Annotated in this window: 57 protein-coding genes, 1 tRNA gene and 3 rRNA genes (1 of these 61 cut by a window edge); 52 read left to right on the forward strand and 9 right to left on the reverse strand. The window is 70.9% G+C overall.

Going from position 1 to position 56,455, the window contains the following annotated elements; all coding sequences use genetic code 11:
* From IFT73_RS14125 to IFT73_RS14145, 5 genes are all read right to left on the reverse strand, one after another.
* Positions 1–666, reverse strand: a 666-nt coding sequence (locus IFT73_RS14125; RefSeq protein WP_192168188.1) for a DUF222 domain-containing protein, incomplete at its 3' end; no start/stop codon positions are given.
* 73 nt (positions 667–739) lie between these two features.
* Positions 740–1,198 (reverse strand): DUF2149 domain-containing protein, encoded by a 459-nt coding sequence (locus IFT73_RS14130; RefSeq protein WP_197984265.1) that lies wholly within the window; start codon positions 1,196–1,198, stop codon positions 740–742.
* Entirely contained in the window at positions 1,195–1,992 is a 798-nt protein-coding gene (locus tag IFT73_RS14135; RefSeq protein WP_192168189.1) for a MotA/TolQ/ExbB proton channel family protein, read from the reverse strand. Before IFT73_RS14135 ends, IFT73_RS14130 begins: the two co-directional genes overlap by 4 nt.
* The gene (locus tag IFT73_RS19645; RefSeq protein WP_197984267.1) at positions 1,989–3,284 is read right to left on the reverse strand and encodes a PKD domain-containing protein; all 1,296 of its coding nucleotides are present in this window, start codon (positions 3,282–3,284) and stop codon (positions 1,989–1,991) included. Before IFT73_RS19645 ends, IFT73_RS14135 begins: the two co-directional genes overlap by 4 nt.
* 100 nt (positions 3,285–3,384) lie before the next feature.
* Positions 3,385–4,911, reverse strand: a complete 1,527-nt coding sequence (locus tag IFT73_RS14145; RefSeq protein ID WP_192168190.1) for a phospholipid carrier-dependent glycosyltransferase — start codon at positions 4,909–4,911, stop codon at positions 3,385–3,387.
* A gap of 190 nt (positions 4,912–5,101) precedes the next feature.
* Between IFT73_RS14145 and rsmI the strand changes: the two genes are divergently transcribed.
* From rsmI to IFT73_RS14310, 33 genes are all read left to right on the forward strand, one after another.
* On the forward strand, positions 5,102–5,929 hold the full coding sequence (gene rsmI / locus IFT73_RS14150; RefSeq protein ID WP_192168191.1) for a 16S rRNA (cytidine(1402)-2'-O)-methyltransferase: 828 nt from the start codon (positions 5,102–5,104) through the stop codon (positions 5,927–5,929).
* 45 nt (positions 5,930–5,974) lie between these two features.
* A complete protein-coding gene (gene metG, locus IFT73_RS14155; RefSeq protein ID WP_192168192.1) occupies positions 5,975–7,570 on the forward strand; it encodes a methionine--tRNA ligase in 1,596 nt (531 codons plus the stop codon).
* Positions 7,567–8,439, forward strand: coding sequence for a TatD family hydrolase (locus IFT73_RS14160; protein WP_192168193.1), 873 nt, complete (start codon positions 7,567–7,569; stop codon positions 8,437–8,439). Before metG ends, IFT73_RS14160 begins: the two co-directional genes overlap by 4 nt.
* A 61-nt stretch (positions 8,440–8,500) precedes the next feature.
* Positions 8,501–9,634, forward strand: a complete 1,134-nt coding sequence (locus IFT73_RS19430) for a resuscitation-promoting factor (RefSeq protein WP_192168194.1) — start codon at positions 8,501–8,503, stop codon at positions 9,632–9,634.
* Positions 9,604–10,491: a 16S rRNA (adenine(1518)-N(6)/adenine(1519)-N(6))-dimethyltransferase RsmA gene (gene rsmA, locus IFT73_RS14170; protein WP_371811284.1), complete on the forward strand. Its 888-nt coding sequence runs from the start codon at positions 9,604–9,606 to the stop codon at positions 10,489–10,491. Before IFT73_RS19430 ends, rsmA begins: the two co-directional genes overlap by 31 nt.
* Positions 10,492–10,999: 508 nt before the next feature.
* A 16S ribosomal RNA gene (locus IFT73_RS14175) occupies positions 11,000–12,515 on the forward strand.
* Positions 12,516–12,874: 359 nt separating this feature from the next.
* A 23S ribosomal RNA gene (locus IFT73_RS14180) occupies positions 12,875–15,977 on the forward strand.
* A gap of 133 nt (positions 15,978–16,110) precedes the next feature.
* A 5S ribosomal RNA gene (rrf, locus tag IFT73_RS14185) occupies positions 16,111–16,227 on the forward strand.
* The 16S, 23S and 5S rRNA genes sit together here, the layout of an rRNA operon.
* Before the next feature lie 110 nt (positions 16,228–16,337).
* Positions 16,338–17,315 (forward strand): tetratricopeptide repeat protein, encoded by a 978-nt coding sequence (locus tag IFT73_RS19070; protein WP_192168195.1) that lies wholly within the window; start codon positions 16,338–16,340, stop codon positions 17,313–17,315.
* A 73-nt stretch (positions 17,316–17,388) separates the two neighbouring features.
* The gene (locus IFT73_RS14195; protein ID WP_192168196.1) at positions 17,389–17,736 is read left to right on the forward strand and encodes a single-stranded DNA-binding protein; all 348 of its coding nucleotides are present in this window, start codon (positions 17,389–17,391) and stop codon (positions 17,734–17,736) included.
* Positions 17,733–18,737 (forward strand): HAD-IIA family hydrolase, encoded by a 1,005-nt coding sequence (locus tag IFT73_RS14200; protein ID WP_192168197.1) that lies wholly within the window; start codon positions 17,733–17,735, stop codon positions 18,735–18,737. The genes IFT73_RS14195 and IFT73_RS14200 overlap by 4 nt, the downstream gene beginning before the upstream one ends.
* Positions 18,734–18,967: a hypothetical protein gene (locus IFT73_RS14205; RefSeq protein ID WP_192168198.1), complete on the forward strand. Its 234-nt coding sequence runs from the start codon at positions 18,734–18,736 to the stop codon at positions 18,965–18,967. The genes IFT73_RS14200 and IFT73_RS14205 overlap by 4 nt, the downstream gene beginning before the upstream one ends.
* Complete coding sequence (locus IFT73_RS14210; protein WP_192168199.1) at positions 18,964–19,818, forward strand: TlyA family RNA methyltransferase; 855 nt, start codon at positions 18,964–18,966, stop codon at positions 19,816–19,818. The genes IFT73_RS14205 and IFT73_RS14210 overlap by 4 nt, the downstream gene beginning before the upstream one ends.
* Complete coding sequence (locus IFT73_RS14215; RefSeq protein WP_056609707.1) at positions 19,815–20,732, forward strand: NAD kinase; 918 nt, start codon at positions 19,815–19,817, stop codon at positions 20,730–20,732. Before IFT73_RS14210 ends, IFT73_RS14215 begins: the two co-directional genes overlap by 4 nt.
* Positions 20,729–22,438 carry a DNA repair protein RecN gene (recN, locus tag IFT73_RS14220; protein ID WP_371811285.1) on the forward strand — a complete coding sequence of 570 codons (1,710 nt, stop codon included), beginning with the start codon at positions 20,729–20,731 and terminating at the stop codon, positions 22,436–22,438. Before IFT73_RS14215 ends, recN begins: the two co-directional genes overlap by 4 nt.
* A gap of 83 nt (positions 22,439–22,521) precedes the next feature.
* Positions 22,522–23,697, forward strand: coding sequence for a putative cytokinetic ring protein SteA (steA, locus tag IFT73_RS14225; protein WP_056609705.1), 1,176 nt, complete (start codon positions 22,522–22,524; stop codon positions 23,695–23,697).
* Positions 23,694–24,569 carry a copper transporter gene (locus IFT73_RS14230; protein WP_192168200.1) on the forward strand — a complete coding sequence of 292 codons (876 nt, stop codon included), beginning with the start codon at positions 23,694–23,696 and terminating at the stop codon, positions 24,567–24,569. The genes steA and IFT73_RS14230 overlap by 4 nt, the downstream gene beginning before the upstream one ends.
* A gap of 127 nt (positions 24,570–24,696) precedes the next feature.
* Positions 24,697–26,385, forward strand: a complete 1,689-nt coding sequence (locus IFT73_RS14235) for a CTP synthase (protein ID WP_192168201.1) — start codon at positions 24,697–24,699, stop codon at positions 26,383–26,385.
* Positions 26,382–26,990 carry an NUDIX hydrolase gene (locus tag IFT73_RS19075; protein ID WP_197984268.1) on the forward strand — a complete coding sequence of 203 codons (609 nt, stop codon included), beginning with the start codon at positions 26,382–26,384 and terminating at the stop codon, positions 26,988–26,990. The genes IFT73_RS14235 and IFT73_RS19075 overlap by 4 nt, the downstream gene beginning before the upstream one ends.
* Entirely contained in the window at positions 26,987–27,916 is a 930-nt protein-coding gene (gene xerD / locus IFT73_RS14245; protein ID WP_192168202.1) for a site-specific tyrosine recombinase XerD, read from the forward strand. The genes IFT73_RS19075 and xerD overlap by 4 nt, the downstream gene beginning before the upstream one ends.
* A 129-nt stretch (positions 27,917–28,045) precedes the next feature.
* Complete coding sequence (locus IFT73_RS14250) at positions 28,046–28,894, forward strand: ParA family protein (protein WP_235501897.1); 849 nt, start codon at positions 28,046–28,048, stop codon at positions 28,892–28,894.
* On the forward strand, positions 28,879–29,250 hold the full coding sequence (locus tag IFT73_RS14255; RefSeq protein ID WP_244633470.1) for a hypothetical protein: 372 nt from the start codon (positions 28,879–28,881) through the stop codon (positions 29,248–29,250). Before IFT73_RS14250 ends, IFT73_RS14255 begins: the two co-directional genes overlap by 16 nt.
* Positions 29,247–30,137, forward strand: a complete 891-nt coding sequence (locus tag IFT73_RS14260; RefSeq protein ID WP_371811286.1) for a ScpA family protein — start codon at positions 29,247–29,249, stop codon at positions 30,135–30,137. The genes IFT73_RS14255 and IFT73_RS14260 overlap by 4 nt, the downstream gene beginning before the upstream one ends.
* Entirely contained in the window at positions 30,130–30,837 is a 708-nt protein-coding gene (scpB, locus tag IFT73_RS14265; RefSeq protein WP_192168204.1) for an SMC-Scp complex subunit ScpB, read from the forward strand. The genes IFT73_RS14260 and scpB overlap by 8 nt, the downstream gene beginning before the upstream one ends.
* Positions 30,830–31,558: a pseudouridine synthase gene (locus IFT73_RS14270; protein WP_371811287.1), complete on the forward strand. Its 729-nt coding sequence runs from the start codon at positions 30,830–30,832 to the stop codon at positions 31,556–31,558. The genes scpB and IFT73_RS14270 overlap by 8 nt, the downstream gene beginning before the upstream one ends.
* Positions 31,555–32,640, forward strand: coding sequence for a prephenate dehydrogenase (locus IFT73_RS14275; RefSeq protein ID WP_192168205.1), 1,086 nt, complete (start codon positions 31,555–31,557; stop codon positions 32,638–32,640). The genes IFT73_RS14270 and IFT73_RS14275 overlap by 4 nt, the downstream gene beginning before the upstream one ends.
* A gap of 77 nt (positions 32,641–32,717) precedes the next feature.
* Complete coding sequence (gene cmk / locus IFT73_RS14280; RefSeq protein ID WP_192168206.1) at positions 32,718–33,380, forward strand: (d)CMP kinase; 663 nt, start codon at positions 32,718–32,720, stop codon at positions 33,378–33,380.
* Positions 33,377–34,078 carry a lysophospholipid acyltransferase family protein gene (locus tag IFT73_RS14285; protein WP_192168207.1) on the forward strand — a complete coding sequence of 234 codons (702 nt, stop codon included), beginning with the start codon at positions 33,377–33,379 and terminating at the stop codon, positions 34,076–34,078. The genes cmk and IFT73_RS14285 overlap by 4 nt, the downstream gene beginning before the upstream one ends.
* Positions 34,071–35,396 carry a ribosome biogenesis GTPase Der gene (gene der, locus IFT73_RS14290; protein WP_056609681.1) on the forward strand — a complete coding sequence of 442 codons (1,326 nt, stop codon included), beginning with the start codon at positions 34,071–34,073 and terminating at the stop codon, positions 35,394–35,396. Before IFT73_RS14285 ends, der begins: the two co-directional genes overlap by 8 nt.
* Before the next feature lie 133 nt (positions 35,397–35,529).
* Positions 35,530–35,603: transfer RNA gene (locus tag IFT73_RS14295), tRNA-Pro, on the forward strand.
* Between the two features lie 131 nt (positions 35,604–35,734).
* Entirely contained in the window at positions 35,735–36,325 is a 591-nt protein-coding gene (locus IFT73_RS14300; protein WP_197984269.1) for a TIGR00730 family Rossman fold protein, read from the forward strand.
* Positions 36,322–36,738 carry an NUDIX domain-containing protein gene (locus IFT73_RS14305; RefSeq protein WP_192168208.1) on the forward strand — a complete coding sequence of 139 codons (417 nt, stop codon included), beginning with the start codon at positions 36,322–36,324 and terminating at the stop codon, positions 36,736–36,738. The genes IFT73_RS14300 and IFT73_RS14305 overlap by 4 nt, the downstream gene beginning before the upstream one ends.
* Positions 36,739–36,748: 10 nt before the next feature.
* Complete coding sequence (locus tag IFT73_RS14310; protein WP_192168209.1) at positions 36,749–37,375, forward strand: alpha/beta hydrolase; 627 nt, start codon at positions 36,749–36,751, stop codon at positions 37,373–37,375.
* Here IFT73_RS14310 and IFT73_RS14315 read toward each other — a convergent pair.
* Positions 37,372–37,737: an RNA-binding S4 domain-containing protein gene (locus IFT73_RS14315; protein WP_056609675.1), complete on the reverse strand. Its 366-nt coding sequence runs from the start codon at positions 37,735–37,737 to the stop codon at positions 37,372–37,374. The two genes, IFT73_RS14310 and IFT73_RS14315, sit on opposite strands and share 4 nt — an antisense overlap.
* A 23-nt stretch (positions 37,738–37,760) precedes the next feature.
* Here IFT73_RS14315 and IFT73_RS14320 point away from each other — a divergent pair, with 23 nt between their 5' ends.
* Positions 37,761–38,006 (forward strand): RNA-binding S4 domain-containing protein, encoded by a 246-nt coding sequence (locus tag IFT73_RS14320; RefSeq protein ID WP_056609673.1) that lies wholly within the window; start codon positions 37,761–37,763, stop codon positions 38,004–38,006.
* An 18-nt stretch (positions 38,007–38,024) separates the two neighbouring features.
* Here IFT73_RS14320 and IFT73_RS14325 read toward each other — a convergent pair whose 3' ends face one another.
* Entirely contained in the window at positions 38,025–38,447 is a 423-nt protein-coding gene (locus IFT73_RS14325; RefSeq protein ID WP_192168210.1) for a hypothetical protein, read from the reverse strand.
* Between the two features lie 39 nt (positions 38,448–38,486).
* On the opposite strand from IFT73_RS14325, the gene IFT73_RS14330 reads away from it, so the two are divergent.
* The 13 genes from IFT73_RS14330 to IFT73_RS14390 all read left to right on the forward strand — a co-directional run bounded on the left by IFT73_RS14330 (position 38,487) and on the right by IFT73_RS14390 (position 51,497).
* Positions 38,487–39,590, forward strand: a complete 1,104-nt coding sequence (locus IFT73_RS14330) for an LLM class flavin-dependent oxidoreductase (RefSeq protein WP_192168211.1) — start codon at positions 38,487–38,489, stop codon at positions 39,588–39,590.
* A complete protein-coding gene (locus tag IFT73_RS14335; RefSeq protein WP_192168212.1) occupies positions 39,587–40,633 on the forward strand; it encodes a Gfo/Idh/MocA family protein in 1,047 nt (348 codons plus the stop codon). Before IFT73_RS14330 ends, IFT73_RS14335 begins: the two co-directional genes overlap by 4 nt.
* 53 nt (positions 40,634–40,686) lie before the next feature.
* On the forward strand, positions 40,687–41,892 hold the full coding sequence (locus IFT73_RS14340) for a cysteine desulfurase family protein (RefSeq protein WP_192168213.1): 1,206 nt from the start codon (positions 40,687–40,689) through the stop codon (positions 41,890–41,892).
* A gap of 22 nt (positions 41,893–41,914) precedes the next feature.
* A complete protein-coding gene (mnmA, locus tag IFT73_RS14345; RefSeq protein WP_192168214.1) occupies positions 41,915–43,003 on the forward strand; it encodes a tRNA 2-thiouridine(34) synthase MnmA in 1,089 nt (362 codons plus the stop codon).
* Between the two features lie 123 nt (positions 43,004–43,126).
* On the forward strand, positions 43,127–44,101 hold the full coding sequence (locus tag IFT73_RS14350; protein ID WP_192168215.1) for a methionine synthase: 975 nt from the start codon (positions 43,127–43,129) through the stop codon (positions 44,099–44,101).
* 6 nt (positions 44,102–44,107) lie between these two features.
* Positions 44,108–45,001, forward strand: a complete 894-nt coding sequence (locus IFT73_RS14355) for a ribokinase (RefSeq protein WP_192168216.1) — start codon at positions 44,108–44,110, stop codon at positions 44,999–45,001.
* 37 nt (positions 45,002–45,038) lie between these two features.
* On the forward strand, positions 45,039–47,210 hold the full coding sequence (gene ligA, locus IFT73_RS14360; RefSeq protein ID WP_192168217.1) for an NAD-dependent DNA ligase LigA: 2,172 nt from the start codon (positions 45,039–45,041) through the stop codon (positions 47,208–47,210).
* On the forward strand, positions 47,210–47,593 hold the full coding sequence (locus tag IFT73_RS14365) for a VOC family protein (RefSeq protein ID WP_192168218.1): 384 nt from the start codon (positions 47,210–47,212) through the stop codon (positions 47,591–47,593). Before ligA ends, IFT73_RS14365 begins: the two co-directional genes overlap by 1 nt.
* A gap of 45 nt (positions 47,594–47,638) precedes the next feature.
* A complete protein-coding gene (locus IFT73_RS14370) occupies positions 47,639–48,571 on the forward strand; it encodes an NAD(P)-dependent oxidoreductase (protein WP_192168219.1) in 933 nt (310 codons plus the stop codon).
* Between the two features lie 55 nt (positions 48,572–48,626).
* Positions 48,627–49,661 (forward strand): hypothetical protein, encoded by a 1,035-nt coding sequence (locus IFT73_RS14375; protein WP_192168220.1) that lies wholly within the window; start codon positions 48,627–48,629, stop codon positions 49,659–49,661.
* Between the two features lie 44 nt (positions 49,662–49,705).
* Positions 49,706–49,954, forward strand: a complete 249-nt coding sequence (locus IFT73_RS14380) for a DUF1272 domain-containing protein (RefSeq protein WP_192168221.1) — start codon at positions 49,706–49,708, stop codon at positions 49,952–49,954.
* On the forward strand, positions 49,951–50,565 hold the full coding sequence (locus IFT73_RS14385) for a hypothetical protein (RefSeq protein WP_192168222.1): 615 nt from the start codon (positions 49,951–49,953) through the stop codon (positions 50,563–50,565). Before IFT73_RS14380 ends, IFT73_RS14385 begins: the two co-directional genes overlap by 4 nt.
* A 110-nt stretch (positions 50,566–50,675) precedes the next feature.
* On the forward strand, positions 50,676–51,497 hold the full coding sequence (locus IFT73_RS14390; RefSeq protein WP_371811302.1) for a pseudouridine synthase: 822 nt from the start codon (positions 50,676–50,678) through the stop codon (positions 51,495–51,497).
* Here IFT73_RS14390 and IFT73_RS14395 read toward each other — a convergent pair.
* Positions 51,485–51,832, reverse strand: a complete 348-nt coding sequence (locus IFT73_RS14395; protein ID WP_192168224.1) for a DUF2568 domain-containing protein — start codon at positions 51,830–51,832, stop codon at positions 51,485–51,487. The two genes, IFT73_RS14390 and IFT73_RS14395, sit on opposite strands and share 13 nt — an antisense overlap.
* A gap of 32 nt (positions 51,833–51,864) precedes the next feature.
* On the opposite strand from IFT73_RS14395, the gene IFT73_RS14400 reads away from it, so the two are divergent.
* Genes IFT73_RS14400 through IFT73_RS14410 form a run of 3 tightly spaced genes read left to right on the forward strand, consistent with a single transcriptional unit; the run spans position 51,865 to position 54,380 of the window.
* Entirely contained in the window at positions 51,865–53,532 is a 1,668-nt protein-coding gene (locus IFT73_RS14400) for an FAD-dependent oxidoreductase (protein ID WP_192168225.1), read from the forward strand.
* Between the two features lie 42 nt (positions 53,533–53,574).
* Entirely contained in the window at positions 53,575–53,958 is a 384-nt protein-coding gene (locus IFT73_RS14405; RefSeq protein WP_192168226.1) for a hypothetical protein, read from the forward strand.
* Positions 53,955–54,380 (forward strand): GtrA family protein, encoded by a 426-nt coding sequence (locus IFT73_RS14410; RefSeq protein ID WP_056609616.1) that lies wholly within the window; start codon positions 53,955–53,957, stop codon positions 54,378–54,380. Before IFT73_RS14405 ends, IFT73_RS14410 begins: the two co-directional genes overlap by 4 nt.
* Here the strand turns inward: IFT73_RS14410 and IFT73_RS14415 are convergent.
* Complete coding sequence (locus tag IFT73_RS14415; RefSeq protein WP_192168227.1) at positions 54,377–55,216, reverse strand: alpha/beta fold hydrolase; 840 nt, start codon at positions 55,214–55,216, stop codon at positions 54,377–54,379. The two genes, IFT73_RS14410 and IFT73_RS14415, sit on opposite strands and share 4 nt — an antisense overlap.
* A gap of 137 nt (positions 55,217–55,353) precedes the next feature.
* Here IFT73_RS14415 and gatC point away from each other — a divergent pair, with 137 nt between their 5' ends.
* A complete protein-coding gene (gene gatC / locus IFT73_RS14420; protein WP_056609611.1) occupies positions 55,354–55,662 on the forward strand; it encodes an Asp-tRNA(Asn)/Glu-tRNA(Gln) amidotransferase subunit GatC in 309 nt (102 codons plus the stop codon).
* Position 55,663: 1 nt separating this feature from the next.
* A protein-coding gene (gene gatA / locus IFT73_RS14425) for an Asp-tRNA(Asn)/Glu-tRNA(Gln) amidotransferase subunit GatA (RefSeq protein WP_192168228.1) crosses the window boundary here: on the forward strand, positions 55,664–56,455 show its 5' portion. Its footprint extends 723 nt past the window's final position; the window shows 792 of its 1,515 coding nt (coding positions 1–792); it begins with the start codon at positions 55,664–55,666; its stop codon lies beyond the right edge, outside the window.

Below are 56,455 nucleotides of genomic sequence, written 5' to 3' on the forward strand. Positions count from 1 at the left end.
CCACGCGACCAGCAGGTCGGCCTCACGCTGCGCGACGGTGCGGTCGTCGTCGGGATCGACGCCACGACGGGCGGTCTTGCGAAGCCGGTCCGCGATCGCGGCAAGCTCGTGCGCCGGCAGGTACGCGCCCAGGAAACCCATCGAGTCGTCACCGTGCTGGATCGACACGTGCCGCTTGGTGCGTTCGTCCTCGGCGCGTTCGATCGCCAGATCGGCCTCGACCCGGCGAACGAACCGCTTCAACCACGCCCGCAGCTCAGCGACCGTGTGGGTCTGCGCGTACTGCACGACCCGCCGGTCGAGCAGGTGGACCGATTCGGTGCGCTTGAGCTGGCCGATCGTGTGCCCGACCTCCCGCACCCGCACCAAGTCGACACGCCCGTCCACGAACGCCTCCCACGTGGTCGGGGAGTGATCACGCACCCGATCGGCGAACGCCAACCGGTGCACCACCTGCCCCTCCGACAATCCCATCGCCTCACCAATGCTCAACGCGATCGCGCCGCGCTCGACCAGCCGACGCATCGGCGACTCCAGCAGCTCGATCCGCGCCATCTCGGCGTCCCGGTACTCCAGCATCGCGACCACCGACCGCGCCTCGGCGCGCGCCTGCTCCCGCGCGACGTCACCCAGGACGTCGATCGAAGCAGTAGTGGAGGTGGCCATACCTCAAACCTAGACGCCACCACCGACACTCAACCGTAGCGAGGCGCAGGGTGTGGAGAGAGCCCGATCCGTCCTACGGTGCCGTGTCGGAGGAGTCCGGGGTCGGCAGCGAGTCGGGGAAGGACGGGTCGAGACCCGAGTCGTCGGGCAGCAGCTCCTCGTCCGGCGTCGACTCGTCGGGGGCCGTGTCGTCGGGCGTGACGGGCGCCGTGGTGCCGTCACCCGTCACGTAGACGAGTCGGCCGTCTGCCAGGCGGTAGACCGTCCCGACCGGGGTGCCACGACCGAGCGTCTTGACGCCCTGCCCCGGCACGTCCTCGACGGTCTCGCCCGGCTTGAGGGTGACCTCGCCGAGCGTCGGCTTCGTGAGTCCGTCCTTGTTGACGGCGTCGGTGAGGCCCAGCGACGACAGGGCTGCCAGCAGGAATCCGACGGCCAGCACGATGCCGATGTCGAACATGTTGACCAGGCCGTCGAGCGGGTCGCCGGCGCGGTCGTGGTGCACGCGGGCCCGCGGCGTCACCTTGATCACGACGGGCTCCCGGCGTCCTTGGCGGGCGGGACGAGAGGCGGCAGCGTCGTCGTCGGGGCCGACGAGGGGCTCGGGACAGGAGCCGTCGTCGAGACGCTCGGCGCGGTCGGCCCGACCGGGGGAGCCGGCGGCGCAGATGTCGTGGCCGACGTGCCGATCGACGCGGCTGCCGATCCGTCGTCGGTCAGGATCGCGGCGACGTACTCCAGGTCGGAGAAGTCCTGCCCGTAGCGGCGCTCGCGGAACAGCGACAGCGCGAGGGCGATGACCCCGATCAGGATGCCCAGCACCGTGATGCTGAAGGCCAGGCGCAGGTTCTCGGTGAGGGCGTCGACGTCGCCGCGCGCCAGACCGTCCAGGGCGGGGGCGAGGGGGATCAGCGTCCCCATCAGGCCGAGCGCCGGTCCGAGCCGCACCAGCAGCCGGGTGCGCGACAGGCGTGCCTGGCGGCCGAAGTCGAAGTCGGCGAGCTCCTTGGCGATGCGGGTGTCGGCCCCGGGCTTCGACACGGCGTCGACCAGCACCCGGAAGGCCTTGCCGACGGGCGCGCTCCACGCGACGGTCTGCAGCAGGGCGCTCGCCTCATCGAAGCGCTTCTCGTCGACCGCGCGACGGGCCGACGCCCCGGCCTTGGCCAGCGAGGCGAACGTGCGGCCGCGGCGCTTGACCATCTCGGCGATGAACGCACCGACCTCGACGAGCGCCGCTGCCAGGGCCAGCAGCGTGAGGATCACGACCGGCAGCTCGAGCACCTCCGCGACGCGGAAGATGATGTCGTAGATCGTGTCGCTCATGCGGCTCTCCTGAGGTGGCGCAGTCGGTGTCGAAGCCATCGGGTCTCGCTGGCGGCGCCCAGGCCGACCAGCAGCAGCACGGCAGCGGCGGCGACCGCCCACGTCGCGATGCGCTGACGGGTGGAGGCCTGCGTGGCGGGTGCGGGGGCCGTCGAGGCCTGGGTTCCGGGGATCGTCTCGGGCGTCCCGCCGGGGACCGTCTCGGCGCCGGCGAGGACGTACCCCTCGACGGGCTCGAGGCCGTCGTCGACCGGTGCGGTCGGCGCCGGATCCTCCTCGACGTCGGGCAGCTCGTCGCTGGGGGCGGGCTGGTCGACGTCGCCCTCGAACGGGTCGAACGGTGCCGGCAGGCCGCCTCCGCCGGTGTAGCCGCCGCCCCCGCCGAGGTCGCTGCCGCCGCCGGTGCCGCTCGAGGGGGCCTTCGGGGGGTTCGCGATCTTGACCTCGAGGGGGGCCGATCGGCCGTACGAGCCGTCGCTGGTGCGCACCGCGACGCTGACGGGGTACGTCCCGCGCTTCGCGTACGTCTTGGTCGGCTGATCGCGCTTGGTGCCCTTGGTCGATCCGTCGCCGAAGTCCCACCGCGTCGTGAGCACGTCGGCGGTCGATTCGGGCAGTGACACCGAGAAGGTCGTCGGGGCGTCGAGATCGAGCTCGGTCCCGCCGCTCGAGACCACCGTGGGCGAGAGGAGGGTGCCGGTCGTGTGCACCGTCAGGTCGAGTCGCCCGGCGCTGAAGAAGTAGTCGGAGGCATTCGTGTCGTCGCCGTCGTTCCGCAACGGGCGGACGTAGCCGAGCTTCCCGCTGTCGGTCACGAACACGGCGGGCTGGAGTCCCTTGGCGAACGGGTAGTCGGCGGCGCCAGGCGTCGCGAGATCGGCGGCCGACAGCACGGCGGGCACACCGGTGGCGTTGGGCGTCTCGACGTACGTGGCAGTCGTCGCGCGATCAGGATCGAGCCTGAGCAGCTGACCGATCGGCACGCGCTGGCCCACCGCGACAGGCCGCTTGTCGACCTTGCCGCCCTTAGACTTCGGGTTCTTGCGCAGGTTGTAGACACCCGCGGTGGTCCCCTGTGCCGTGAGGTCGTCCAGCGAGTACTCGAGCGGCGCCCCGACGTCGGTCGTCGTGCCACCGCTCGTGCTGACGTACGTCACGACGACGCAGGAGGCGGCACCGCTGGGGCACGGCTCGCCCGCCGCCGAGAGGGGCGACGGCGCGAGTCCGAGGCCCGCCGCGGCGAGTGCCAGAACGACGAGCGCGGCAGGGCGTCGCCTGCGGGGCGTCCTCACGACCAGATCCTCCCCGACGTCGATGTGAGCGCGTGCCCGACCATTATGGGCATCCCGGGACGAATCTGGTGATCGGTGCCCCGCCGGCGGACGGGAGGGGTCAGATCCAGCGGTCCAGCCACATCCGGTCGCGCCACGCCTCGTAGGGGATCAGGTCGTCGGTGTAGATGGGGTGGAAGTACCAGAACGCGACCACCGCGGACACCACGAACACCCCCGTCGTCAGGCACGCGAGGTACCGCTGCCGGGGGGTGACCGCCGACCGGACGAGCCCGTCGACGACCAAGCAGATCGCGATGATCGTGAACGGGACGAACGTGACGGCGTAGAACGAGAAGATCGGCCGGTCGTCGAAGCGGAACCACGGCAGCCAGCACACCAGCACGGCCACGACGGGGACCCCCCACGTCCACGAGCGGGTCCGCGCCCACGCGAGCAGGGCCGCGACCAGCGCGAGCACGCCCGTCCACCAGATGATCGGGTTGCCCAGGATCAGGATCTCGCGGATGCACGTGCTGCCCTCGGCCTGTCCGCACCGCGTCGAGGCCGGCAGGTCGAACTGTGCGTCGGCTCCGACCGGGCGCCACTGCACGAGCCAGCTCACCGGGTTCGACTGGTACGGGTGGGTCGCGGTGTTCAGGTCGGTCGTGTGGAAGCCGTAGGTCATGACGTGGAAGTGCCACAGCGACCGGAAGGCGTCCCGCGTCTCGCCCAGGAAGCCCGTCGTCGGGCGGTCGACGTAGGCGCCCCACGGCGCCGAGTAGTCGCCGTATCCGCGGCCGAAGCGGGCCTCGTACACCTCGTGGTGCAGCAGGAAACCCGTCCACGAGACGAGGTACACGACGAGCGCGACGCCGACCAGCGAGACGAACGCGGGCGCCCCGACCTTCAGCGTCCGGACGACCCAGTGGTCGTGGGGGCCGGCCGTGCGGCGGGCCAGGAGCTCCCACACGACGACGACGACCCCGAACGCCGCGAGGACGTACACGCCGCTCCACTTCGTGGCGCACGCCATGCCGAAGCACAGTCCCGCCAGGAGCTGCCAGGGACGGACGAACCGGTAGGTGTCGAGCCGGTCGCGGATCCAGTCGCGGTCGGCGACGACGCACGCCACGCCGCAGACGATCCAGAACGTCAGGAAGACGTCGAGCAGCGCGAGCCGCGACATCACGAAGTGCATGCCGTCGACCGACAGCAGCAGGGCGGCGATGCACGCGACGACGACCGATCCGGTCATGCGCAGCACCAGCCGAGCGAGCACCAGCACGGTGAGCGCGCCGATGACGACGCCGGAGATGCGCCACCCGAACGAGTCGAAGCCGAACAGCTGCTCGCCGATCGCGATGAGCCACTTGCCGCCGTCGGGGTGGACGATCCACGACGGCTGGCCGGTCATGATGCCGTCGAGCTGGCCCTTGACGACCTGGGCGTTGGCGGTCTCGGTGAAGTCCTGCACGTACCCGTGCTGCAGGAGCGAGTAGGCGTCCTTGGCGTAGTACGTCTCGTCGAACACGAACGCGTTGGGGAACCCGAGGTTCCAGACGCGCAGCACGAACGCGAGCAGCGTCACGCCGATCGGTCCGATCCACCCCCAGGCCCGCTGGGGGATGCGTGTCAGGACCGTCACGCCGAACAGCCTAGAGGCCGATCCTGAGGGAGCGCCGCGCGTCACTTGTCACACGGGGGTGGCCCCGTTTCCCGACGGCTGACCCCGGACGCATCAGAGGTGGGGTGCCGGATTCCGGGGGGAGGCTTGGAGGTTTCCGGGGTGCACCTGGTAAAACGGCGGCCCGGAGACGGGTGCCAGACTGGTCGGCATGCTGATCCTCGCCGCGACCCCCATCGGCCAGGTCGCGGACGCGAGCAGACGACTCGCCGACGCCCTGGTGTCGGCCGACGTCGTCGCCGCGGAGGACACGCGCCGGCTCAAGCGCCTGGCGTCCGACCTCGGTGTCGAGATCGGCGGTCGCATCGTCTCGTACTTCGAGGGCAACGAGGAGCGACGCACGCCCGAGCTCGCAGCCGTGCTCGCCGACGGGCAGACGGTCGTCCTGGTCACGGACGCCGGCATGCCCAGCGTGTCCGACCCGGGCTACCGGCTGGTGGTCGCCGCGATCGCCGCCGACGTCGCGGTCACCGCGATCCCCGGACCGTCGGCCGTGCTCACGGCACTCGCGGTGTCGGGCCTGCCGGTCGACCGGTTCTGCTTCGAGGGCTTCCTGCCCCGCAAGGCGGGGGAGCGCACCACGGCGCTGACCGAGCTGGCGCGCGAGCGCCGCACGATGGTGTTCTTCGAGTCGCCGCACCGCACCGAGACCTCCCTGCGGGCCATGGCCGACGCCTTCGGGGCCGACCGGCAGGCCGCGGTGTGCCGCGAGCTCACCAAGACGTACGAGGAGGTCGCCCGCGGCGGCCTCGCCGAGCTCGTCGAGTGGGCGGGCGGCCAGGAGCAGGGCGTCCGCGGCGAGGTCACGATCGTCGTCGGGGGCATGGTCGCCGAGGCCCGCACGTACGCGCCCGACGACCTGCGGGCGCTCGTCGCGCAGCGGCAGGGCGAGGGACTCAGCCGCAAGGACGCGATCGAGCAGGTCGCCGGTGAGACGGGCACCCGCAAGAAGGACGTCTACGACGCCGCGCACTCCTAGCGCCACCGCTCCAGGCCCGCCGACGCGACTCACTAGACTTCAGGCGTGTCCGCCGAAACGTTCTACGTCACCACGCCCATCTTCTACGTCAACGACGCGCCCCACATCGGGCACGGATACACGACGGTCATGGGCGACATCCTGACGCGCTGGCACCGGCAGCGCGGCGAGCGCGTCTGGTACCTCACGGGCACCGACGAGCACGGCCAGAAGGTCCTGCGCAAGGCCGAGCTCAACGGCGTCTCGCCGCAGCAGTGGGTCGACCAGCTCGTCGACGACGAGTGGCGCCCGATGCTCGAGACGCTCGACATCGCCAACGACGACTACATCCGCACGACCGACCAGCGGCACATCGACGGCTCCAAGGCGTTCTGGCAGGCGCTCTACGAGCGGGACGCCGTTTACAAGGGCTCGTTCGAGGGCCACTACAGCGTCGGCAGCGAGGAGTTCGTCGGCGAGGACGACGTCGTCGACGGCGAGGGTGACGACGAGGGCTTCAAGGTCAGCACGCTCGACGGCAGCCGCGTCGAGTACATGAGCGAGGAGAACTACTTCTTCCGCCTCGGCGACTACCAGCAGAAGCTGCTCGACTTCTACGAGGCCAACCCGACGTTCATCCAGCCCGAGTCGGCCCGCAACGAGGTCATCTCGTTCGTGAGCCGCGGGCTGCGCGACCTCTCGATCTCCCGCTCGACGTTCGACTGGGGCATCGGCGTGCCGTGGGACGACGAGCACGTCATGTACGTGTGGATCGAGGCGCTGCTCAACTACGTCACGGCCGCCGGCTACGGGGTGGACGACGAGCGCTTCGCCGAGCTGTGGCCCGCGAACATCCACATCGTCGGCAAGGACATCGCCCGCTTCCACGCCGTGATCTGGCCCGCGATGCTGATGGCGGCCGGCCAGCCCGTGCCGCACCAGGTGTTCGCCCACGGCTGGCTGCTCGTCGGCGGCCAGAAGATGAGCAAGTCCAAGGCCAACGGCATCCGTCCCGACGAGATCGTCGACACCTTCGGCTCGGACGCGTACCGCTACTACTTCGCGCGGGCGCTGACGTTCGGCAGCGACGGCTCGATCTCGTGGGAGGACATCTCGGCCCGCTACCACGCCGAGCTGGCCAACGGCTTCGGCAACCTCGCGTCACGTGTCGCGGCCATGATCGGCAAGTACTTCGACGGCTCGCTGCCCGCGGCGGGCGACCTGGGCGACGCCGAGCTGGCGGTCGTCGACACCGTGGCCGAGGCGGTCCGCGGCGCGGACGAGGCGATCGAGGCCGTCGCGCCCCAGGACGCGCTCGCGTCGATCTGGCGCATCGTCGACGAGCTCAACGGCTACATCACCGACCAGGCGCCGTGGAAGGTCGCGAAGGACGCGGCCACCGACGAGGAGGCCGCCGCGCGGCTCGCGACGATCCTCAACACGACGGCCGAGGGGCTGCGGGTGCTGGCGGTCGTGCTCAACCCCGTCATGCCCAAGGCGTCGGCGGTGCTGTGGGACTCCCTGGGCGCGGAGCCGACGCTCGGGGCGCTCGCCGACCAGCGCATCGACGCCGTCGCGACGTGGGGTCGTCTGGCCCCCGGCTCGACGATCACGAAGCCCGCCTCGCTGTTCCCCCGCATCGAGACCGTCGAGACCGCGTGACGCAGACCGCCGGCTGGCCCGACGCGCCCGAGGCCCTGCCCCTGCCGGTCGTCGACAACCACTGCCACCTCGACCACCGCGCGTACAGCAAGGCCGTCGAGGGCGGGCTGCTGATCCCCGTCGACGAGGCGCTCGACCGGGCGGCCGCGGTGGGCGTGACCCGGGTCGTCCAGGTCGGCTGCGACCTCGAGGGCTCGCGCTGGGCCGTCGAGACGGCCCGGACGCACGACTCGGTCGTGGCCGCCGTCGCGCTGCACCCCAACGAGGCGCCGCTCCTCGCTGAGGCCGGCCGGCTCGACGACGCCCTGGCCGAGATCGACCGGTTGGCGGGATCGGGCGATCACGTGCGGGCGGTCGGCGAGACGGGTCTCGACTACTTCCGCACGGGCGAGGACGGTCGCGACGCGCAGCACGTCTCGTTCCGCGAGCACGTGCGCATCGCGAAGCGCCACGACAAGACCCTGGTCATCCACGACCGCGACGCGCACGACGACGTGCTGGCGGTGCTCGACGCGGAGGGGGTGCCGGACCGCACCGTGATGCACTGCTTCTCGGGCGACGCGGACTTCGCCCGGGAGTGCCTCGACCGCGGCGCCTACCTGTCGTTCGCGGGCACCGTGACGTTCAAGAACGCCGAGAACCTGCGCGAAGCCCTCCGCGTGACGCCGATCGACCGTATCCTTGTCGAGACCGATGCGCCGTTCCTCACACCGTCCCCGCATCGCGGTCAGCCGAACGCCTCGTTCCTGATCCCGTTGACGGTCCGGTTCATGGCTGGCGTTGCAGGGATTTCGGTCGACGACCTGTGTCGAGCGATCGACGCCAACACCAGCAGGGCCTTCGGGGGCCCCTGGGCACACAGAACTTGACGGTGAGGAGTCGCTGGCTATCGTGGAAGTTCGGCCCAGTCATCGACGTCCGAGGGATTCAGTGCTCCACCAGAAGTCCGGCACCGCCAGCAGGCCCCACGGCCACCGCGCCAAGCGCCGTCGCCGCAAGTCCGCGCCGCTGATCGCGCTCAACCTCGCGATCGTCATGGTGCTCGCCGGTGGCACGGCCGCCTACGGTGCACTCAGCCAGACCGTCACGCTGACGGTCGACGGCCGCAGCGACACCGTCCGGACGTTCGGCGGCACGGTCGCCGACGTGCTCGACGACCACGGCGTCGCGGTGTCGCCCGACGACCGCCTCAACGTCGCCCCGACCTCGACGATCTCCGACGGCGACACGATCGACGTCGCGTACGGCCGGCCCCTGACCCTCACGGTCGACGGAGTCGTCAGCAAGCAGCTGGTGTACGAACCCACCGTCGGCAAGGCGCTGGCGTCGCTCGACGTGGCCCCCGCGGCGGGGTCGTACGTGTCGGCGAAGCCCGGTGCGACCGTCCCGCGCAGCGGCATGTCGCTGGTCGTCAGCACCCCCAAGAACGTGACGGTCGTGGCCGATGGCCAGACCAAGAACCTGACGACCACCGAGCCGACCGTCGCCGACGTCCTCGACGAGGCGGGCGTCGCGCTCGACGCCGACGACGAGATCAAGCCCGGGGTCGACGACTACGTCCAGCCCGACCAGAAGCTGCGGGTCGTCCGCATCGAGAAGGTCGAGAAGGTCGAGACCGTCAAGATCAAGTACGACGTCGAGGTCAAGGACGATCCCGAGGCGCTCGCGGGCGAGACCGAGGTGCTCACAGAGGGCAAGAACGGCGAGAACCGCGAGACCGTCACCCTGGTCTACGCCGACGGCAAGCTGCGCGACCGGGTGGTGGTGGCGTCCGACGCCGTCAGCAAGCCGGTCACCGAGGTCGTCTCGCGCGGCACGAGCCGCACGCCCCCCGACAGCGTCTGGGACAAGATCGCCAAGTGCGAGTCGGGCGGCAACTGGTCGATCAACACCGGCAACGGCTACTACGGCGGGCTGCAGTTCAGCGCCGCGACGTGGAAGAGCGTCGGCGGACCGGGCCTGCCGCACGAGAACAGCCGCGAGGTCCAGATCAAGTACGCCAAGATCCTGCAGGCCCGCTCCGGGTGGGGCCAGTGGGGCTGTGCCGGGGCGCGGTTCAACTGACGCCGTCGACCCCCGCCCCGCCGCGGCTCCTGGGCGCGGCGGACGTCCGCCGCCTGGCCGAGTCCTGCGGCGTCCGGCCCACGAAGCAGCGTGGCCAGAACTTCGTGCACGACGCCAACACGGTGCGCCGCATCGTCAAGGCGTCGGGCATCACGGGTGACGACGTCGTGGTCGAGATCGGCCCGGGTCTGGGATCGCTGACCCTCGGCCTGCTCGAGGTGGCCGCCCACGTCACCGCAGTCGAGATCGACGAGGTGCTGGCCGGCCAGCTGCCGGCGACGATCGCCGACCACGCTCCCGATCAGGCTGCGTCGTTCGACCTGGTGCTGGCAGACGCCATGAAGGTCACCGAGCTGCCGGGCCCGCAGCCGACGGCCCTGGTCGCGAACCTGCCGTACAACGTCTCGGTCCCCGTCCTGCTGACGTTCTTCGAGCGGTTCCCGACGATCCGCACGGGCCTGGTCATGGTGCAGGCCGAGGTCGCCCACCGGCTGGCGGCCGGACCCGGTTCCAAGACGTACGGCGTGCCGAGCGTCAAGGCCGCCTGGTACGCCGACATGAAGCTCGCGGGCTCGGTCGGTCGCAACGTGTTCTGGCCGATGCCCAACGTCGAGTCCTCCCTCGTCAGCTGGGTGCGGCACGAGCCGCCCGGAGACGAGGAGCTGCGGCTGCGCACCTTCGCGGTCGCCGACGCGGCCTTCGCCCAGCGCCGCAAGACCATGCGGGCGGCCCTGTCGAACCTGGCGGGCTCCGGCGCGCTCGCCGAGCAGGCGCTCGTCGCCGCGGGGCTCTCGCCGCAGGCCCGTGGAGAGCAGCTGACGGTGCTCGACTTCGCGCGTCTCGCGACGTTCATCTGACGTTCGCGGCGCCGATGCCGGGAGTCGTGCCTGCAATTGCAGGGGCGCCAACAGTGAGGGGTACCCCGATTTGGAGTTCTCGCACAGGGCCGGGTAGTGTTCTTCTTGTTGGACAGCGCAGCGGAACGGGCCGGAAACGGCGCCGACGCAGGGCTTCTGACCAGCAGGTGGAACAGATCGACGGCACGGCGCGCAAGCGCCCGGAGACGGATCTTCCCCCGCTGAGCATGGTGACCGACCCGGGTTTGACCGGTGAAAACGAGCCGTGTAAGTTGGACGAGTTGCCCTGAAGGTCTGGCTTTTGGTCGGGTCTGAGGTGTGCGTCTGATTCTTGAGAACTCAACAGTGTGCCAAAAGTCGACGAGATTAATTAGTAGTACCCCGTCGAGATCCCGCCGAACAGCCTTTGGGTTGTTCGGAATCTTGATGGTAATCAATTCCGACAATTTATTTGTCAGCAAATAGTTTGTCAGGTTGAACTGAAGTTTGAGTCACGCTTTTGTGGCTTTCAACGGAGAGTTTGATCCTGGCTCAGGACGAACGCTGGCGGCGTGCTTAACACATGCAAGTCGAGCGGTAAGGCCCTTCGGGGTACACGAGCGGCGAACGGGTGAGTAACACGTGAGCAATCTGCCCTTCTCTTTGGAATAACCATTGGAAACGATGGCTAATGCCGAATATGAACCCCCTTCGCATGTTGGGGGTTGGAAAGCTCCGGCGGAGAAGGATGAGCTCGCGGCCTATCAGCTTGTTGGTGAGGTAATGGCTCACCAAGGCATTGACGGGTAGCCGGCCTGAGAGGGTGACCGGCCACACTGGGACTGAGACACGGCCCAGACTCCTACGGGAGGCAGCAGTGGGGAATATTGGACAATGGGCGAAAGCCTGATCCAGCAACGCCGCGTGAGGGATGACGGCCTTCGGGTTGTAAACCTCTTTCAGCAGGGACGAAGCGAGAGTGACGGTACCTGCAGAAGAAGGACCGGCCAACTACGTGCCAGCAGCCGCGGTAATACGTAGGGTCCGAGCGTTGTCCGGAATTATTGGGCGTAAAGGGCTCGTAGGCGGTTTGTCGCGTCGGGAGTGAAAACTCAGGGCTCAACCCTGAGCGTGCTTCCGATACGGGCAGACTAGAGGTATGCAGGGGAGAACGGAATTCCTGGTGTAGCGGTGGAATGCGCAGATATCAGGAGGAACACCGGTGGCGAAGGCGGTTCTCTGGGCATTACCTGACGCTGAGGAGCGAAAGCATGGGGAGCGAACAGGATTAGATACCCTGGTAGTCCATGCCGTAAACGTTGGGCGCTAGGTGTGGGGACCTTCCACGGTTTCCGTGCCGCAGCTAACGCATTAAGCGCCCCGCCTGGGGAGTACGGCCGCAAGGCTAAAACTCAAAGGAATTGACGGGGGCCCGCACAAGCGGCGGAGCATGCTGATTAATTCGATGCAACGCGAAGAACCTTACCTGGGTTTGACATATACCGGAAAGCTGCAGAGATGTAGCCCCCTTTTGGTCGGTATACAGGTGGTGCATGGCTGTCGTCAGCTCGTGTCGTGAGATGTTGGGTTAAGTCCCGCAACGAGCGCAACCCTCGTTCTATGTTGCCAGCACGTAATGGTGGGGACTCATAGGAGACTGCCGGGGTCAACTCGGAGGAAGGTGGGGATGACGTCAAGTCTTCATGCCCCTTATGTCCAGGGCTTCAAGCATGCTACAATGGCCGGTACAAAGGGCTGCGAAACTGTAAGGTGGAGCGAATCCCAAAAAGCCGGTCTCAGTTCGGATTGGGGTCTGCAACTCGACCCCATGAAGTCGGAGTCGCTAGTAATCGCAGATCAGCAACGCTGCGGTGAATACGTTCCCGGGCCTTGTACACACCGCCCGTCACGTCATGAAAGTCGGCAACACCCGAAGCCAGTGGCCCAACCGTTTACGGAGGGAGCTGTCGAAGGTGGGGCTGGCGATTGGGACGAAGTCGTAACAAGGTAGCCGTACCGGAAGGTGCGGCTGGATCACCTCCTTTCTAAGGAGCATCTGGCAGCTGCCCATCGTGGTGGTTGTCCATGAGTCGTTTGTCAGCCGAATGTGTTGACGCGGTCTCAGCTCACTAGTGGATCGTCGATTATTTGGCTTGATGGATGCTTCCAGCGTCAGTACTTCCCTTCGGGGAGTGGAACCTTGCTGGGTGGGTGTTCATTGAATCAGGCACACTGTTGGGTCCTGAGGGATCAGTCCGCGAGGGTTGGTTTCTCGGACCACATATCCCCATGAACCATTCGGGTTCGTTTCCTTTGGGAGGCGGTTCGGGTAGGCGTGGGACTTGTATGTGGGACCGATCGTATTTTGAGAACTTCACAGTGGACGCGAGCATCTTTGTAGTAACAACAAGCTACTAAGTGCACATGGTGGATGCCTTGGCATCGAGAGCCGATGAAGGACGTTGGAGTCTGCGAAAAGCCCCGGGAAGGTGACAACCGACCTGTGATCCGGGGATGTCCGAATGGGGAAACCCACCTGGAGTAAAGTCCAGGTACCTCTGTCTGAACACATAGGGCAGTAGGAGGGAACGTGGGGAAGTGAAACATCTCAGTACCCACAGGAAGAGAAAACAACAGTGATTCCGGTAGTAGTGGCGAGCGAAACTGGAAGAGGCTAAACCTAGACGATGTGATAGCCGGCAGGCGTTGTCGTTTGGGTGTTGTGGGGCCGCATGGCCTGGTCTGCCGACCTGGCAAAGAGTCATAAACCATGAGTGAAGTGAAAGCCGACTGGAAAGTCGCGGCATAGAGGGTGATACCCCCGTACACGTAAGCTCATGGCTCTTTTGCGTTACCCCGAGTAACACCGAACCCCTGAAATTCGGTGTGAATCTGGCGGGACCACCCGTTAAGCCTAAATACTCCTCGATGACCGATAGCGGACTAGTACCGTGAGGGAAAGGTGAAAAGTACCCCGGGAGGGGAGTGAAATAGTACCTGAAACCATGTGCATACAATCCGTTGGAGCTCGTCCTTGTGACGGGTGACAGCGTGCCTTTTGAAGAATGAGCCTGCGAGTTAGCGTTCTGTAGCGAGGTTAAGGCGTTGAGCCGTAGCCGTAGCGAAAGCGAGTCCGAATAGGGCGACCATAGTTGCAGGATCTAGACCCGAAGCGGAGTGATCTATCCATGGCCAGGTTGAAGCGCGGGTAAGACCGCGTGGAGGACCGAACCCACCTAGGTTAAAAACTGGGGGGATGAGCTGTGGATAGGGGTGAAAGGCCAATCAAACTCCGTGATAGCTGGTTCTCCCCGAAATGCATTTAGGTGCAGCGTTGCGTGTTTCTTGTCGGAGGTAGAGCACTGGATGGGCTAGGGGGCCTACAAGCTTACTGAACTCAGCCAAACTCCGAATGCCGATAAGTGAGAGCGCAGCAGTGAGACAGTGGGGGATAAGCTCCATTGTCGAGAGGGAAACAGCCCAGACCATCAGCTAAGGTCCCAAAGCGATAACTAAGTGGAAAAGGATGTGGAGTCGCAGAGACAACCAGGAGGTTGGCTTAGAAGCAGCCACCCTTGAAAGAGTGCGTAATAGCTCACTGGTCAAGTAATTCCGCGCCGACAATTTAGCGGGGCTCAAGTTATCCACCGAAGCTATGGGATTCATGCAATAGCCAGGCCTTCGTGGTCCAGGCGTATGGATCGGTAGGGGAGCGTCGTGTGGCCAGCGAAGCGGCGGAGTGATCCAGCCGTGGAGGCTACACGAGTGAGAATGCAGGCATGAGTAGCGAATGAGGAGTGAGAAACTCCTCCACCGAATGACCAAGGGTTCCAGGGTCAAGCTAATCTTCCCTGGGTAAGTCGGGACCTAAGGCGAGGCCGACAGGCGTAGTCGATGGACAACGGGCTGATATTCCCGTACCGGCATTAGATCGCCCATGCTGAACCCAGAAATGCTAAGTGCCCAAATCTGGCGGGACTCTTCGGAGCGATGCCAGTGCTGCGCATGACCCGATCTGGTAGTAGGCAAGCAATGGTGTGACGCAGGAAGGTAGCTCATCCCGGGCGATGGTTGTCCCGGGCTAAGGATGTAGGGCGAATGATAGGCAAATCCGTCATTCACATAGCCTGAGATCTGATGGGGAGACGTTTTAGTCGAAGTGAGTGATCCTATGCTGCCGAGAAAAGCATCTAGCGAGATCTAGAGCCGCCCGTACCCCAAACCGACTCAGGTGGTCAGGTAGAGAATACTAAGGTGATCGAGTGAACCATGGTTAAGGAACTCGGCAAAATGCCCCCGTAACTTCGGGAGAAGGGGGGCCCGATTCGTTATCACACTTGCTGTGAGAAGCGTTGACGGCCGCAGAGACCAGGCCCAAGCGACTGTTTACTAAAAACACAGGTCCGTGCTAAGTCGAAAGACGCCGTATACGGACTGACTCCTGCCCGGTGCTGGAAGGTTAAGGGGACGTGTCAGCGCAAGCGAAGCACAGAACTTAAGCCCCAGTAAACGGCGGTGGTAACTATAACCATCCTAAGGTAGCGAAATTCCTTGTCGGGTAAGTTCCGACCTGCACGAATGGAGTAACGACTTGGGCGCTGTCTCAACCATGGACTCGGCGAAATTGCACTACGAGTAAAGATGCTCGTTACGCGCGGCAGGACGGAAAGACCCCGGGACCTTTACTATAGTTTGGTATTGGTGTTTGGTTCAGTTTGTGTAGGATAGGTGGGAGACTGTGAAGCATTCACGCCAGTGAGTGTGGAGTCATCGTTGAAATACCACTCTGGCTGTACTAGATATCTAACCTAGGTCCATTATCTGGATCAGGGACAGTGCCTGATGGGTAGTTTAACTGGGGCGGTTGCCTCCTAAAATGTAACGGAGGCGCTCAAAGGTTCCCTCAGCCTGGTTGGCAATCAGGTTTCGAGTGTAAGTGCACAAGGGAGCTTGACTGTGAGAGTGACAGCTCGAGCAGGGACGAAAGTCGGAACTAGTGATCCGGCGCTGGCAAGTGGAAGCGGCGTCGCTCAACGGATAAAAGGTACCCCGGGGATAACAGGCTGATCTTCCCCAAGAGTCCATATCGACGGGATGGTTTGGCACCTCGATGTCGGCTCGTCGCATCCTGGGGCCGTAGCAGGTCCCAAGGGTTGGGCTGTTCGCCCATTAAAGCGGCACGCGAGCTGGGTTTAGAACGTCGTGAGACAGTTCGGTCCCTATCCGCCGCGCGCGTAGGAAACTTGAGAAAATCTGTCCCTAGTACGAGAGGACCGGGATGGACGAACCTCTGGTGTGCCAGTTGTTCTGCCAAGAGCACTGCTGGTTAGCTACGTTCGGAAGCGATAACCGCTGAAAGCATCTAAGCGGGAAGCGTGTTTCAAGATGAGGTTTCCCACTGGTTTACCAGGTAAGGCCCCCAGCAGACCACTGGGTTGATAGGCCGGAGGTGGAAGCACAGCAATGTGTGGAGCCGACCGGTACTAATAGGCCGAGGGCTTGTTTCTTACAAAGTTTGCACTACCGCGTCCACTGTGAGGTTCCCGAGATATGATCGGGAACCACCCCCACCAATACACCCCGGGTTCATCGGAACCACACGGGGCGTGGGGGAAGGTTTAACTGATATCTCCATAGAGTTTCGGCGACCATGGCGAGAGGGAAATACCCGGCAACATTCCGAACCCGGAAGTCAAGCCTCTCAGCGCCGATGGTACTGCACTGGAGACGGTGTGGGAGAGTAGGACGTCGCCGGACAATCATTAGCGCGAGGCCGCCCCCCAGGGGCGGCCTCGCTGCATTTCCCCACCAGATGGGGGCCACCTACGATGGTGGCACTTCAAGAGTTTCGATGGAAGGAACGACTCATGGCAGAGTCGAGAGGTCCGCGCCGCGAGGGCGGACAGGGTTCGTCCAAGGGCGGCTCAGGCCGCGGTGCCGCGGGAGCTGGTCGTGGTGGCAAGCCCGCCGGCCAGGGAGGCCGCGACCGACGAGGCAGCGGTGACGCTCCCCGGGGCGCCTCCAAGTCGTCGGACCGTCGCGACGGCAAGCCGGCTCCGGCCCGCCGCGACGGCAAGCCCCAGACACCGCGTCGCGATGGCAAGCCGTACGAGGCCCGTCGCGACCGTCGTCAGGAGGAGGGCGACCGCACCGCGGCCCAGAAGATCTACGACGGACCGCCGATCCCCGACGACGTCAGCGCCAACGACCTCGACAAGCACGCTCGCCAGGCCCTCCAGAGCCTGCCCGAGAAGCTCGCCGACAAGGTGGCCCGTCACCTCGTGATGGCCGGCATGCTGATCTCGGAGGATCCCGAGACGGCGCACAAGCACGCACTCGCGGCGCGCGCCCGGGCCACCCGTACGGGTCTGGTGCGCGAGGCGTGTGGCGAGACGGCCTACGCCTGCGGCAAGTGGGCCGAGGCGCTGTCGGAGTTCCGTGCCGCGCGGCGCATGACGGGTGGATACATCTACGCCCCGATGATGGCCGACTGCGAGCGCGCCCTGAAGCGTCCCGACAAGGCGATCGCCTACGACACCACCGAGATCCGGTCGCAGCTCGACGACGCGGGCCAGATCGAGCTGTCGATCGTCGTGGCCGGTGCCCGTCGCGACCAGGGTCAGCACGACGCCGCGATCCGCCTGCTCGAGACCGAGCCGCTGCACACCAAGGGTCGCGGCGAATGGGTGCCCCGCCTGCGGTACGCCTACGCCGACTCCCTGCTGGCCGCGGGCCGTCGCGACGAGGCGATCGAGTGGTTCCACCGCACGGTGGCGGTCGACGGCAACAAGACGACCGACGCCGAGGAGCGCCTGGCCGACCTCGACCAGCGTCCACAGGCCTGACCGGCACGGTCTCTCGTCCACAGAGGCACGATGACGATGCCCCTCACCGTCCGGTGGGGGGCATCGTCATGTCATGACCGATGACAACAACCGCGTACACCTGGTCGGCCGGATCTCCGCCGACCCCGAGACACGACAGCTGCCGAGCGGCGACGAGCTCGTGACGTTCCGCCTCGTCGTGAGGCGCGGGCCCGCCGCCCGCAAGCGCTCCAAGCAGGTCGTCGACACGATCGAGTGCACCGTCTGGAGGGCGGCGCTGCGCCGGTCGGTGTCGCGCCTCACCGCCGGCACCGAGGTCGAGGTCGACGGACAGCTGCGCCGACGGTTCACCAGCGGGGGAGGTGGGGTCGCGAGCTGGGTCAGCGTCGAGGTCGACGCGTGCCGGCGCGCGACGACCACGGCGGTAGCCTCGGGTCCATGACCTTGGGCTCGACGACACGATCGCTCAGCACGTCCTACGACCTGGCGATGCTCGACCTGGACGGCGTCGTCTACCGGGGCGCCGACGCGATCGCGGGGGCCGCGGAGGCGCTCGTCGCGGCGCGCGGCGAGGGTCTGCGGCTGGCGTACATCACCAACAACGCCTCCCGCACGGCCGACACGGTCGCCCAGAAGCTGCGGGACATGCGCATGCCCGACGTGAGCGACGACGACGTCGTGACGTCCGCGCAGGCCGTCGCGCACCTGATGGCCGATGCCCTGCCCGCCGGTGCGGCCGTGCTGGTCGTCGGCGGCGAGGGGCTCACGGTCCCGCTCGAGCAGCGGGGACTGCGGTGCGTCACGTCGCTCGACGACGGTCCCGTCGCGGTCGTGCAGGGCTTCCACGCCGACATCGGCTGGCACGACCTGGCCGAGGCGGCGTACGCGATCCAGTCGGGTCTGCCCTGGTACGCCAGCAACACCGACATGACCGTCCCGACCGCCCGCGGCATCGCCCCGGGCAACGGCTCGCTGGTCCAGGCCGTGCGCACCGCGACCGGGGCCGAGCCGATCGTCGCGGGCAAGCCCGAGCGTGCCCTGTTCGACGAGACGATCGCCCGCGTGGGCGGCACCCACCCGCTGATGGTCGGCGACCGCCTCGACACCGACATCGACGGTGCGATCGCCGCGGGCATCGACAGCCTCGCGGTGCTGACGGGCGTGAGCTCGTTGCAGGAGATCGCCGACGCCGACCCCGGTCACCGGCCGACCTTCGTCTCGCACGACCTGAGGGGGCTCGCCGAGCAGCACCCCGAGGTGATGGTGGAGGGAGGACGCGCCCGGTGCGGTGACGCGTCGGTCGAGGTCCGCGACGGTGTCGTCGAGGTCGAGGAGGGCCAGGCGTCGTCGACGACGCTGCTGCGTGCCGCCGTCGGTCTGGCGTGGCACGTGCACGATCGCTCCGCCGCCCGTGTGCGCCTGGGTGGGACACTGGTCGCATGAGCCAGCCGCACGATGATCTCGACGTGCCCGACCGCGACGTCACGGGGCACGACCTCCCCGCGGCGCCGACGACCGGTCATGCCGCGATCGACGAGGCGCTCGAGCGCCTGAGCCGCATCGACGACCTCGACCTCTCGCTGCACCCCGAGGAGTTCGACGCCGTCCACGGCGCGCTGCGCGAGTCGCTCGCCAACGCCGGGCGCGACGGGGTCGCTCCCGAGTCCGCATGAGCAGACGCCTGCGGCTCGACGCCGAGCTGGTGCGCCGTGGTCTGGCCCGGTCACGCGAGCACGCGAGCTCGCTGATCGACGAGGGGCTGGTCAAGGTCGCCGGATCCGTCGCGACCAAGGCCGCGACGGGCGTGACGACCGACCAGGCGATCGTGGTGCGCGAGAGCAACGAGCCGACCTATGCCTCACGCGGCGCGCACAAGCTGCTCGGCGCCCTGTCGGTCTTCGAGCCGATGGGCCTGGAGGTCTCAGGACGCCGTTGCCTGGACGCCGGCGCGTCGACCGGCGGGTTCACCGACGTGCTGCTGCGCAAGGGCGCACGTGAGGTGGCTGCCGTCGACGTCGGCTACGGCCAGCTCGTGTGGGCCCTGCAGTCGGACGAGCGGGTGCACGTCTTCGACCGCACCAACATCCGCCACCTCGAGGCCTCCGACATCGGCGGCCCCGTGCAGCTGATCGTCTCCGATCTGTCGTTCATCTCCCTTACGGTGGTGATGCCGGCACTCACGCGGGTGTGCGAGCCGAGTCCGGAGGGCGACATCGTGCTGATGATCAAGCCGCAGTTCGAGGTCGGCAGGAGCAACCTCGGCAAGAACGGTGTGGTCCGCGATCCCGAGCTGCATGCCGACGCCGTGCACCGGGTCTGCCGGTCCGCGCACGACCTGGGCTGGGGCACCCGTGCGCTCGCGCCGAGCCCGCTGCCGGGCCCGGCCGGCAACGTCGAGTACTTCTGCTGGTTGCGCTCCGACGCCGAGGCCCCGAGCCTGCAGGCGGCGCACGACGTCGTGGCCGCCGGTCCGTTGACCACGGCCGCGGCCACGGTGCCCACCGGCGACGGGGACGACCGATGAGGACCGTGCTGCTCGCCGTCCACGAGGGACGCGACGAGGCCGTCAAGGTCGCGGCGGCCTTCGCCGCCGACCTGCGCGCCGAGGGCATCGGCGTCTGCGTGCTCGAGCCCGAGGCCGAGGCGCTGCTGGCCGCAGGGGTCGAGGGCGCCGACGTCGTCGCGTCGCGTCCCGGTGCCGCCGACGGGTGCGAGCTCGCGGTCGTGTTCGGCGGCGACGGCACGATCCTGCGCGCGGCCGAGCTGTGCCGCGGCACCGGCACCCCGCTGCTCGGGGTCAACCTGGGGCACGTGGGCTTCCTGGCCGAGGCCGACGTCGACGACATGCAGGACGTCGTCCGGGTCGTCGTCGACCGCACCTACACGGTCGAGGACCGGCTCACGGTCGACGTCTCGGTCACGGTCGGCGGCGAGGTCGTGGCCACCAACTGGGCCCTCAACGAGGCCTCGGTCGAGAAGGCGGCCCGCGAGCGCATGCTCGAGGTCGTCGTCGAGATCGACGACCGCCCCGTGTCGCGATGGGGCTGCGACGGGATCGTGTGCGCGACCCCGACCGGATCGACGGCCTACAACTTCAGCGCCGGCGGCCCGATCGTGTGGCCCGAGGTGCAGGCGCTCCTGATGGTGCCGATCAGTGCGCACGCGCTGTTCGCCCGCCCCCTGGTCGTCTCGCCCGACTCGACGCTCGCGATCGAGGTCGTGGGCGAGCAGTCGCGCGGCGTGCTGTGGTGCGACGGACGCCGGGCCGCCGAGCTGCCCGTGGGCTCGCGGGTCGAGGTGGTCAAGGGGCGCGAGACCGTCCGTCTGGCGCGCCTGCACCCCGCCTCGTTCGCCGACCGGCTCGTCCGCAAGTTCGACCTGCCGGTCGCCGGCTGGCGCGGGGTCGCCGAACGACGCTGGGAGGGACAGGCGCCGTGACGTCCGAGCGCACGATCTGGCAGCAGCTGACCCTGCGGGGGCTGGGTGTCATCGACTCCGCCGAGCTCGAGCTGTCGGAGGGGTTCACCGTCATCACGGGCGAGACCGGAGCCGGCAAGACCATGGTCGTCACGGCGCTGGGTCTCCTGCGGGGCGACCGCGCCGACCCCGGGCTCGTCCGGCGCGGCGCCGACCAGGCCCGCGTCGAGGCCACGATCGGTGTCCGGGCGGGCGCGGCCGCGGCCGACGCGGTCGAGAACGCGGGGGGCCGCATCGACGACGACGTCGTGATCCTGGGGCGCATCCTGTCGGCCCAGGGTCGATCGCGCGCCGTCGCGGGCGGCGCCACCGTGCCGGCCGCGCTGCTGTCCGAGGTCACCGACGAGCTCGTCGCGGTGCACGGCCAGTCCGACCAGCACCGGCTGCTGCGGGCCGCCGAGCAGCGCGCCGCCCTCGACCGGTTCGCCGGCGAGCCGTTCGCGGCGGCCGCGGCGGCCTACGCCCCCGTCCATGCGCGGTGGCGCGCCGTCGAGCGCCGTCTCGACGAGCTGCGCACGCACGCCCAGGAGCGGGCCCGTGAGCTCGACGTGCTGCGGTTCGGCCTCGACGAGGTCGAGACCGTCGACCCGCAGGCCGGCGAGGACGAGGAGCTCAAGGCCGAGGAGGGCGTGCTGGCCCACGCCGAGTCGCTGGCGCGCGCCGCCGACCTCGCGCACGGGCTGCTGGTCGGCGACGCCGGGCCGACCGCGGCACGCACGCAGATCGCCGAGGCGTCCGCCCACCTGCAGGACGCCGCCGGGCACGACCCCGTGCTCGACGCGCTGACCGAGCGGGTGCTCGAGGTCGGCATCCTGATCGACGAGGTCGGGGCCGACCTCGGTGCGTACTCCGGCGGGGTCGACCTCGACCCCGAGCGGCTCGCGGCCCTGCAGGACCGCCGGGCGGCGCTCGCAGCCCTGCAGCGCAAGTACGGCCCGACGCTCGACGACGTCCTGGCGTGGGCCGAGGCGAGCGCCGCCCGTCTGGGCGAGCTCGGCAACGACGACGAGGCCGTCGCCTCGCTGGTCGCCGAGCAGCAGACCCTGGTGCCCGAGGTCCGCCGGCTGGCTGCCGAGATGTCGCGGCTGCGCACCGAGGCGGCCGTGCGGCTCGGCGAGCTGGTCGACGTCGAGCTCGCCCAGCTGTCGATGCCGTCGGCCCACCTCGAGGCGTCCGTCACGACGTCCGTCGACGCGACACCCGGGCCGCACGGCGTCGACGACGTCGAGCTGCTGTTCTCCGCCAACAGCGGCATGGGCCTACGGCCGCTCCACAAGGGGGCCAGCGGGGGCGAGCTGTCGCGGCTCATGCTGGCGCTCGAGGTCGTCCTGGCCGACCGCACGACCGTCCCGACCCTGGTCTTCGACGAGGTCGACGCCGGCATCGGCGGCAAGGCCGCGGTCGAGGTGGGTCGCCGTCTGGCGCGGCTCGCACAGCACGCGCAGGTCATCGCGGTGACCCACCTGCCGCAGGTGGCGGCGTTCGCCGACCACCACTTCGTGGTGTCCAAGGACGACGACGGCACCGTCACGAGCAGCTCGGTCTCCGAGGTCGCCGAGTCGGGCCGCGTCGACGAGCTCGCCCGCATGCTGGCCGGCCAGGAGGAGTCGGCGGCGGCCCAGGCCCACGCCCGCGAGCTGCTCGACCTCGCCCGGCAGGGCTCCTGAGCCGTTCCTGAATCCTTCGGTTTCCCGCGACACGCCGCTTCCGCTCCCCGCTCAGCCGTGCCCAGCGGGAAGCATGGACCCCGATGGCCATCAGGAGACGCAAGACAGCACCGCCCCCGGACGCGGAAGGGGTCGTCGGAACGGTCCGGCTCGCCCGGCGCGACGCCGACCTCGACGCGCTGACCCCGGGTGAGGTCGCGCTCGTCGAGCAGCCCGACCTCGACGCCCGGCAGGCGCAGACCATGATCGACCAGCGGGTCGCGGTCGTGCTCAATGCCGCCCGGTCGACGTCCGGCCGCGCGCCGAACACGGGTCCGCAGCTGCTCGCGAAGGCGGGCATCGTGCTGATCGACGTCACGAGCGAGGACGTGTGGACCCGGCTCAAGAGCGGCGACCAGGTCCGGGTCGCGGGCGGGCTGGTGTTCCGCGACGAGATGGTGGTGGCCAGCGGCGTCGAGCTCGACGAGGAGCGCACCGCGAGCGACCTGAAGGCCGCCCGCGACGGCCTGGCCACGCGGCTCGACTCGCTCGCCGCCAACGCCACCGACCACATCCACCGCGAGCACGCGATGCTGATGTCGGGCGCCCAGGTGCCCCGGCTGCGGACGCCCCTGAAGGGCCGTCCGGTCGTCGTGGTGTCGAACGCGTACGACGACGCCGCCGACCTCAAGCACCTGCGCCGCTGGATCCGCGACCACGACCCCGTCCTGATCGGCGCGGGCCCCGGCGCCGACGTGCTGCTGCGGGCCGGCCTGACGCCCGGGATCGTCGTCGGCGCGCTCGACAACATCTCCGACGCCGCGATCAAGAAGGCCGGCGAGGTCGTCGTCACGACACCGTCCGGCATGGTCGACGGGCCCGAGCGCCTCGAGCGCCACGGCATGGAGATCGTGACCTTCGTGTCGACGGGCTCCGACGACGACCTGGCGATCCTGCTGGCCGACACCAACGACGCGGCCGTCATCGTGCACGTCGGCGCACCCAGCTCGCTGGCCAAGCTCATGGAGCAGCCGCCCGCCGAGTCGGCCCGCATGTTCGTGGCGCGCCTGCGCGCCGGGGCCAAGATCGTCGACGCCAAGGCCGTCCACCACTTCTCGTCACGTCGGCACGCCGTGTGGCCCGTCCTGCTGCTGCTGATCGCCGGCGTCGCCGCCGTCGCGGTCGCGGTCGGCATCACCCCCGTGGGTCAGGACTGGTTCGACACCATCGGTGACCGGTCGACCGACCTCGCCGCCTGGATCAAAGGACTCTTCACGTGATCACGTTCCGCTACCACCTCGTCTCCGTCGCCGCGATCCTCATCGCCCTGGCCGCCGGCATCGCCCTCGGGTCGGGTCCGCTCGACGAGGCCGGCGACTCGCTGCGCGGCACCGGCACGTCGACCGCGACCGATCCTGCTGTCGCCTCGTTCGAGGCGGGCTTCGCGGGCCGCACCGCGGACGGCCTGCTGGAGGACCGCCTCAAGGGCCAGTCGGTCGTCGTCATGACGGTCCCCGGTGCGAGCCAGGGCGAGGTCGGCGGCATCGTCAGCGACCTGCAGCTCGCGGGTGCCGAGGTGACGGGCCAGGTCGAGCTGTCGAGCAAGGTGCTCGACGCCGCCGACCGCCAGTTCGCCGAGGGCGTGGCCCAGCAGTCGGCCGCGGGTGACCCCGGTGTCAGCGGTGCCTCCGACAGCTACGGACGCATCGGGGCGGCGCTCGCGCGGGCGTACCTCGCCGACGAGACCACCGCGACCGACCAGACGGCCACCGCGATCCGCTCGGCCTTCACCGAGGGCGACCTGATCAGCGCGGACGACCAGCCGGCCAACCTCGCGACGCTGGCCGTCGTCGTCGCGGGCCCGGAGCGGGCCGGCACGGCCGATCGCAGCACGGTCGTCGCGGCACTGGCCGGTGCCATGAACGAGACGGGCAAGGGTGTCGTCGTGGCCGGTCCCGCGTCGTCCAGCACCGACGGGGGAGCGGTCAAGGCGGTGCGCGACGGTGCGTTCGCGGCGTCCGTGTCGACCGTCGACGTCACGGACTCGGCGGCCGGTCGCATCGTGACGGTCATGGCCGTGGCCTCGCAGGCCGGCGGACAGCCCGGCGCCTGGGGCACCTCGCGCAGCAGTGGCGGCGCGCTGCCGCAGTGATCGCGGCCCGTCGAGGGTGTCGTTGGCCCCGACGGGTGTTTCGTTGGTAGGCTGGAATCCCGTGGAGGCCTGATGCGGACAGCCGCATCACGAGCGCTCGACATCGAACTCGACCACGGGAGTCACCTTGTCAGGTAGCGCGGTTACCAAGCACGTCTTCGTCACCGGAGGGGTCGCGTCGTCGCTCGGCAAGGGCCTGACGGCATCGAGCCTCGGACGACTGCTGAAGTCACGCGGCCTGCGCGTCACGATGCAGAAGCTCGACCCGTACCTGAACGTCGATCCCGGCACGATGAACCCGTTCCAGCACGGCGAGGTGTTCGTGACCGAGGACGGCGCCGAGACCGACCTCGACGTCGGCCACTACGAGCGCTTCCTCGACGTCGACCTGTCGGGCAAGGCCAACGTCACGACCGGCCAGGTCTACTCCGAGGTCATCGCCAAGGAGCGCCGCGGCGACTACCTCGGCGACACCGTGCAGGTCATCCCGCACATCACCAACGAGATCAAGTCGCGCATCCGCGCGATGTCCGGGCCCGACGTCGACGTCGTCATCACCGAGATCGGCGGCACCGTCGGCGACATCGAGTCGCTGCCGTTCCTCGAGGCGGCCCGCCAGGTGCGCCACGACGTCGGTCGCGGCAACGTGTTCTTCCTGCACGTCTCGCTCGTGCCCTACATCGGCCCGTCGCAGGAGCTCAAGACCAAGCCGACGCAGCACTCCGTCGCGGCGCTGCGCTCGATCGGCATCCAGCCCGACGCGATCGTGTGCCGCGCCGACCGCGAGATCCCCGAGAGCATGAAGCGCAAGATCTCGCTGATGTGCGACGTCGACGAGGAGGCCGTCGTCACCGCGAGCGATGCCCCGTCGATCTACGACATCCCGAAGGTGCTGCACCGCCAGGGCCTCGACGCGTACGTCGTGCGTCGCCTCGACCTGCCGTTCCGCGACGTCGACTGGACGCAGTGGGACGAGCTGCTGCGCCGCGTCCACCAGCCCGCCGAGGAGGTGACGATCGCGCTGGTCGGCAAGTACATCGACCTGCCCGACGCGTACCTGTCGGTCGGCGAGGCGCTGCGCGCCGGAGGCTTCGCGCACGACGCCCGCATCCGCCTGCGCTGGGTCGGCTCCGACGACTGCGAGACCGAGTCGGGCGCGGCCCAGCACCTGGGCGACGTCGACGGCATCTGCGTGCCGGGTGGCTTCGGCATCCGCGGCATCGAGGGCAAGCTCGGCGCGCTGACGTACGCCCGCGAGCGGGGCATCCCGGTCCTGGGGCTGTGCCTCGGCCTGCAGTGCATGGTGATCGAGTACGCCCGCAACGTCGCCGGCATCGCGGGGGCCAGCTCCTCGGAGTTCGACGCCGCGACCCAGCACCCCGTCGTCGCGACGATGGCCGAGCAGCTCGCGATCGTCGACGGCGAGGGCGACCTCGGCGGCACGATGCGTCTGGGCTCGTACCCCGCCTCGCTCGACCCGGGCAGCGTCGTCGCCGAGGCGTACGGCTCGACGTCGGTCGACGAGCGCCACCGTCACCGCTACGAGGTCAACAACGCGTACCGCGGGCAGCTCGCCGAGGCGGGTCTGGTCTTCAGCGGCACGTCGCCCGACGGCACCCTCGTCGAGTTCGTCGAGCTGCCGCGCGAGGTGCACCCCTACTACGTCGCGACCCAGGCCCACCCCGAGCTGAAGTCGCGCCCGACCAAGGCCCACCCGCTGTTCGCCGGGCTGATCGGCGCGGCGCTCGACCGCCAGCGCGAGACGCGCCTGCCGGTCGAGCAGGCCGTCGGGCACGCCGAGCAGGTCGACGCGTGACGGAGCACCCCGGTCTTCCGGGGCTCCTGGCCGCGACGGCGATCGGCGACGCCGACGAGTCGTGGCCCGTCGCATCGAGTGTCCCGCAGTTCGAGAGCCCCTACGTGAGCCTGACGGTCGACACGATCGTCGACCCGTCCGGTGACGAGCACGCGCGGGCCGTCGTCCGTCCGAACGGCGCGGTCGCGGTCGTCGCGATCGACGGCGCCGACCGGCTGCTGCTCGTCGAGCAGTACCGGCACCCCACCGGACGTCGGCTGCTCGAGCTGCCGGCCGGGACGCTCGACGTCGAGGGAGAGGCCCCGCAGGACGCCGCCGCCCGTGAGCTGGCCGAGGAGGCCGACGTCGTCGCGGCCACGTGGGCGCCGCTGCTGCACCTGCAGATGACGCCGGGCTACTCGACCGAGCGCATCCAGGTGTACGTCGCCAGCGACCTGACCCCCGTCGCCGACGCCGACCGCACCGAGCGCGAGGCCGAGGAGGCGCACATGGCCCAGTGGTGGCTGCCGTTCGACGACGCCGTCGCGGGGGTGCTCGAGGGCCGCATCACCGACGCCAAGACCGTGGCGGCGATCCTGGCGGTGCGGGCGCAGCGCGACCGATGAGCCAGGACGTCGGACGCGGCGTCCACGACTACCTGAGCCACCTGACGGTCGAGCGGGGGCTGGCCGACAACACCCTGCGGTCGTACCGGCGCGACCTGCGCCGCTACGCCGTCTTCCTCGCCGCCCAGGGCATCTCCGACCCGTCCGACGTCACCGAGAACCACGTCGCGGCGTTCCTGGGCGAGCTGCGGACGGGCGACGACGAGCATGTCGCGCTCGGCACGGCCAGCGCGGCCCGCACGATCGTGGCCGTGCGGGGGCTGCACCGCTTCTGGCTGCGCGAGCAGCTCGTCGCGACCGACGTCACGGCGGCGATCAAGCCGCCCCGACCCGCGTCGCGGCTGCCCAAGGCGCTGCCGCTGTCGGACGTCGAGGCGATCCTCGACGCGGCCGGGGCGCCGGGCACGACGCTGTCGTCGCGCGACCGGGCCCTGCTCGAGGTGCTGTACGGCACGGGGGCCCGCATCTCCGAGGCGGTCGGGCTCGACGTCGACGACCTCGACCTGGAGGACGCGACGATCCTGCTGCGCGGCAAGGGCGGCAAGCAGCGGATCGTGCCGCTCGGCTCGTACGCCCGAGCCTCGCTGAGCGACTACCTGACGGCCTCGCGGCCCGCGCTGGTGTCGGCGCGCACCAGCACGCCCGCGGTGTTCCTCAACGCCCGTGGCGGGCGCCTGTCGCGCCAGAGCGCGTGGACGGTCCTGACCAAGGCGGCCGAGCGGGCGGGCGTCACGACCGACGTCTCGCCGCACACCCTGCGCCACTCGTTCGCGACGCACCTGCTCGACGGCGGCGCCGACGTCCGCGTCGTGCAGGAGCTGCTGGGGCACGCCTCGGTCACGACGACGCAGATCTACACCCTCGTGACGGTCGAGAAGCTGCGCGAGATCTACGCCACGGCGCATCCACGGGCCGCCCGCGACTGACACCGCAGGGGCGGGTGCCGGGGGCGGGCCGCGATTGCCCGACGGATGGTCGCCATGTCGACTTCTGGCGGTAGAGTGTCGGTCGTCCGCCGGGTCGATCTGCAGGGGTTAGCACATGAGAAAGACAGCATGACCGCGGAACTGGGTCCCACCGGGCGACCCATGCCCGTGTTCGCCGAGCCGAAGCCTCGCGACCCGTCCAAGCCCGCGACGATCATCGCCCTGTGCAACCAGAAGGGCGGCGTCGGCAAGACCACGACGACGATCAACCTGGGCGCCGCGCTGGTCGAGCTCGGCCGCAAGGTCCTGCTCGTCGACTTCGACCCCCAGGGCTCGATGACGGTCGGGCTCGGCGTCAACGCGCACGAGCTCGAGCAGAGCATCTACCACGTGCTGATGGACCGCGAGATCGCGATCAAGGACCTCATCCTGCCGACGGCCGTCGAGGGGCTCGACCTCGTGCCGTCCAACATCGACCTGTCGGCCGCCGAGATGCGGCTGGTCACCGAGGTCGGACGCGAGCAGGTGCTCGCGCGGGTGCTCAAGCCCGTGCGCTCGGACTACGACGTCATCCTGATCGACTGCCAGCCGTCGCTGGGCCTGCTGACGGTCAACGCGCTGACCGCCGCGAACGGCGTGCTGGTGCCCCTGGAGTGCGAGTACTTCGCCCTGCGCGGTGTCGCGCTGCTGAAGGACACGATCGAGAAGGTGCGCGACCGCACCAACGACGAGCTCGAGATCATCGGCCTGCTCGGCACGATGTACGACAGCCGCACCCTGCACGGCAAGGAGGTGCTGCAGACCCTCGTCGAGGGCTGGGGCGACCTCGTGTTCCACACCGTCATCCGCCGCACCGTCAAGTTCTCCGACTCGACGGTCGCCGGCGAGCCCATCACCGAGTACGCCACGACGTCACCGGGCGCCACGTCGTACCGCCAGCTCGCGCGGGAGGTCCTCGTTCGATGCCCCGACGCGTGACGACCCCGTCGGGCGGCGGCGGCAAGCGACCGTCGATGCCCGGTGCCGACGAGCTGTTCCGGGCCACGGCCCCGGCCCGGTCGGCGCGCGCGGACGACGTCGAGCCGGAGCCGCAGCCCGAGCCGGAGGCGCCCGTCGCGGCGAGCGGACGGGTCAAGCACGACGAGAAGATGACGGTCTACGTGACGGCGGCCGAGCTGATGGCCGTCGAGCAGGCGCGGCTGGGCCTGCGCGCCGAGCTGGGCCGCAGCGTCGACCGCGGACGGTTCGTCCGGGCCGCCCTCGCGGTGGCACTGGCCGACCTGGAGTCCCGCGGCACCCAGAGCGACGTCGCACGGCGATTGAGCGAGTCGTGAGCGTCGCGGACGTCGACGAGTCCGCGCCGACCGGGTTCCAGGTCAACCTCACGAACTTCGAGGGCCCCTTCGACCTGCTGCTGCAGCTGATCTCGAAGCACGAGCTCGACATCACCGAGGTCGCGCTGTCGGCCGTCACGGGCGAGTTCATCGCCTACATCAAGGCGCTGGGCGACGACCTCGAGCAGACCACCAACTTCCTGCTCGTCGCGGCGACGCTGCTCGACCTCAAGACCGCGCGGCTGCTGCCGCAGGCCGAGGTCGAGGACGAGGAGGACCTCGCGCTGCTCGAGGCGCGCGACCTGCTGTTCGCCCGCCTGATGCAGTACCGCGCGTTCAAGCAGGTCGCCGGCATCATGGCCGAGCGGCTGGCCCGCGAGGCGCGCCGCTTCCCACGGGTCGTCACGCTCGAGCCGCGGTTCGCCGACCTGCTGCCGGAGGTGCTGATCTCGGTCGGCCCCGACGAGCTCGCCCTGCTGGCGGCCAAGGCGTTCGAGGACAAGCCCGTCCCGATCCTGTCGCTGGCCCACCTGCACGCGCCGCAGGTCAGCGTCCGCGAGCAGGCGCACCTGGTCGTCGACCAGCTGCGCCGCAAGGGCGGCATGACGTTCCGGGCGCTGACCGCCGACGCCCCCGACCTGGCCACCAAGGTCGCCCGGTTCCTGGCCGTCCTCGAGCTGTTCCGCGAGGGCGCGATCTCGTTCGAGCAGGCCACCCCGCTGGGCGACCTGCACATCCGCTGGACCGGCACCGACGACGGCGACATCGACGTGGGCGGGGAGTTCGACGCGCCGTCGGTCGCCGACGACGAGCCCGTCCTGATCGACGCGAGCCTGGTCGAACCCGACGCCGACACGACCACCGACCCCGAGAGCACCGATGACTGAGCAGAGCTTCCCGTCCGGCCCCCACGAGCTCGAGCTCGAGATGCTCGAGCTGCGGCCCGCCCTCGAGGCGGTGCTGATGGTCGCCGACCAGCCGCTCGACCACCTGACGCTGGCCCAGGCAGTGGGCCACCCGCCGACCGACGTCGCCGACGCGCTCGGTGCCCTGGCCGACGAGTACACCCGGCAGGGGCGCGGGTTCGAGCTGCGCAACGTCGCGGGCGGATGGCGGTTCTTCACCCGCGAGGAGTTCGCGGGCGCCGTCGAGCGGTTCATCCTCGACGGTCAGCAGGCGCGACTGACGCAGGCGGCGCTCGAGACGATGGCCGTCGTGGCCTACCGGCAGCCGATCAGCCGCTCGCGCATCTCGGCGATCCGCGGCGTCAACGTCGACGGCGTCGTCCGCACGCTCGTGACGCGCGGGCTGATCGAGGAGGGCGGGAACGACGCCGAGAGCGGTGCCGTGCTGTACCGCACGACGAGCTACTTCCTCGAGCGCATGGGCCTCGGGTCGATCGGCGAGCTGCCCGACATCGCGCAGCACCTGCCCGAGATGGAGGACATGGAGGACGAGGGCCTCGCCGGCGCCGACGACGTCCTCGGGGCCCTCGCGGCCGAGCAGGGGCTCACGCAGGAGCAGGACGCGATCGACGACGACCCGACGCCGACCGACGTGACCGACCAGGAGGACGACCGTGGCTGAGATCCGCCTGCAGAAGGCCCTGGCCCAGGCGGGCCTGGGCAGCCGCCGCCGCTGCGACGACATGATCGCGCACGGCCGCGTCGAGGTGAACGGCGAGACGATCGACGTCATGGGGGCGCGCGTCGACCCCGCCACCGACGTCATCCGCGTCGACGGCAAACGCATCCCCGTGGCGAGCGAGCACGCGTACGTGCTGCTCAACAAGCCGCGCGGCATCGTCACGTCGATGTCCGACGAGCAGGGACGCCCCGACCTGTCGACGTTCGTCGCGGGCCGCGAGGACCGGCTGTTCCACGTCGGGCGGCTCGACACCGACACGTCCGGGCTGCTGCTCATGACCAACGACGGCGACCTCGCGCACAAGCTGGCCCACCCGTCGTTCGAGATCACCAAGACGTACGTCGCGCTGGTCGACGGCGACGTGCCCGACGCCCTGGGCGCACGGCTCAAGGCCGGCATCGAGCTCGACGACGGCCCGGCGCGCGTCGACCGCTTCATCGTCAAGGACCGCTCGCGCGGCCGCTCGCTCGTCGAGCTCGACATCCACATGGGCAGGAACCGCATCGTCCGGCGGCTGCTCGACGCCGCGGGCCACCCGGTGCGCGAGCTGAACCGGTCGGCCTTCGGGCCCCTGCACGTCGGCGGCCTGTCGTCGGGTGCGATGCGCGACCTGACGCGCGACGAGCTCGGCGCGCTGCTCGACAGCGTGGACGACGCATGACGGCACTCTCGCCGCAGGCCCTCGACGGGCCCGTGCTCGTCGTCGGCTGCGGGCTCATCGGCACCTCGGTGGGCCTGGCGCTGCGGTCGCACGACGTCGACGTCGTGCTGCACGACGCCCTGCCGGGCAACGTCGAGGTCGCGGTCTCGCGAGGTGCCGGCCGGCCGCTCGACGACGCCGTGCGTCCCTACCTCGTGGTGGTGGCGGTGCCGCCGTCGGCGTCCGGTGCCGTCGTGGCCGAGGCCCTGGCGCGCTGGCACGACGCGCTGGTCACCGACGTCACGAGCGTCAAGTCGGGCATCCAGCAGGCCGTCGAGGGCCTCGACGGTGCCGAGCGCTTCGCCGGCGGGCACCCGATGGCGGGCAGCGAGCGCTCCGGGCCCATGGCGGCGTCGGCCCAGCTGTTCGAGGGACGTCCGTGGGCCGTCACCCCCGGGCCGGCCACCCGCTCCGACGCCCTCGACGCCGTCGTCGACCTGGCGCTGCACGTCGGTGCGGTGCCGATCATCATGGAGTCCGCCGCCCACGACCGGGCCGTCGCGCTCGTCTCGCACGTCCCGCAGGTCATGTCGACCTTGACGGCGGCGCGGCTCCACGAGGCGGAGGGCAACTCGCTGGCGCTGTCGGGCGCGGGCCTGCGCGACACGACCCGCATCGCCGCGAGCGACAGCGCACTGTGGCGCGACATCCTCGGCACCAACCGTCGTGACGTCAAGGCCGTCCTCGAACGCGTGCGCGACGACCTCGACCGCGTCATCGGGGCGCTCGACGCCGACGACACCGACGACGACGTCCTGGCGAGCGTGCTCGAGTCGGGCCGTCGCGGCACGGCCCTGATCCCCGGCAAGCACGGCTCTTCGGCGTCCGACGTCGACGTCGTGCACGTCCAGGTCGCCGACCGCCCCGGCGAGCTGTCGCGCCTCATGGCGCACACGGGGGAGGCGGGCGTCAACATCGAGGACCTGCGCCTCGACCACGACCTCGGACGTCCCGTCGGCCTGGCCGAGATCGCCGTCGCGGCCGGCGTCGGCCAGGCGCTGGTGCGGGCCCTGACGTCCCGCGGCTGGACCGCGTACCCGTGAGCGACCCGAACCCCACCACCCGTCATCCCGCAGATCCGTTCCCCTCAGACCCGTTCCCCGAAGAAGGTGCACCTCCTGTGACTTCCCCCCTCGTCATCGCGATCGACGGGCCGTCCGGCTCCGGCAAGTCGAGCACGTCCCGTGGCGTCGCCGACCGCCTCGGTCTCGACTACCTCGACACCGGTGCGATGTACCGGGCCATGACGTGGGCGTTGCTGCGCCGGGGCGTCGACCTGGCCGACGCCGAGGCCGTCGCGACGGCGTCCGACGCCGTCACGCTGGCGTCGGGCACCGATCCGCTCGACCCGACGATCCACGTCGACGGCACCGACGTCGCCGAGCCGATCCGCACCGACGAGGTGACGGGATCGGTCAGCCTCGTCGCGGCGGTGCCGCACGTGCGCGAGCTGCTGGTCGACCTGCAGCGCCGCGTCATCGCGGGCAGCGACGGCATCGTGGTCGAGGGGCGTGACATCGGCTCGGTCGTCGCCCCCGACGCACGGGTCAAGATCTACCTGGTCGCCGATCCCGCGGCGCGTGCCGCACGCCGTGCCGCCGAGAACGGCGGTGCCGACGCGGCCGCCACCGAGGCTGCGCTCGCGGCCCGCGACCGCATCGACTCGACGCGGGCGGCGTCGCCGCTCGTGCAGTCGGAGGGCTCGGTCGTCGTCGACGGCACCCACCTCACGCTCGACGAGGTCATCGACACCATCGTCGGGATCGTCGACCAGGCCACGTGAGCGTCCCGCTCGGCCCCGCAGCCGGGCTGCCCGAACGGGGCCTGCGGCTCCTGCGGGGCCGCGCGGCCGGGTACATGCACCGTCGGTGGGAGATCCACCAGCGGGGGCTCGAGCACGTCCCGTCCGCGGGGCCCGTCATCGTCGCGAGCAACCACATCGGCTGGCTCGACGGTCCGCTGCTGGTGGCGACCGCGCCGCGTCCGCTGCACGCCATGGCCAAGGAGGAGGAGTTCGTCGGCCGCACCGGACGACTCCTGCGGTTCGCGGGCCAGATCAAGGTCGCCCGCCAGCGCACCGACAGCGGCGCGCTGCGGCAGGCGGTCCGTGCACTGTCGGCCGGGCAGGGCGTCCTGATCTACCCGGAGGGCCGGCGCGGCGACGGCGAGCTCACGACGTTCAAGGGCGGCGTCGCGTACCTCGCGCTCGTCACGGGCGCCCCGGTGGTGCCCGTCGCGCTGTTCGGCACGCGGCAGCCGGGGGAGGGGCCGAGCGTCCGTCCGGCACCCCGCACCCGCCTCGACATCGTCTACGGCGAGCCGATCCGGCTGCCGATGCAGGGTTGGCCGCGAGATCGTGGGATGCTGGAGGACGCAGGGGCCAGAATCCACGGTCATCTGCGTGCCCATGTCTCCTGGGCCAAGGACGCGCTGCAGCGCGACCTCCCCGGCCCCCTTCCGACAGGATCCCCTGATGTCTGACGTCGTTCCCGTTCTCGCCGTGATCGGGCGACCCAACGTCGGCAAGTCGACGCTGGTCAACCGCATCATCGGCCGACGCGAGGCCGTCGTCGAGGACGTGCCGGGCGTGACCCGCGACCGCGTCTCGTACGACGCCGTCTGGAACGGTCGCGCGTTCACCGTCGTCGACACCGGCGGCTGGGACCCCGACGCCCGCGGTCTCGCCGAGCGGATCGCCGCGCAGGCCGAGATCGCGATCCAGGTCGCCGACGCCGTGCTGTTCGTCGTCGACGCCACGGTCGGCATCACTGACGTCGACGAGAAGGTCGTCCGTCTGCTGCGCGCCGCCAAGAAGCCCGTCGTCCTGGCCGCCAACAAGGTCGACGACCAGCGCACCGAGGTCGAGGCCGCGGGTCTGTGGAACCTGGGGCTGGGCGAGCCGTGGCCCGTGTCGGCCCTGCACGGCCGTGGCAGCGGCGACATGCTCGACGCCGTCATCGACGCGCTGCCGTCCCCGCCGCCGGAGGACTTCGACGCGCCCCAGGGCCCGCGCCGCGTCGCGATCGTCGGCAAGCCCAACGTCGGCAAGTCGAGCCTGCTGAACCGCCTGGCCGGCGAGGAGCGGGTCGTCGTCGACGACGCGTCCGGCACGACGGTCGACCCCGTCGACGAGATCGTCGAGCTCGGTGGCCGCACCTGGAACTTCATCGACACCGCCGGCATCCGCCGTCGCGTGCGCGACGCCTCGGGGCACGAGTACTACGCGAGCCTGCGCACCAGCTCGGCGATCGACCGGGCCGAGGTCGCCGTCGTGATCATCGACGGCAGCGTGCCGCTGACCGAGCAGGACACCCGCATCATCAGCTCGGTCGCCGAGGCGGGCCGCGCCATGATCATCGCGTTCAACAAGTGGGACCTCGTCGACGAGGAGCGCCAGTACTACCTGTCGCGCGAGATCGAGCGTGAGCTCGTGCAGGTGCCGTGGGCGCCGACGATCAACATCACGGCCCGCACGGGCTGGCACGTCGACCGGCTCGTGCGCGCGCTCGACGCGGCGCTGGAGGGCTGGGAGACCCGCGTGCCCACCGGCATGCTCAACGCCTTCCTGGGCCGCCTGGTGGCCGAGCACCCGCACCCCGTGCGTGGCGGCAAGCAGTCGAAGATCATGTTCGGCACGCAGGCGTCCACGGCGCCCCCGACGTTCGTGCTGTTCACGTCCGGCAAGCTCGAGGCGTCGTACATGCGCTTCATCGAGCGTCGTCTGCGCGAGGAGTTCGGCTTCGTCGGCTCGCCCATCCACCTGCAGCAGCGTCCGCGCAAGAAGCGCGAGCGTCGCTGAGCCTGCTCCACCCGGCCCGCAGGTGCGGGGTTCCGGACCTTTTCGGCGGTCCGAGCCGGTCGGAGCCCCCGCACGTCGGGGCTGGTGGTGAGGGGGAGGCGGAGGCTGCGGTAGAGTCTCACCTCGGTACGAACGGGCTGTAGCGCAGCTTGGTAGCGCACCTGACTGGGGGTCAGGGGGTCGCAGGTTCAAATCCTGTCAGCCCGACGTTCGTGATCTCCACGGAGATCGATCGGTCCCGGATCCGCTCACGCGGGTCCGGGACTTCTCACGTCCGGGGCTTCCGGCTCCGGACGTTATCGTGGTGCGTCGTCACCGTCCCCCAGCCCGGAGCACCCATGACACTGTCCGCCGTCGCCGTCTTCTGCGGCTCCAGCCTCGGCACCGACCCCGCGTTCGCCGAGGCGGCACGCCTGACCGGACGCACGCTGGCCGAGCGCGGCATCGGCGTCGTCTACGGGGGCGGCCACGTGGGCCTGATGGGCACGGTCGCCGACGCCGCGATCGAGGCGGGCGGTCGCGTGGTCGGGGTCATCCCGCGCCAGCTGGACGACCGCGAGCTCTCGCACCGCGGGGTCACCGAGCTGCACGTCGTCGAGTCGATGCACGAGCGCAAGCAGCTCATGGCCGACCTGTCGGACGCCTTCATCGCCCTGCCCGGTGGTGCCGGGACGCTCGAGGAGATCGCCGAGCAGTGGACGTGGGCGCAGCTGACGATCCACGCCAAGCCCAGCGGCTTCCTCGACGTCGCGGGCTTCTGGGCGCCGATGCGGCAGATGCTCGAGACGATGGTCTCGTCGGGCTTCGTGCGCGCCGAGCAGTCGGGCATCGTGACGTTCGACGACGACCTCGACGCGTTGCTCGAGGCGCTCGCGGCCCCGCCGTCGTGGACCGACAAGTGGGGCGCCGCCACCGTGCCGAAGCCGTGAGCGCGCCCGTCATCCACGTCGCCGCGGCCCTGGCCGTCGACGACCGCGGTCGAGCGCTGATGGTGCGCAAGATCGGCACCCGTGCCTTCATGCAGCCCGGCGGCAAGATCGAGCCGGGGGAGCACCCCCTCGACACCCTGCGCCGCGAGCTGGGGGAGGAGCTCGGGCTCGACCTGCCGGCCGAGGCCTTCGCGTGGGTCGGCACGTTCGAGCAGGACGCGGCCAACGAGCCGGGCCACGTCGTGCGCGCCGAGGTGTACTCCGTGACGGTCGACGCCGCCGCTCCCTCGGCGGCCGCGGAGATCGCGGAGTGCCGCTGGGTCGACCCTCGCGACCCCGGCGACGTCGAGCTGGCGCCGCTCAGCTCGCAGGCACTGCTCCCGATCCTGGTTGACGGTTCAACCGGCATCTAGGATCGGTGCCATGACGACGCAGATCGACGACGCCCGCACCGTCCGCGGCGGCACCGACACCGACCCCCTGGTGCTGCTGCTGCACGGCTTCGGGTCGAACGAGCAGGACCTGCCGAGCCTCGTGCCGCACCTGCCGGGCGGGCTGGCGTTCGCATCGGTCCGGGCCCCGCTGACGCTCGGGCCGGGGTCGTACGCGTGGGTGCCGATCGCGGTGCCGGGACGCCCCGACCCGGCCGTCGTCGAGGCCTCGACCGACGCGCTGCTGGCCTGGCTCGACGAGCACGTCGCACCCGGGCGCGTCGTCGTCCCGCTCGGCTTCTCCCAGGGCGGCCTGATGGTCACGCAGCTGCTGCGCGCCCGTCCCGGGCGGTTCGTCGCAGGGCTCGTGCTGTCGGGCTTCGTGCTCGACCAGCCGGCGGCGGGCGACGCGACGCTCGCGGACCGCCGCGTGCCGGTGTTCTTCGGCCACGGCGACGCCGACCCGGTCATCGCACCCGACGCGACGCAGCGGGCGTCGGCCTGGCTCGCGCAGCACACCGACGTCACCGAGCGGACGTACGAGGGGCTGGCGCACGGCATCTCGCCGGACGAGCTCGCGGACGTCCACGCGTTCGTCGCGTCCGCCCTCGCCGACTAGCGCCCGCGCAGCCGGTCCATCGCCCGGCGGTCGCGCTTGGTGGGGCGTCCGGCGCCCCGGTCGCGCCGCGGCATGACCGCGACCTCCTCCTTCGGCGGGGGCGGAGGGGTCTTGTCGACGTAGCACTGCACCGCGACCGGCGCCCCGACCCGCTTGACGATGATGCGGCTCACCACGACGACGCGCAGGCCGCCCTCGGTCAGGGCCTCGATCCGGTCGCCGATGTTGACGGGCTGCGACGGCTTGGCCTTCGCGCCGTTGATGCGCACGTGGCCCGCCCGGCACTCCTTCGACGCGATCGACCGGTTCTTGTAGAGCCGGACGGCCGACACCCACACGTCGGCGCGCGCTGAGGTGTCCATGCACCGACTCTAGACTGGCCCGCATGGGAACCGGAGCGGGAGACGACGACATCGAGGTCATCGAGATCAGCGGCGACATGATCCGCCTCGGGCAGTTCCTGAAGTTCGCGAACTTCGCCGACTCGGGCGCCCACGCCGGCGCCATCATCGGCGACGGCGACGTGCTGGTCGACGGGACGGTCGAGACCCGCCGCGGGCGTCAGCTCGCCAAGGGCATGGTCGTCGAGGTGCGCACCGCCGCCGAGACGCACGTGGCGCGCGTCGGCTGACGCGTCGGGGGGCGGCGCTCAGGCCAGGCGGTCGCGCCACGCCGCGACGTCGGGCACCGAGAACGCGGCGGCGTCCGCGAGCCCGTCGACGTCCCACGTGACCACCAGGAGATCGGCCCCCGTGGTCTTGCCCAGGAAGTGCCGCGTCGCGCGCGCCGACGAGATCGCGTCGCGCGGCACGAGGATGTCGCGCTCGGGCAGCAGCTGGGCGAACAGCAGGTGCGTGTCGCCGACGGCCAGCGTGCCCATGCCGCGCGTCTGCAGCCGTCCCTCCGACGCCAATCCCACGAGGCTCGCGGGCTCGGAGTGCCGGGGGTCGATGGTCGCGAGCCGCTGGCGGTGGCGGGTCCGCAACGACCGCACGCGCGTGAGGCCCACCAGGGCGAAGGCGAGCATGCCCAGCAGCAGACCCGCGATGACGATGATGACGATCTCGAGCACGACGTCAGTCTGCACCAAGCGCCTCCCTACGATGGACGCATGCCACCTGCTGATCGTCCGTCCGGCACGGAGCCGGCCCGCCTCGAGCTCGGTCTCGACACCTTCGGCGACGTGACGGCGGGGCCCGACGGCCGTCCGCTGCCGTACGACCGGGTCATCCGCGACATCGTCGAGCAGGCCGTGCTCGCCGACCGGCTGGGTCTGTCGTTCTTCGGCGTCGGCGAGCACCACCGCGACGACTTCGCCGTCAGCGCCCCCGAGGTCGTGCTGGCGGCCATCGCGTCGCGCACGACGCAGATCCGGCTCGGCACCGCCGTCACGGTGCTGAGCTCCGACGACCCGATCCGCGTGTACGAGCGGTTCGCGACGCTCGACGCCGTGTCGGACGGCCGGGCCGAGGTGATCCTCGGACGCGGCTCGTTCACGGAGTCGTTCCCGCTGTTCGGGCTCGACCTCGCGCAGTACGAGGAGCTGTTCAGCGAGAAGCTCGACCTGTTCGCGGCGCTGCGCACCGAGGGGCCCGTCACGTGGCAGGGGCGTCTTCGGCCGCCGCTGGTCGACCAGCACGTGTTCCCGAAGACCGCGGCGGGCTCGCTGCGGACGTGGATCGGCGTGGGCGGCAGCCCCGAGTCGGTCGTGCGGGCCGCGCGCTACGGCATCCCGCTGATGCTCGCGATCATCGGCGGGCCGCCGGCGCAGTTCGCCCAGTTCACCGACCTGTACCGGCGCGCGCTCGACCAGCTCGGGCAGCCGCGGCTGCCGATCGGCGTGCACTCGCCGGGTCACGTGGCCGACACCGACGAGCAGGCGCGCGACGAGCTCTGGCCGCACTTCGCGAAGCAGCGCGAGCGCATCGGTCGCGAGCGCGGCTGGCCCCCGCCGACGCGCGGCGAGTTCGAGGCGGCGGCCGGGCCCGAGGGTGCCGTGTACGTCGGGTCGCCGCGGACCGTGGCCGACAAGATCGTCCGCAACGTCCGCATCCTCGGCCTCGACCGCTTCGACCTGAAGTTCAGCAACGGGGCGCTGCCGCACGAGACGCTGATGCACAGCATCGAGCTGTACGGTCGCGAGGTCGCGCCGCTCGTGCACGCCGCGCTGCAGGAGCACCCCCACGACCACACCGCCGCGAAAGGCACCCCATGACGTTCCCGACCGTGCTGCCCACGCCCCGCACGCCCGACCCGCGCGACGCGCCGCCGCTGCGCTGGGCCGTCATGGGTCCGGGGTGGATCGCCGAGCGGTTCGTCGAGTCGCTGCAGGCCCACACGACGCAGGTCGTCGCGGCGGTCGGCTCGCGATCGGCCGACCGGGCCCGTGACTTCGCCGACCGGTACGGCATCGCCACGGCGGTCGGCTCGTACGAGGAGCTCGTCGCCCTCGACGACGTCGACATCGTCTACGTCGCGACGCCCCACCCGTCGCACCTCGAGCACGCCGTCATGAGCATGGAGGCCGGCAAGCACGTGCTGGTCGAGAAGCCCATCGCGATCAGCGCCGACCAGGCCCGGCAGATCGCGGCCGTCGCCGAGCGCACGGGCCTGTTCTGCGCCGAGGCCCTCTGGACGCTGTTCCTGCCGAAGTGGGACGTCCTGCGCCAGCTGCTCGACGCCGGTGCGATCGGCCGGCTGCGATCGGTGCACACCGTCTACGGCGAGTTCTTCCCCGACGACCACCGCATCTTCGACGCGTCGCTCGCGGGCGGGCCCCTGCTCGACCTCGGCACCTACCCGCTGGCCTACGTCACGTCGCTGCTCGGGCCGGCGACGTCCGTGGCGGCCGCCGGCGTGCCGGACGACCGGGGCGTCAACGGGCAGCTCGGCGCGACGATGCTGCACGACGGCGGCACGATGTCGGTCGTCGCGACGACGCTGCACGGCTGGCCGCGCAACGAGATCACGATCATCGGCAGCGAGGGAGTCGTGACGGTCGAGGCCCTGCACAACTCGCCGGGCCCGATCACGGTCACCTCCGCCGACCGCAGCGCGACGCTGACGTACGACGAGCCCCACGGCGACCAGGTCGGTGGCCTGCACTTCCAGGCCACCGACGCCGCGCGACGCATCGCGGCGGGGGAGCGCGAGACGCCGGTCCGCCCGCTGAGCGCCTCGATCGCGTCGCTCGAGGCGTCCGACGAGATCAGGCGCCAGATCGGCATCTCGTTCGCCGCGGCCGGCCTCGACGAGTAGCGGCGAGTGCGGCGGCTGACGTCCTACGGGGCGCGGACTACGCTGGTCGTGCCATGACGTCCACACCCACCACCGCCTACCTCGACCACGCGGCGACCACGCCGATGGTGCCCGAGGCGATCACCGCGATGGCCGAGCAGATGGGCGTGACGGGCAACGCCTCGTCGCTGCACGCGTCCGGCCGGGCCGCACGCCGCACCGTCGAGGAGGCCCGCGAGCTGATCGCCGAGCGCTTCGGCGCCCGCCCCAGCGAGGTCGTGTTCTGCTCGGGCGGCACCGAGGCCAACAACCTGGCCATCAAGGGCATGTACTGGTCGCGCATCGCGAAGGACCCGGCGCGCCAGCGGATCGTCTTCAGCTCGATCGAGCACCACGCCCTGCTCGACCCCGTCACGTGGCTGGCCCAGCACGAGGGGGCCGAGGTCGAGATGACGCCGGTCGACAAGCAGGGACGCATCGTGGTCGACGACCTGCGCGCCGCGGTCGAGCGCGACCCGGCCAGCGTCTCGGCCGTCACGACGATGTGGGCCAACAACGAGATGGGCACGATCCAGCCCATCGCCGACGTCGTCGCGATCGCCCGCGCCCACGACATCCCCGTCCACAGCGACGCCGTGCAGGCGGCCGGCTACGTGCCGCTCGACTTCGCCGGCACGGGGTTGGACGCCATGACCGTCACGGCCCACAAGCTCGGCGGTCCCGTCGGAGTGGGTGCGCTGGTCATCGCGCGCGAGCTCGACGCGACGCCCCTCCTGCACGGGGGCGGGCAGGAGCGCGACCTGCGGTCCGGCACCGTCAGCGTCGCCCTGATCGCCGCGTTCGCCGCGGCCGTCGACGTCACGGTGTCGCGGCAGCGCGAGACCGTCGAGCGCATCGAGCGGCTCCGCCGCCGGCTGGTCGAGGGCATCGTCGAGACGGTGCCCGACGCGATCGTCAACGGCGACCCCGAGCCGGGCGCCGACCACCGCCTGCCGAACATCGCGCACGTGACGTTCCCGGGCTGCGAGGGCGACGCGATGCTGATGCTGCTCGACGCCCAGGGCATCGAGTGCTCGACCGGTTCGGCCTGCGCCGCGGGGGTGCCGCAGCCCAGCCACGTGCTGCTCGCGATGGGCTACGACGACGTCGCGGCCCGCGGGTCGCTGCGGTTCAGCCTCGGTCACACGTCCACCGAGGCCGACGTCGACCGCGTGCTGGCGGCGCTGCCGGCGGTGCACCAGCGGGCGCGCCGGGCCTCGCTCGTCCGGAGCGGGTCATGAGGGCCCCGTGCGGGAGGCACCGATGAGGGTCGTCGCGGCGATGTCGGGCGGCGTCGACTCGGCGGTCGCGGCGGCGCGCGCGGTCGACGCGGGGCACGACGTCACGGGCGTGCACCTCGCCCTGAGCCGCAACCCCCGCTCGTACCGTTCGGGGGCCCGCGGGTGCTGCTCGATCGAGGACGCCGGCGACGCCCGGCGCGCGGCCGACGCGCTCGGCATCCCGTTCTACGTGTGGGACATGAGCGAGGAGTTCGCCGACCACGTCGTCGACGACTTCATCGCCGAGTACACGGCGGGCCGCACGCCCAACCCGTGCCTGCGCTGCAACGAGAAGATCAAGTTCGCCGCCGTGCTCGACCGCGCGCTGGCGCTGGGCTTCGACGCCGTCGCGACGGGCCACTACGCGCAGCTGCGCACCTCCACGGACGGCACGATCGAGATGCACCGCGCGATCGACCACGGCAAGGACCAGTCGTACGTCCTGGGCGTCCTGACGCAGGAGCAGCTCGCTCACTCGCTGTTCCCGCTGGGCGACACGACCAAGGACGTCGTGCGCGTCGAGGCGGCGGCCCGCGGCATCCAGGTCGCGCAGAAGCCCGACAGCCACGACATCTGCTTCATCCCCGACGGCGACAACGCCGGCTGGCTCAGCGAGAAGCTCGGGCCGAGGCCGGGCACGATCGTCGACGAGGACGGTGCGGTGCTGCGCGAGCACGACGGCGCGTACGCGTTCACGATCGGCCAGCGGCGCGGTCTGCGTCTCGGCGTGCCCGCCGACGACGGCAAGCCCCGCTTCGTGCTCGACATAGAGCCCGTCAGCGGCACCGTGACGGTCGGCTCGCGCGAGGCGCTGCTCGTCGACGCCCTCGAGTGCGTCAAGCCGCTGTGGTGCGGCACCCCGCCCACGGGGACGCTCGACTGCACGGTCCAGCTCCGCGCCCACGGCGACGAGCACCGCGCGCGGCTGGGCGTCGTCGACGGCAGGGTGTCGGTCGAGCTGCTCGACCCCGCCAGTGGCATCGCACCGGGCCAGGCGTGCGTCGTCTACGACGGCACGCGCGTCGTCGGCTCCGCCACGATCGCGTCGACCGCGCGCGTCGCGGTGCCCTAGCGTCCTTTCCCGCCGCGAGGCGGTGTGCCTGCGACCTGTCCCAGGCCTCGACACGTCGCCGGCTCACCGGCCGCGGCCGGGACACGTCGCACCGTCACCTCCCCTCCGACAGACAGGACCACCATGGCGCTCGCCACCGGCATCGGCTCGATGCCCGGCACCGACTTCACCGAGTCGCTGCGGGTCGTGCTCGACACCGTCGGCGACCTGCCGTTCGTGCCCGAGCTGCCGGGGCGCGGCGTCCACGCCGGCATGATCGGCCGGACGCTGTCGCTGCTGTCGGGTCTCGAGGCCGATCTGCAGCCCGACGGCTGGCGCGTCGGCGTCGGCGAGGGCGGCGACGTGCGGCGGGCGCGGTCGCTGCTCGCGCAGGACCTCGACGTCGCCGAGGAGCTCGCCCAGGGGCACACCGGCCCGCTCAAGATCCAGGTCACGGGCCCGCTGACGCTCGCGGCGACGGTCGAGCGTCCCCGCGGTGACAAGATGCTCGCCGACCACGGCGCCCGTCGCGAGATCGGCGAGTCGCTGGCCGAGGGCCTGCGGGGTCACGTCGCCGACGTCCGCCGCCGGTTCGCGGACGCCGATCTCGTCGTGCAGGTCGACGAGCCCGCGATCGCCGCGGTGCTGACGGGCGGCATCCCCACGGCCAGCGGGTTCTCGCGTCATCGCAGCGTCCACCCGCCCGAGGCCGACGCGATCCTGCGCACCGTCGTCGACGCGATCGTCGCCGGGGGAGCCCGGCCCGTCGTGCACTCGTGCGCGCCCGACGTCCCGGTCGAGCTGCTGGCAGGAGCGGGGTTCACGGCGATCGCCTTCGACCTGTCGCTCGTGCGTCCCGACGACGTGTGGGCCGAGACGTTCGAGAAGGGCATCGACCTGTGGTTCGGCGTCGTCCCGTCGACCGACGCGGCCGGGACGTCCGACAAGGATCTCGCCGCCCGCGTGCGGACGTTCCTCGACCGGTTCGGCTTCGACGTCGAGCAGCACGCCGACCGCCTGGTGGTCTCGCCGACGTGCGGTCTGGCCGGGGCCTCGCCGCCGTGGGCGGCGCGCGCGCTGACGCTGGCCGCCGCCGCGGCCCAGCGCCTCGAGGGCTGACCCACGATGGGAGACGTGGTGGTGGTCGGCAGCATCAACCGCGACGAGGTCGTGAGCGTCGAGCGGCTCCCCGGCGAGGGCGAGACGATCGCGGCGACGGGACGGCGCGAGGGCGTCGGCGGCAAGGGCGCCAACCAGGCGATGGCCGTCGCCCGCACCGGCACGGCGGTCTCGCTCGTCGGGGCGGTCGGTCCCGGTGCCGACGGCGAGGCGCTGCGGGCCGCCCTCGCCGACGCCGGGGTCGACGTCACGGGCGTCACGACGTCGCCGGACGCCGAGACCGGCACGGCCTACGTCTTCGTCGACGCCGAGGGACGCAACCAGATCGTCGTCGCGATGGGCGCCAACGCCGAGGTCGTGCTCGACGGGTCGGGACGTTCGCGGATCCGCTCGGCGGACGTCCTCGTGGTGCAGAGCGAGGTGCCCGAGACCGTCGTGGCCGAGGCGGTCGGCGCCGCGGCCGACGCCGGCACCCGCGTCGTGGTCAACCTGGCCCCGTACCGCGACGCGCCGGACGTCGTCGCGGTCGCCGACCCGCTGGTCGTCAACGAGCACGAGGCGTCCGAGCTGCTGGGGCGGACCGTGCGCGACGTGGACGACGTCGCCGACGCCCGCGACGCCCTGCTGCTGCGGTGCCGGAGCGCGGTCGTGACGCTCGGTGCGCAGGGCGCCGTGCTCGTGACCGCCGACGGCGTCCGCCACGTGCCCTCGCCGGCTCCGCGCCGGGTCGTGGACACGACGGGGGCCGGCGACGCGTTCGTCGGGGTGCTGGCCGCGGGGCTGGCGCGCGGTCTGGGCCTGCGCGAGTGCGTCGAGGCGGCGGCCGCGGCCGGATCGCTCAGCGTCGAGTCGCCGGGTGCGGGGTCGGGCTACCCGTCGTTCGCCCTGCCCGACCGCTGAGCGCGGCACTGTCCCCGTGCGGCGATAAAGTCGACGCATGGCGACCGACGCGACCGACGCGACCGACGCGACCGACGCGACCGACGACGAGCTGAGGCAGCAGCACAAGGCGCTGGCCGAGACGCTCGTCGAGCACCGCGAGCGCTACTACGTCGACGACTCGCCGACCGTCTCCGACGCCGAGTACGACGACCTCATGCGCGAGCTCGAGCAGATCGAGGGGCAGCTGCCCGAGCTGCGCACCCCCGACTCGCCGACCCAGACCGTCGGCGGACGCGCGTCGTCGTCGTTCGAGGCCTACGAGCACCGCGAGCGGCTGTACAGCCTCGACAACGCCTTCAGCTCCGAGGAGCTCGAGGCCTGGCACGGACGGCTCGTGCGCGAGGGGGTCGACGACGCCGAGTTCCTGTGCGAGCTCAAGGTCGACGGGCTCGCGATCTCGCTGACGTACGAGGACGGCCGCCTGACCCGCGGCGTGACGCGCGGCGACGGACGCGTCGGCGAGGACGTCACCAACAACGTCCGCACGATCTCGGTCATCCCGCACGAGCTGCAGCCGTCCGACGAGTTCCCCGTCCCCGCCTACGTCGAGGTACGCGGCGAGGTGTTCTTCCCGACCAAGGCGTTCGAGGAGTTCAACGCCGCCTGGGCCGAGTCGGGCAAGACACCGTTCTCCAACCCCCGCAACGCCGCGGCCGGCACCCTGCGCATGAAGGACGTCTCGGTCACCGCGAGCCGTCCGCTGTCGATGGTGTGCCACGGCCTCGGCTACCGCGAGGGCTTCAGCCCCGTGCGCCAGAGCCAGGCCTACGAGGCGCTGCACGCGTGGGGGCTCCCCACCAGCGACCGGGCGAAGGTCGTGAAGAACCTGACGGAGGTCGAGGAGTTCATCGCCTACTACGGCGAGCACCGGCACGACGTGTCGCACGAGATCGACGGCGTCGTCGTCAAGGTCGACCAGGTCGACCGCCAGCGTCGGCTCGGGTCGACGTCTCGGGCGCCGCGGTGGGCGATCGCCTGGAAGTACCCGCCCGAGGAGGTCAACACGCGCCTGCTCGACATCCGCGTCAACGTCGGCCGCACCGGACGGGTCACCCCCTACGGCGTGATGGAGCCCATCCGCGTCGCCGGGTCGACCGTCGAGATGGCGACGTTGCACAACCAGTACGAGGTCACCCGCAAGGGGGTCCTGATCGGCGACATGGTCGTGCTCCGCAAGGCCGGCGACGTGATCCCCGAGATCGTCGGCCCCGTCGTGGCGCTGCGCGACGGGTCCGAGCGCGAGTTCGTGTTCCCGACCGAGTGCCCGTCGTGCGGCACGCCGCTCGCGCCGTCGCGCGAGGGCGACAAGGACATCCGCTGCCCCAACACCCGCTCGTGCCCGTCGCAGCTGCGGGAGCGGCTGACGCACGTCGGCGGTCGGGGTGCCTTCGACATCGAGGTCTTCGGCTGGGAGGGCGCCACGGCCCTGCTCGAGGCCGGTGTGCTGGTCGACGAGGGCGGTCTGTTCGCGCTGACGGCCGAGCAGCTGCTCACGGTGCCGCTCTACACGCGCGCGGCCAGGAAGAAGGAGATCGAGGACGGTGCGGGTGACCGGGTGCTGAGCGCCAACGGCCTCGCCCTGCTCGACAACCTGCAGAAGGCCAGGACGCAGCCGCTGTGGCGGGTGCTGGTCGCCCTGTCGATCCGGCACGTCGGGCCCACCGCGGCCCGGGCGCTGGCGACGCACTTCGGCACGATGCAGGCGATCGAGGACGTCCTGACGGTCGACGACCCGGTGCAGACGCTGTCGGCCGTCGACGGGGTCGGCCCGACGATCGCCGAGGCCGTCGTCGACTGGTTCGCGGTCGACTGGCACGCCGACATCGTCCGGCAGTGGCGCGAGGCGGGCGTCGTGATGGCCGACGAGCGCGATGCGTCGATCGCTCGCACCCTCAAGGGGCTGACGATCGTCGTGACGGGCTCGCTCGAGCGGTTCACCCGCGACTCCGTCAAGGAGGCGATCATCGCCCGGGGCGGCAAGGCGTCGGGCTCGGTGTCGAAGAAGACCGACTTCGTCGTGGTGGGCGAGAACGCCGGCTCGAAGGCCGACAAGGCCGAGGAGCTCGGCCGCCCGATCCTCGACGAGGCCGGCTTCGAGAAGCTGCTCGCCGAGGGCCCGCCGCCCGAGGCCGATCCGGAGCCGGACGCCGAGGGGGACGACGCCTGATGCCGTCGATCGCGTCGATCAACTACCTCGTCCACGACATCGACGAGGCGCTGACGTTCTTCCGCGAGATGCTCGGCTTCGAGGTCGTCTCCGACGAGATCGGTCCCGACCGTCGCCGCACCGTCGTGGCCCCGCGGGGCGGCGCGGGCGCCGCGCTGGTGCTCAAGCCCGCGCTGGGTGAGGAGCAGCGGGCCGCGGTGGGTCGCCAGGGCGGGGGAGTCGTGCTGTTCTTCCTCGAGACCGACGACTTCGAGCGCGACCACCGCCACATGGTCGCGGCCGGCGTGCGCTTCCGCGAGGAGCCGCGCCACGAGGCCTACGGCACCGTCGCGGTGTTCGACGACCTCTACGGCAACGGCTGGGACCTCATCCAGCCGGCGTGAGCCATCGACCGGTGGGAGTCGGCGGCCGGTGGCAGAGTGGAGCGCATGACGTCCCCCTCGAGCCCTGACACGTCCCCCCGCCCCACCGTCGTCGTGACCGGCGCCAACGGCTTCGTCGGCGCCCGGGTGTGCGACGCCCTGGTGGCACGTGGCGCCACGGTGCGCGCCGTCGTGCGTCGGGCCGGCACCGCACCGTCCCTCCCGGGCGTCGAGGAGGTCGTCGGGCAGTTCACCGACCCGACGTTCGCGGCACAGGCGGTCTCGGGTGCCGACGCCGTCGTCACGACGGTGCACCCGATGCAGTCCGACCGCGAGGCGCAGCAGCAGATCGGCGTGGTCGGCACCGGCACGATCGCGCGGGCCGCGGCCGACGCCGACGTCTCCGTCCTGGTGCACGTGTCGACCGCTGCGGTCTACGACAGGTCGCCGGGCGTCGGCGACGTGTCCGAGGGCTCGGCCCTGGTCGGCGACGGCGCGAACGACTACAGCGTCACCAAGCGCGACACCGACGCCGCCCTCGCGGAGGTCGACGGCATCACGCGGGTGCTGCTGCGGCCCCCGGCGATCCTCGGAGTGGGTGAGTCGTCGGTCTGGAACACGCTGCGGCCCGCCGGGATGCGCGACGACCAGGAGCACCGGCACGCGCTCGCCGACCAGTCGTTCGCCTGGGTGCACGTCACGGACCTCGCGGCCCTCGCCGCGGACGTCGCGGTCGGCGTCGTCACTCCGGGCGACGGCGCCTCCGAGGGCCCGGTGCTCGGCGGGTGCACGCCCGTTAACGTCGCCGCCGGTGCCGTGCCGATGCGCGACTACGTGCAGGTCGTGGCCGACGCGGTCGACGTCGCGCCGGTGTGGGACGACGGGCCCGCCTGGACCGGGCGCATCGTCGCCGACCGCGCGCGGGCCTGGGGATGGTCGCCCCGCGTCACGATCGACACGGCGCTCGACGAGGTGCGCGAGGGCCTGACGACCGCCTGACCCGCGGCCCGTCGATCGGCCCACCCGGACGGCGCGGGTGACGTACCGTCGGGGTGTGCCCACCGACGACGCCGTGCCGCTCGGCGACCGACTGCTCGACGCCCAGGTCGCCTTCCACCTCGCCCGCCTGACGGGCGACGAGCTGACCGTGACCGTGGCGCGGATCGCGACCGCGGTGCTCGACGCGGCGGACGGTCACCAGGTCGCCGACCTGGTCGACCCCGAGGCCGTCAAGGTCGTCGTCGGCAGGGCGCTGACCGACGTGCCGGGCAGCCCCGCGGTCGCCGCGTTCATCGAGCTCGGCCGCGAGCTCGCGGTCGCCGGCCCGGCGGAGGCCTTCCCGCTCGGCGACGTCGTCGACCGCGAGCAGGTCGAGCGACTGCTCGACGAGACGCTGGCGCTGACGCCCGTCCTCGAGCGCGCGCTGGAGCGGCTCACCGCGAGCCCGCTGGTCGGCGCCACCGCGACCCGCTTCATGGGCCGCATCGTGGGCGAGGCGATCGCGGCGAACCAGGCGGTCGCCGACAAGGTGCCCGGGCTGGGCTCCCTGCTGTCGATGGGCACCAAGGCGGCGGCGGGCATGGTCGGCGCGGCCGACAAGCAGCTCGACGGCCTGCTGGCCGACACCGCCGGCAAGGGCGGCACGCTGGCGGTGCGCCGGCTGAACCGCATCATCGTCGACACCCTGCGTGATCCCACGACCCGCGACGCGGTGCTGCAGGTGTGGGACCTCGTCGCGGCCGAGCCCGTGCGCGGTCTCGGCGACGACGCCGACGTCGAGCAGGTGTCGGGCGTCGTCGACGCGGCCCACGACCTGACGGTCTCCGTCCTCGCCCACCCCCGCGTCGTGGCGCTCGGCCACGCCGTCGTCGACGGGTTCTTCGAGGCGTTCGGCGGCTACACGCCCGGCGAGCTCCTCGAGCAGCTCGACCTCGACCGCGCCGACCTCGTGGCCGACGTCGTGCGGTTCGCGCCCGCCGTCGTCGGGACGCTCGTCGAGTCCGGCGAGCTCGAGCGGGTGCTGAGGGCCGAGCTGGCACCGTTCTACGCCTCCGACGAGGTCGTGCGGCTGCTGGGCGTCCGCGACTGACGCGATGCGCCGCGGCCCGCGCCCGCGAGCCCCATACTGGACCCATGCTGGACATCCGCCCGAGCTGCGAGTGCTGTGACACCGACCTCGACCCGTCGTCGCCGGACGTCCTGATCTGCAGCTACGAGTGCACGTGGTGCCTGGAGTGCGCCACCACGGTCTTGCGCGGCGTGTGCCCCAACTGCGGCGGGGGCCTCGTCCGCCGGCCCGTCCCGTCGGCGTCGCGGCTCGTGGACGACCCGCCGTCGACGGTGCGGGTCTTCAACCCCGCCTGCCGGCCGGTGTCGGCGTGACGGACGACGAGCTCGTCGAGGCGCTGCGGGCGATCTTCGCGGCCGACGCCGTCGCCGACGGTCTCGATCGCAGCGACGGGTACGGCGACGACTACCGGATCACCGCGCTGCGCGTGGTGCGGGGCGACGACGGGTTCGACGACCTGCTGCTGACGGTCGAGGACGGCCACGACACGGTCACGTCGCGGCTGCTGTTCGACCGGGCCTGGCGGGCGGCCAGCGGGCTCGACGACGCCGGGTCGTACGCGACGTTCGCGCTGGCCCGCTGGCGGTCGTCGATCGTCCACGACACCGTCGAGCCGGGCCCGCGGCACCCCGTCGGCGTCCCGGACGTCGAGGAGGCCCTGCGTCGTTCGTACGGCAACGCCAACCTCGTGCGGCACGGTGTCGTCGAGGTCGTCGAGGACGACGGCGAGATCTTCCTGCTCCACGCGACGCCCCAGCAGTGGCGCCGGTTCGTGTCGGGACGGCCGGACGCCATGGGCGCGCTGGAGGAGGTCGTCTTGGCGCGGTGGGACGACGAGGACCACGTCGTGTTCTTCCGCGGGTCGTTCCACCCGTCCGTGCGGGGCGAGCTGCCGCCGCTGCGCAGCCGGCTGTCGCCGCAGTAGTGCCTCCCCGTTCGCCGCTGCCGCCACGCCACGGGCTCGCCGCCGCCTGGCTGCGCACGCCCGATCGCGGCGTGCCCCGCCCCGACCCGTGGCCGACGATGGGCGCGTGGCTGCGCGACCGCCTGCCCGAGCGCGTCGACATCGACGCGATGCTGGCCGAGCGCCGGTTCGTGCACGACGACCTGACGCCCGTCCGCGACGACGAGCCGTACATGCCGCACACATTCGTCTGGTTCCACCGCGACCTGCCCGACGAGGTCGAGGTGCCGGGCGAGATCCACGTCGTCCACCGCGACGAGCGGCTCGTCGTCGTCGACAAGCCGGCATTCCTGTCGTCGATCCCGCGCGGCCAGCACATCCGTCAGAGCGTCGTCGTGCGCCTGCGCGACGAGCTCGGGCTGCCGGAGCTGTCGCCCCTGCACCGGCTCGACCGGGTGACGTCGGGGCTGCTCATGCTCGCGACCGAGCGGCGGTGGCGGGGGCCGTACCAGACGATGTTCCAGCAGGGGACGGTCCACAAGACGTACGGTGCGCTGGCGCACGTGCGCGCGGACCTCGACCTGCCGCGCACGATCACGAACCACGTGGTCAAGCGGCGTGGCAGCTGGCAGGCCGAGGTCGTGCCCGGTGCACCGATCAACGCCGAGACGCTCGTCGAGCTGGTGGACGGGCGCGAGGGCGGCCTCGGTCGCTACCGGCTCACGCCCCGCACGGGACGCACCCACCAGCTGCGGGTGCACCTCGCCGGGCTGGGCATCCCGATCGTGGACGACCCGCTGTACCCGGTCGTCCGGGACGTCGCGATCGACGACTTCACGACGCCGCTGCAGCTGCTCGCGCAGGAGATCGCGTTCACCGACCCGATCGACCGGACCGAGCGGTGGTTCGGCAGCGTGCGGCGCCTGCCGCTGCCGCCGGGTCAGACGTCCTGACGCGACAGCGCGACGAAGACCGCCGTCGCGATCGCCGCGAAGCCCAGGCCGGCCCACACGAGCCCCCCGGCCGCGGCGTAGAGCGCCGTCGTGACGAACAGCATGATCTGCACGACCAGCCGGGTGGGCAGCTCGAGCCGGCGCACCGAGGTCGGCGACATCCACTGCGCCCAGATCGCGATGGCGACGAGCGCCAGGAAGACGCCCACGGCCCACCCGCGCCAGCCGTCGGCGAACCCGTGGCCCGCCAGCACGAGGAGCACGACCATCGCGACCTCGCACAGGAACGCCGCGGCGTCGAGCGGGCCCAGGTCGGTCGGCTTCTGAGGTGGCATGAGCACAGCCTAGGGACTGCTACTTTGCGCGCATGACCGAGTCTGCGCGCCAGAAGCCCGTCATCCTGCTCGCCGCCACCGCCGACAGCCGCGACGTGCTGGAGGACGAGTTCCGCAGCCGGTACTCCCGCGACTACGACGTGCGCACCCTGCTGGGGCCCGAGGTGGTGGTGGACGAGGCCGTCTCGCTGCTCGACGACGGCCGCCAGATCGCGCTCCTGGGCGTCGACCACGCCCTCGACGGCAGCGCGCTCGACCTCGTCGACGAGCTGCGACGTCTCTCGCCGAGCAGCCGGCGCGTCGTCCTGGTGCCGGCCGGCACGTTCCAGGCGGCGCTCGAGGTGCTGCGACCCGCCCTGGCCGTCGGCCGTCTCGACACGTACCTGCTGATCCCGCAGGGCCCGCGCGACGAGGAGTTCCACACCGCGATCACGGAGTACCTGTCGGAGTGGGCGACCACGACGTCGCGCCCCGAGGTGGCCGGCGTCCGCATCGTCGACGACGGCAACCAGCCCGCCGTCGCGGGCATCCGTGACTTCCTCGACCGCATGGGCTCGCCGTGGAGCCGCTACCGCCCCGACAGCGCGGTCGGCCGCGAGCTGCTCGACGAGGTCGGTGACGACGCGCCGCTGCCGCTCGTGTCGGCGTACGGGCGTCCGACGATCGCCGGTGCCACCGACCGGCTCGTGGCCAGCGCCTACTACGGGTCGCCGCGCGACCTGGGCGACGACTACGTGGCCGACCTGCTGATCGTCGGCGCCGGGCCCGCCGGCCTGGCGGCAGCCGTCTACGGGGCGTCCGAGGGGCTGCGCACCGTCGTGCTCGACCCCGAGGCGGTGGGTGGTCAGGCCGGCACGAGCTCGATGATCCGCAACTACCTGGGCTTCCCCCGCGGCGTCTCCGGCATGCGTCTGGCCTTCCGTGCCCGCCTGCAGGCGACGCGGTTCGGCGCGCGCATCTTCACCGGGCGGGCCGCGACCGGCCTGACGCCGGGCACGCTGCACGAGGTGGCGTACGACGACGGCGTCCTGCGCGCCCGTGCGGTGCTGGTGGCGTGCGGCGTTCGCTACCGGCGTCTCGGCGTGCCGAGCCTCGAGCGTCTGGTCGGCACGGGGGTCCACTACGGCGCCGCCACCAGCGTCGCGCGCGAGATGGAGGGGCGTGACGTCTTCGTCGTCGGGGGCGGCAACTCGGCGGGCCAGGCCGCGCTGCACCTCGCGCGCTTCGCCCGCAGCGTCACGATCGTCGTGCGCCGGGCCTCGCTGTCCGAGACGATGTCGGCCTACCTGGTCGACGAGATCGCCACCCACGACGACATCACGGTGCGGGTCGGCTCGCGCGTCGTCGACGGCGACGGCGAGGGGCACCTCGAGTGGATCTCGCTGCAGGGCGCCGGCGGCGATCCGGAGCGGCTGCCGGCCGATGGGCTGTTCCTGCTGCTGGGGGCCGAGCCGGAGTGCGACTGGCTGCCCGACGACGTGGCGCGCGACGAGCGGGGGTTCGTCCTGACCGGTCGCGACATCCCGAGGGACAGGTGGCGGGACGGGCTGCCCCCGGCGCCTCTCGAGACGACCGTTCCGGGCGTCTTCGCCGCGGGCGACGTGCGGGCCGGGTCGATGAAGCGCGTCGCCTCGGCCAGCGGCGAGGGGGCAGGGGCCGTCGCCCAGGTGCACGCCCACCTCGCCCCCGTCCCCGACTGACTCCGTTCCTCGACGGGGCGGGGGAACCACTAGCATTGCGAGGTGCGTAGACCTGTCGTGCCGGCGTGGGCCGAGCGAGCCGTGAACCCGGCGCTGGTGCTCGTCCAGGTCGCCGTCGTGGGTGTCGGGCTGTGGTCGTGGTGGGGGTGGGCCGGGCTTTTGATCGGCCCGCCGCTGATCGCCGCGCTCTGGATGCTGTGGCCGCACGACGTGGCGGACGACGAGGGCTGCCTGCGCTGCCGGCACGCGAGCATCCACCACCGCGGGTGCTGCCAGGCGTGCCTGCGCGACGTCGAGGCCGGGAGGGCGACGTCGGTGACGCCGTGCGGCCGCTTCCGCCGGTGGTCGCCGCGCAACCGGTGGAGCGAGCTGCGCGCGGGCGACGACCGGCTCGCCGCGGCGCGACGACTGGTGCGCGCGTCATGACGATCAGGCGTCTGCTCGCCGACCAGAAGGTGCGCTTCGTGCTCGTCGGCGGCTTCAACACCGTCCTGGGCTACCTGACGTTCGGTGCCCTGACCCTCTGGGTCTTCCACGACGTGCGCTTCGGCTACCTGCTGAGCCTGCTCTGCTCGTACGCGGTCGGCATCTCCGTCGCATTCGTCCTGTACCGACGTCTCGTGTTCGTCGTGCACGGTCACGTCCTGCGCGACCTGGTGCGGTTCGTGTCGGTCTACGCGGTCTCGATCGGCGTCAACGCCGCCGTCCTGCCGGTCCTGGTGGAGGTCGTGGGCGTGCCGCCCGTGCTGGCCCAGGGGGTCGTCGTGCTGATCACGACCCTGCTGAGCTTCGTGGGGCACCGGTCGTTCTCGTTCCGGCGCGACGAGGACGTCTGCGACGTCGTCTAGACCGAGCCGATCCGGCGCACGACGACGTCGGCGAGCTCGGCGGGGTGCTGGTCGGGGATCCAGTGCGTCGCGCCCGCCATGACCTCGAGCTCGTAGGGCCCGGTGACGAACTGCGGCGTCAGGTCGGCCCCTCGTCGCACGAGGGCCGTGTCGCCGTCGCTCCACACGTACGTCGTGGGCACCGGGACGGTGCGGCCGAACGACCCGGCCGACCGGACGATCGATCGGTAGTAGCCGAGACCGCCCCGCAGCGCGCCGTCGGCGACGATCTCGTCGCGGAACGTCTCGATCATGCGGGAGTCCATGCCGGATGCGCGCAGGATGCGCTCGCCCAGGCCGCCTCGGCGGCTGAGCATCCGCTCGGGCAGGACGGGCAGCTGGAACACCAGCATGTAGTACGACTTCAGCAGCTGCGAGCTGCTGAGCATCGACCTCATGAAGGCGGCGGGGTGCGCGACGGAGACCGCTGTCAGCGACAGGACGTCGGCGGGGTGCGCGGCGGCGACGGCCCATGCGACGGCCGATCCCCAGTCGTGGCCCACGACGTGGACGGGCGTGCCGATCTCGTCGACCAGCGCCTTGACGTCGGCCACGAGCTCGTCGATGCCGTACGCGAAGCGCGACAGGGGGCGCGCGCCGGGGGAGTAGCCGCGCTGGTCGAGCGCGTACGTCCGCAGCCCCGCGGCGTGCAGGTGCTCCGACACCGCGGCCCACGACGTGGCCCGCTGCGGGAAGCCGTGCAGGAGGACGACGGGGACGCCGTCGAGCGGGCCGGAGTCGATGACGTCGAAGGTCAGTCCGGCGTGGTCGACCCGGGAGATGCGCGCTGTTTCCATGGGCCGATCCTGACAGAGAATCGGGCATCCCGCGGTCCCACGACACCCCGTGGAGGGTGTCCGGCCGGGTCACTAGGATGGGCGAGTACGTCACCAGCTCGACCCACCAGCGAGTCCACTGATCTCGAAGGACCTGTATGTCTGAGCCCGTCACGGGTATCTCCCGCGAGGACGTCGTCCATCTGGCCGGCCTCGCCCGCATCGACCTCAGCGACGCTGAGCTCGACCACCTCGCCACCGAGCTCCCGGCGATCCTCGAGCACGTCGCGAGCGTCCAGGAGGCCGCCGGCGACGACGTCCCGGCCATGAGCCATCCGGTGCCGGTCGACAACGTCTTCCGCGAGGACGTCGTGCGTCCGAGCCTCGCGCCCGCCGACGCCCTCGCCGCGGCACCCGCCTCCGACCAGCAGCGGTTCCTGGTCCCGAAGATCCTGGGAGAGGGCTGACATGAGCAGCGACCTGACCCGCAAGACCGCCGACGAGCTCGCGCGCGCCCTGTCGGCCTCGGAGGTCTCCTCCGTCGAGGTGACCCGGGCGCTCGTCGACCGCATCGAGTCCGTCGACGGATCGATCCACGCGTTCCTGCACGTCGACGCCGAGGGCGCGCTGGCTGCGGCCGCCGACGTCGACCGGCGCCGTGCCGACGGCGACCAGCTGCCGTACCTGGCCGGCGTGCCGATCGCGATCAAGGACGTGCTGGCGACCAAGGGCCTGCCGACGACGTGCGGCTCCAAGATCCTCGACGGCTGGATCCCGCCGTACGACGCGACCGTGACGGCCCGCATCAAGGCCGCGGGCCTGCCGATCCTGGGCAAGACCAACATGGACGAGTTCGCGATGGGCTCGTCCACCGAGCACTCGGCGTACGGGCCGACCCACAACCCGTGGGACACGACCCGCATCCCGGGCGGCTCGGGCGGCGGGTCTGCCGCCGCGGTCGCGGCCTTCGAGGCCCCGCTCGCGATCGGCACCGACACCGGTGGCTCGATCCGTCAGCCGGGTGCGCTGACCGGCACGGTCGGCGTCAAGCCGACGTACGGAGGGGTCAGCCGCTACGGCCTCGTCGCGATGGCCAGCAGCCTCGACCAGGCCGGTCCCGTCACCCGCACGGTGCTCGACGCCGCGCTGCTGCACGAGCTGATCGCGGGTCACGACCCCATGGACTCCACGAGCATCCCCGACGCGGTGCCCGCCGTCGTCGCCGCGGCCCGCCGGGCCGACGTCAAGGGGCTGCGCATC

The sequence above is a fragment of the Aeromicrobium sp. CFBP 8757 genome (assembly GCF_014841755.1).
Classification (GTDB): Bacteria; Actinomycetota; Actinomycetes; order Propionibacteriales; family Nocardioidaceae; genus Aeromicrobium.

Bases quoted from the DNA above. Each gene is read 5' to 3' on its own strand.
- IFT73_RS14340 (WP_192168213.1), top strand. From the start codon at position 40,687: ATGACGTCCACACCCACCACCGCCTACCTCGACCACGCGGCGACCACG.
- IFT73_RS14215 (WP_056609707.1), top strand. From the start codon at position 19,815: ATGAGGACCGTGCTGCTCGCCGTCCACGAGGGACGCGACGAGGCCGTC.
- IFT73_RS14310 (WP_192168209.1), top strand. From the start codon at position 36,749: ATGACGACGCAGATCGACGACGCCCGCACCGTCCGCGGCGGCACCGAC.
- IFT73_RS14315 (WP_056609675.1), bottom strand. From the start codon at position 37,737: ATGGACACCTCAGCGCGCGCCGACGTGTGGGTGTCGGCCGTCCGGCTC.
- IFT73_RS14330 (WP_192168211.1), top strand. From the start codon at position 38,487: ATGCCACCTGCTGATCGTCCGTCCGGCACGGAGCCGGCCCGCCTCGAG.
- IFT73_RS14255 (WP_244633470.1), top strand. From the start codon at position 28,879: ATGCCCCGACGCGTGACGACCCCGTCGGGCGGCGGCGGCAAGCGACCG.
- IFT73_RS14370 (WP_192168219.1), top strand. From the start codon at position 47,639: ATGACGTCCCCCTCGAGCCCTGACACGTCCCCCCGCCCCACCGTCGTC.
- gatC (WP_056609611.1), top strand. From the start codon at position 55,354: ATGTCTGAGCCCGTCACGGGTATCTCCCGCGAGGACGTCGTCCATCTG.
- IFT73_RS14380 (WP_192168221.1), top strand. From the start codon at position 49,706: ATGCTGGACATCCGCCCGAGCTGCGAGTGCTGTGACACCGACCTCGAC.
- IFT73_RS14300 (WP_197984269.1), top strand. From the start codon at position 35,735: ATGACACTGTCCGCCGTCGCCGTCTTCTGCGGCTCCAGCCTCGGCACC.
- IFT73_RS14355 (WP_192168216.1), top strand. From the start codon at position 44,108: ATGGGAGACGTGGTGGTGGTCGGCAGCATCAACCGCGACGAGGTCGTG.
- IFT73_RS14195 (WP_192168196.1), top strand. From the start codon at position 17,389: ATGACCGATGACAACAACCGCGTACACCTGGTCGGCCGGATCTCCGCC.
- IFT73_RS14135 (WP_192168189.1), bottom strand. From the start codon at position 1,992: ATGAGCGACACGATCTACGACATCATCTTCCGCGTCGCGGAGGTGCTC.
- IFT73_RS14410 (WP_056609616.1), top strand. From the start codon at position 53,955: ATGACGATCAGGCGTCTGCTCGCCGACCAGAAGGTGCGCTTCGTGCTC.
- IFT73_RS14350 (WP_192168215.1), top strand. From the start codon at position 43,127: ATGGCGCTCGCCACCGGCATCGGCTCGATGCCCGGCACCGACTTCACC.
- IFT73_RS14400 (WP_192168225.1), top strand. From the start codon at position 51,865: ATGACCGAGTCTGCGCGCCAGAAGCCCGTCATCCTGCTCGCCGCCACC.
- IFT73_RS14205 (WP_192168198.1), top strand. From the start codon at position 18,734: ATGAGCCAGCCGCACGATGATCTCGACGTGCCCGACCGCGACGTCACG.
- IFT73_RS14395 (WP_192168224.1), bottom strand. From the start codon at position 51,832: ATGCCACCTCAGAAGCCGACCGACCTGGGCCCGCTCGACGCCGCGGCG.
- rsmI (WP_192168191.1), top strand. From the start codon at position 5,102: ATGCTGATCCTCGCCGCGACCCCCATCGGCCAGGTCGCGGACGCGAGC.
- IFT73_RS14275 (WP_192168205.1), top strand. From the start codon at position 31,555: ATGACGGCACTCTCGCCGCAGGCCCTCGACGGGCCCGTGCTCGTCGTC.
- IFT73_RS14250 (WP_235501897.1), top strand. From the start codon at position 28,046: ATGACCGCGGAACTGGGTCCCACCGGGCGACCCATGCCCGTGTTCGCC.
- xerD (WP_192168202.1), top strand. From the start codon at position 26,987: ATGAGCCAGGACGTCGGACGCGGCGTCCACGACTACCTGAGCCACCTG.
- IFT73_RS14415 (WP_192168227.1), bottom strand. From the start codon at position 55,216: ATGGAAACAGCGCGCATCTCCCGGGTCGACCACGCCGGACTGACCTTC.
- IFT73_RS19070 (WP_192168195.1), top strand. From the start codon at position 16,338: ATGGCAGAGTCGAGAGGTCCGCGCCGCGAGGGCGGACAGGGTTCGTCC.
- IFT73_RS14335 (WP_192168212.1), top strand. From the start codon at position 39,587: ATGACGTTCCCGACCGTGCTGCCCACGCCCCGCACGCCCGACCCGCGC.
- steA (WP_056609705.1), top strand. From the start codon at position 22,522: ATGGCCATCAGGAGACGCAAGACAGCACCGCCCCCGGACGCGGAAGGG.
- IFT73_RS14320 (WP_056609673.1), top strand. From the start codon at position 37,761: ATGGGAACCGGAGCGGGAGACGACGACATCGAGGTCATCGAGATCAGC.
- der (WP_056609681.1), top strand. From the start codon at position 34,071: ATGTCTGACGTCGTTCCCGTTCTCGCCGTGATCGGGCGACCCAACGTC.
- IFT73_RS14200 (WP_192168197.1), top strand. From the start codon at position 17,733: ATGACCTTGGGCTCGACGACACGATCGCTCAGCACGTCCTACGACCTG.
- IFT73_RS14365 (WP_192168218.1), top strand. From the start codon at position 47,210: ATGCCGTCGATCGCGTCGATCAACTACCTCGTCCACGACATCGACGAG.
- mnmA (WP_192168214.1), top strand. From the start codon at position 41,915: ATGAGGGTCGTCGCGGCGATGTCGGGCGGCGTCGACTCGGCGGTCGCG.
- IFT73_RS14210 (WP_192168199.1), top strand. From the start codon at position 18,964: ATGAGCAGACGCCTGCGGCTCGACGCCGAGCTGGTGCGCCGTGGTCTG.
- scpB (WP_192168204.1), top strand. From the start codon at position 30,130: ATGACTGAGCAGAGCTTCCCGTCCGGCCCCCACGAGCTCGAGCTCGAG.
- ligA (WP_192168217.1), top strand. From the start codon at position 45,039: ATGGCGACCGACGCGACCGACGCGACCGACGCGACCGACGCGACCGAC.